Annotated in this window: 56 protein-coding genes and 2 pseudogenes (2 of these 58 cut by a window edge); 4 read left to right on the forward strand and 54 right to left on the reverse strand. The window is 45.9% G+C overall.

All coding sequences use genetic code 11. The features are described 5' to 3' along the window. The 4 genes in view from HDCHBGLK_RS01050 to HDCHBGLK_RS01065 are tightly spaced (at most 17 nt apart) and all read right to left on the reverse strand, a layout consistent with a single transcriptional unit that may run on beyond the window. A protein-coding gene (locus tag HDCHBGLK_RS01050; protein ID WP_004606833.1) for an energy-coupling factor transporter transmembrane component T family protein crosses the window boundary here: on the reverse strand, positions 1-342 show its beginning. Its footprint begins 483 nt before the window's first position; only the first 342 of its 825 coding nucleotides appear in the window; its start codon is at positions 340-342; its stop codon lies beyond the left edge, outside the window. Beyond that, positions 339-1,193 carry an energy-coupling factor transporter ATPase gene (locus tag HDCHBGLK_RS01055; protein WP_004606834.1) on the reverse strand — a complete coding sequence of 285 codons (855 nt, stop codon included), beginning with the start codon at positions 1,191-1,193 and terminating at the stop codon, positions 339-341. The genes HDCHBGLK_RS01050 and HDCHBGLK_RS01055 overlap by 4 nt, the downstream gene beginning before the upstream one ends. Continuing rightward, positions 1,178-2,023 carry an energy-coupling factor transporter ATPase gene (locus HDCHBGLK_RS01060; protein WP_039909687.1) on the reverse strand — a complete coding sequence of 282 codons (846 nt, stop codon included), beginning with the start codon at positions 2,021-2,023 and terminating at the stop codon, positions 1,178-1,180. Before HDCHBGLK_RS01060 ends, HDCHBGLK_RS01055 begins: the two co-directional genes overlap by 16 nt. Before the next feature lie 17 nt (positions 2,024-2,040). Beyond that, positions 2,041-2,559, reverse strand: coding sequence for a peptidylprolyl isomerase (locus HDCHBGLK_RS01065; RefSeq protein WP_039909678.1), 519 nt, complete (start codon positions 2,557-2,559; stop codon positions 2,041-2,043). A 144-nt stretch (positions 2,560-2,703) separates the two neighbouring features. On the opposite strand from HDCHBGLK_RS01065, the gene HDCHBGLK_RS01070 reads away from it, so the two are divergent. After that, the gene (locus HDCHBGLK_RS01070; RefSeq protein ID WP_004606838.1) at positions 2,704-3,207 is read left to right on the forward strand and encodes a hypothetical protein; all 504 of its coding nucleotides are present in this window, start codon (positions 2,704-2,706) and stop codon (positions 3,205-3,207) included. A 45-nt stretch (positions 3,208-3,252) separates the two neighbouring features. Here the strand turns inward: HDCHBGLK_RS01070 and HDCHBGLK_RS01075 are convergent, their stop codons facing one another. The 3 genes from HDCHBGLK_RS01075 to proC form a co-directional block, all read right to left on the reverse strand. Beyond that, a complete protein-coding gene (locus HDCHBGLK_RS01075) occupies positions 3,253-4,902 on the reverse strand; it encodes an aryl-sulfate sulfotransferase (RefSeq protein ID WP_004606839.1) in 1,650 nt (549 codons plus the stop codon). 84 nt (positions 4,903-4,986) lie between these two features. Then, complete coding sequence (locus tag HDCHBGLK_RS01080; RefSeq protein ID WP_004606840.1) at positions 4,987-5,610, reverse strand: hypothetical protein; 624 nt, start codon at positions 5,608-5,610, stop codon at positions 4,987-4,989. A 165-nt stretch (positions 5,611-5,775) separates the two neighbouring features. Next, positions 5,776-6,570 carry a pyrroline-5-carboxylate reductase gene (gene proC / locus HDCHBGLK_RS01085; RefSeq protein ID WP_009248793.1) on the reverse strand — a complete coding sequence of 265 codons (795 nt, stop codon included), beginning with the start codon at positions 6,568-6,570 and terminating at the stop codon, positions 5,776-5,778. A gap of 205 nt (positions 6,571-6,775) precedes the next feature. Between proC and HDCHBGLK_RS01090 the strand changes: the two genes are divergently transcribed. Continuing rightward, positions 6,776-7,417, forward strand: coding sequence for a GntR family transcriptional regulator (locus tag HDCHBGLK_RS01090; RefSeq protein WP_004606842.1), 642 nt, complete (start codon positions 6,776-6,778; stop codon positions 7,415-7,417). A 116-nt stretch (positions 7,418-7,533) separates the two neighbouring features. Here HDCHBGLK_RS01090 and HDCHBGLK_RS01095 read toward each other — a convergent pair whose 3' ends face one another. From HDCHBGLK_RS01095 to HDCHBGLK_RS01235, 30 genes and pseudogenes are all read right to left on the reverse strand, one after another. Then, positions 7,534-8,178, reverse strand: a complete 645-nt coding sequence (locus tag HDCHBGLK_RS01095; RefSeq protein WP_009248794.1) for a Spy0128 family protein — start codon at positions 8,176-8,178, stop codon at positions 7,534-7,536. Further along, on the reverse strand, positions 8,168-8,983 hold the full coding sequence (gene srtB / locus HDCHBGLK_RS01100) for a class B sortase (RefSeq protein WP_004606844.1): 816 nt from the start codon (positions 8,981-8,983) through the stop codon (positions 8,168-8,170). Before srtB ends, HDCHBGLK_RS01095 begins: the two co-directional genes overlap by 11 nt. Positions 8,984-9,023: 40 nt before the next feature. Then, positions 9,024-10,070 carry a Spy0128 family protein gene (locus HDCHBGLK_RS01105; RefSeq protein WP_004606845.1) on the reverse strand — a complete coding sequence of 349 codons (1,047 nt, stop codon included), beginning with the start codon at positions 10,068-10,070 and terminating at the stop codon, positions 9,024-9,026. 71 nt (positions 10,071-10,141) lie between these two features. After that, on the reverse strand, positions 10,142-10,681 hold the full coding sequence (gene lepB / locus HDCHBGLK_RS01110) for a signal peptidase I (RefSeq protein ID WP_004606846.1): 540 nt from the start codon (positions 10,679-10,681) through the stop codon (positions 10,142-10,144). 3 nt (positions 10,682-10,684) lie between these two features. Next, on the reverse strand, positions 10,685-13,054 hold the full coding sequence (locus tag HDCHBGLK_RS01115; protein WP_130574550.1) for a DUF7604 domain-containing protein: 2,370 nt from the start codon (positions 13,052-13,054) through the stop codon (positions 10,685-10,687). 307 nt (positions 13,055-13,361) lie between these two features. Further along, positions 13,362-14,225: a tyrosine-type recombinase/integrase gene (locus tag HDCHBGLK_RS01120; protein WP_004606848.1), complete on the reverse strand. Its 864-nt coding sequence runs from the start codon at positions 14,223-14,225 to the stop codon at positions 13,362-13,364. Positions 14,226-14,569: 344 nt separating this feature from the next. After that, positions 14,570-14,908: pseudogene (locus HDCHBGLK_RS19905) on the reverse strand (transposase); the annotation flags it as partial. A gap of 198 nt (positions 14,909-15,106) precedes the next feature. Beyond that, entirely contained in the window at positions 15,107-15,421 is a 315-nt protein-coding gene (locus HDCHBGLK_RS01130; protein WP_004604849.1) for a DUF6618 family protein, read from the reverse strand. Positions 15,422-15,434: 13 nt separating this feature from the next. Then, on the reverse strand, positions 15,435-16,241 hold the full coding sequence (locus HDCHBGLK_RS01135; RefSeq protein WP_004604850.1) for an ExeA family protein: 807 nt from the start codon (positions 16,239-16,241) through the stop codon (positions 15,435-15,437). After that, the gene (locus HDCHBGLK_RS01140; protein WP_039909679.1) at positions 16,241-17,509 is read right to left on the reverse strand and encodes a DDE-type integrase/transposase/recombinase; all 1,269 of its coding nucleotides are present in this window, start codon (positions 17,507-17,509) and stop codon (positions 16,241-16,243) included. The genes HDCHBGLK_RS01135 and HDCHBGLK_RS01140 overlap by 1 nt, the downstream gene beginning before the upstream one ends. Before the next feature lie 90 nt (positions 17,510-17,599). Further along, positions 17,600-18,193 (reverse strand): DUF6431 domain-containing protein, encoded by a 594-nt coding sequence (locus HDCHBGLK_RS20160; RefSeq protein WP_368444840.1) that lies wholly within the window; start codon positions 18,191-18,193, stop codon positions 17,600-17,602. 263 nt (positions 18,194-18,456) lie between these two features. Beyond that, positions 18,457-19,332 (reverse strand): annotated as a pseudogene (locus HDCHBGLK_RS01155) (IS110 family transposase); the annotation flags it as partial. 1,071 nt (positions 19,333-20,403) lie between these two features. Then, the gene (locus HDCHBGLK_RS18865) at positions 20,404-20,562 is read right to left on the reverse strand and encodes a hypothetical protein (protein WP_004606853.1); all 159 of its coding nucleotides are present in this window, start codon (positions 20,560-20,562) and stop codon (positions 20,404-20,406) included. 115 nt (positions 20,563-20,677) lie between these two features. Then, positions 20,678-21,019, reverse strand: a complete 342-nt coding sequence (locus tag HDCHBGLK_RS01160; RefSeq protein WP_004606854.1) for an ATP-binding domain-containing protein — start codon at positions 21,017-21,019, stop codon at positions 20,678-20,680. A 2-nt stretch (positions 21,020-21,021) separates the two neighbouring features. Continuing rightward, complete coding sequence (locus HDCHBGLK_RS01165; RefSeq protein WP_233440722.1) at positions 21,022-21,855, reverse strand: tetratricopeptide repeat protein; 834 nt, start codon at positions 21,853-21,855, stop codon at positions 21,022-21,024. 39 nt (positions 21,856-21,894) lie between these two features. Then, a complete protein-coding gene (locus HDCHBGLK_RS01170) occupies positions 21,895-22,416 on the reverse strand; it encodes a hypothetical protein (RefSeq protein WP_004606856.1) in 522 nt (173 codons plus the stop codon). Positions 22,417-22,591: 175 nt separating this feature from the next. Continuing rightward, positions 22,592-22,783, reverse strand: coding sequence for a hypothetical protein (locus HDCHBGLK_RS01175; protein WP_004606858.1), 192 nt, complete (start codon positions 22,781-22,783; stop codon positions 22,592-22,594). 336 nt (positions 22,784-23,119) lie between these two features. Further along, complete coding sequence (locus tag HDCHBGLK_RS01180) at positions 23,120-23,785, reverse strand: hypothetical protein (protein WP_004606860.1); 666 nt, start codon at positions 23,783-23,785, stop codon at positions 23,120-23,122. Further along, complete coding sequence (locus HDCHBGLK_RS01185; protein WP_004606861.1) at positions 23,786-24,472, reverse strand: YesL family protein; 687 nt, start codon at positions 24,470-24,472, stop codon at positions 23,786-23,788. It lies immediately after the preceding gene. 80 nt (positions 24,473-24,552) lie between these two features. Beyond that, entirely contained in the window at positions 24,553-25,557 is a 1,005-nt protein-coding gene (locus tag HDCHBGLK_RS01190; protein WP_039909681.1) for an ABC transporter ATP-binding protein, read from the reverse strand. Positions 25,558-25,621: 64 nt separating this feature from the next. Further along, complete coding sequence (locus HDCHBGLK_RS01195) at positions 25,622-26,416, reverse strand: ABC transporter permease (protein WP_039909682.1); 795 nt, start codon at positions 26,414-26,416, stop codon at positions 25,622-25,624. A 3-nt stretch (positions 26,417-26,419) separates the two neighbouring features. Further along, a complete protein-coding gene (locus tag HDCHBGLK_RS01200; RefSeq protein ID WP_039909683.1) occupies positions 26,420-27,211 on the reverse strand; it encodes an ABC transporter permease in 792 nt (263 codons plus the stop codon). A gap of 171 nt (positions 27,212-27,382) precedes the next feature. After that, on the reverse strand, positions 27,383-27,529 hold the full coding sequence (locus HDCHBGLK_RS18710) for a hypothetical protein (protein WP_154323024.1): 147 nt from the start codon (positions 27,527-27,529) through the stop codon (positions 27,383-27,385). Positions 27,530-27,540: 11 nt separating this feature from the next. Next, on the reverse strand, positions 27,541-27,978 hold the full coding sequence (locus tag HDCHBGLK_RS01205) for a DUF6271 family protein (protein ID WP_004606866.1): 438 nt from the start codon (positions 27,976-27,978) through the stop codon (positions 27,541-27,543). A gap of 171 nt (positions 27,979-28,149) precedes the next feature. Then, positions 28,150-28,896 (reverse strand): metallophosphoesterase family protein, encoded by a 747-nt coding sequence (locus HDCHBGLK_RS01210; protein ID WP_004606867.1) that lies wholly within the window; start codon positions 28,894-28,896, stop codon positions 28,150-28,152. Between the two features lie 84 nt (positions 28,897-28,980). Beyond that, complete coding sequence (locus tag HDCHBGLK_RS01215) at positions 28,981-29,808, reverse strand: carbohydrate ABC transporter permease (protein WP_004606868.1); 828 nt, start codon at positions 29,806-29,808, stop codon at positions 28,981-28,983. 13 nt (positions 29,809-29,821) lie between these two features. Then, positions 29,822-30,748, reverse strand: coding sequence for a carbohydrate ABC transporter permease (locus tag HDCHBGLK_RS01220; protein ID WP_004606869.1), 927 nt, complete (start codon positions 30,746-30,748; stop codon positions 29,822-29,824). A 23-nt stretch (positions 30,749-30,771) separates the two neighbouring features. Beyond that, complete coding sequence (locus tag HDCHBGLK_RS01225) at positions 30,772-32,061, reverse strand: ABC transporter substrate-binding protein (RefSeq protein ID WP_039909684.1); 1,290 nt, start codon at positions 32,059-32,061, stop codon at positions 30,772-30,774. 91 nt (positions 32,062-32,152) lie between these two features. Next, the gene (locus HDCHBGLK_RS01230) at positions 32,153-33,463 is read right to left on the reverse strand and encodes a Gfo/Idh/MocA family protein (protein ID WP_004606871.1); all 1,311 of its coding nucleotides are present in this window, start codon (positions 33,461-33,463) and stop codon (positions 32,153-32,155) included. A gap of 13 nt (positions 33,464-33,476) precedes the next feature. After that, positions 33,477-35,366, reverse strand: coding sequence for a DUF5696 domain-containing protein (locus HDCHBGLK_RS01235; protein WP_004606872.1), 1,890 nt, complete (start codon positions 35,364-35,366; stop codon positions 33,477-33,479). A 152-nt stretch (positions 35,367-35,518) separates the two neighbouring features. Here HDCHBGLK_RS01235 and HDCHBGLK_RS01240 point away from each other — a divergent pair, with 152 nt between their 5' ends. Continuing rightward, complete coding sequence (locus tag HDCHBGLK_RS01240; RefSeq protein WP_004606873.1) at positions 35,519-36,436, forward strand: AraC family transcriptional regulator; 918 nt, start codon at positions 35,519-35,521, stop codon at positions 36,434-36,436. Between the two features lie 61 nt (positions 36,437-36,497). On the opposite strand, the gene HDCHBGLK_RS01245 is transcribed toward HDCHBGLK_RS01240, so the two are convergent. The 11 genes from HDCHBGLK_RS01245 to HDCHBGLK_RS01295 form a co-directional block, all read right to left on the reverse strand. Further along, positions 36,498-37,880, reverse strand: a complete 1,383-nt coding sequence (locus HDCHBGLK_RS01245) for an aminopeptidase (RefSeq protein ID WP_009248813.1) — start codon at positions 37,878-37,880, stop codon at positions 36,498-36,500. 253 nt (positions 37,881-38,133) lie between these two features. Then, entirely contained in the window at positions 38,134-39,048 is a 915-nt protein-coding gene (trxB, locus tag HDCHBGLK_RS01250) for a thioredoxin-disulfide reductase (protein WP_004606875.1), read from the reverse strand. Between the two features lie 25 nt (positions 39,049-39,073). Continuing rightward, the gene (locus HDCHBGLK_RS01255) at positions 39,074-41,440 is read right to left on the reverse strand and encodes a ribonucleoside triphosphate reductase (RefSeq protein ID WP_009248815.1); all 2,367 of its coding nucleotides are present in this window, start codon (positions 41,438-41,440) and stop codon (positions 39,074-39,076) included. A gap of 161 nt (positions 41,441-41,601) precedes the next feature. Next, the gene (locus HDCHBGLK_RS01260; RefSeq protein ID WP_004606877.1) at positions 41,602-42,294 is read right to left on the reverse strand and encodes an anaerobic ribonucleoside-triphosphate reductase activating protein; all 693 of its coding nucleotides are present in this window, start codon (positions 42,292-42,294) and stop codon (positions 41,602-41,604) included. A gap of 12 nt (positions 42,295-42,306) precedes the next feature. Next, a complete protein-coding gene (locus HDCHBGLK_RS01265; protein WP_004606878.1) occupies positions 42,307-42,894 on the reverse strand; it encodes a TetR/AcrR family transcriptional regulator in 588 nt (195 codons plus the stop codon). A gap of 41 nt (positions 42,895-42,935) precedes the next feature. Beyond that, positions 42,936-43,205, reverse strand: coding sequence for an acylphosphatase (locus tag HDCHBGLK_RS01270; protein ID WP_009248816.1), 270 nt, complete (start codon positions 43,203-43,205; stop codon positions 42,936-42,938). Between the two features lie 163 nt (positions 43,206-43,368). Beyond that, entirely contained in the window at positions 43,369-45,744 is a 2,376-nt protein-coding gene (gene hypD / locus HDCHBGLK_RS01275; protein WP_004606880.1) for a trans-4-hydroxy-L-proline dehydratase, read from the reverse strand. Between the two features lie 4 nt (positions 45,745-45,748). Beyond that, positions 45,749-46,657, reverse strand: a complete 909-nt coding sequence (locus tag HDCHBGLK_RS01280; RefSeq protein ID WP_004606881.1) for a trans-4-hydroxy-L-proline dehydratase activase — start codon at positions 46,655-46,657, stop codon at positions 45,749-45,751. Positions 46,658-46,790: 133 nt separating this feature from the next. Next, entirely contained in the window at positions 46,791-47,735 is a 945-nt protein-coding gene (locus HDCHBGLK_RS01285) for a DUF1848 domain-containing protein (protein WP_004606882.1), read from the reverse strand. Positions 47,736-47,788: 53 nt separating this feature from the next. Further along, the gene (locus tag HDCHBGLK_RS01290) at positions 47,789-48,325 is read right to left on the reverse strand and encodes an HD domain-containing protein (protein WP_004606883.1); all 537 of its coding nucleotides are present in this window, start codon (positions 48,323-48,325) and stop codon (positions 47,789-47,791) included. Positions 48,326-48,343: 18 nt separating this feature from the next. Further along, complete coding sequence (locus HDCHBGLK_RS01295) at positions 48,344-52,159, reverse strand: efflux RND transporter permease subunit (RefSeq protein ID WP_004606884.1); 3,816 nt, start codon at positions 52,157-52,159, stop codon at positions 48,344-48,346. A gap of 200 nt (positions 52,160-52,359) precedes the next feature. Here HDCHBGLK_RS01295 and ymfI point away from each other — a divergent pair, with 200 nt between their 5' ends. Next, positions 52,360-53,094, forward strand: a complete 735-nt coding sequence (ymfI, locus tag HDCHBGLK_RS01300; protein WP_004606885.1) for an elongation factor P 5-aminopentanone reductase — start codon at positions 52,360-52,362, stop codon at positions 53,092-53,094. Positions 53,095-53,147: 53 nt separating this feature from the next. Here ymfI and HDCHBGLK_RS01305 read toward each other — a convergent pair whose 3' ends face one another. The 6 genes from HDCHBGLK_RS01305 to HDCHBGLK_RS01330 form a co-directional block, all read right to left on the reverse strand. Further along, a complete protein-coding gene (locus HDCHBGLK_RS01305; protein WP_004606886.1) occupies positions 53,148-53,900 on the reverse strand; it encodes an exodeoxyribonuclease III in 753 nt (250 codons plus the stop codon). A gap of 34 nt (positions 53,901-53,934) precedes the next feature. Continuing rightward, positions 53,935-54,669: a tRNA pseudouridine(38-40) synthase TruA gene (truA, locus tag HDCHBGLK_RS01310; RefSeq protein ID WP_004606887.1), complete on the reverse strand. Its 735-nt coding sequence runs from the start codon at positions 54,667-54,669 to the stop codon at positions 53,935-53,937. A 153-nt stretch (positions 54,670-54,822) separates the two neighbouring features. Further along, positions 54,823-55,272 (reverse strand): transcriptional regulator NrdR, encoded by a 450-nt coding sequence (gene nrdR, locus HDCHBGLK_RS01315; protein WP_009248822.1) that lies wholly within the window; start codon positions 55,270-55,272, stop codon positions 54,823-54,825. Between the two features lie 85 nt (positions 55,273-55,357). Then, positions 55,358-55,597 (reverse strand): PRC-barrel domain-containing protein, encoded by a 240-nt coding sequence (locus HDCHBGLK_RS01320; protein ID WP_004606889.1) that lies wholly within the window; start codon positions 55,595-55,597, stop codon positions 55,358-55,360. A gap of 91 nt (positions 55,598-55,688) precedes the next feature. Next, on the reverse strand, positions 55,689-56,897 hold the full coding sequence (locus HDCHBGLK_RS01325) for an ABC transporter permease (RefSeq protein WP_009248823.1): 1,209 nt from the start codon (positions 56,895-56,897) through the stop codon (positions 55,689-55,691). A 1-nt stretch (position 56,898) separates the two neighbouring features. Continuing rightward, positions 56,899-57,671, reverse strand: partial view of an ABC transporter ATP-binding protein gene (locus tag HDCHBGLK_RS01330; RefSeq protein WP_004606891.1) — the 3' portion only. Its footprint extends 1 nt past the window's final position; the window shows 773 of its 774 coding nt (coding positions 2-774); its start codon straddles the right edge of the window (only 2 of its three bases are visible, at positions 57,670-57,671); the stop codon is at positions 56,899-56,901.

The following is a 57,671-nucleotide window of genomic DNA, read 5'->3' on the forward strand; positions in this document are numbered from 1 at the left end:
CGCCATATAGACAGCCGTTCGAAGCCCTCCTTCTGTAATGGTGAAGATCCATGCATGGAACAGCACCTCGCCGTCCCTGGTCAGAAACAGATTAAATAATACCGTTATCATCAGCAGCATGACAATGGGCTTGAGGCCCTTGACAATGTAGGAAAACGGTACTTTTGAAAGCCGTATGACGGCTACCAGGAATACAGTCGCCACGATATAGCCGGGTATGCTTTTAAACAGAAACAAAGAGATCAGATACAGAAGCGTGGATACCAGTTTCACCCTTGGATCCAGCCTGTGCAGCACGCTCTTTGCCGGATAATATTGTCCGATTGTAATGTCTCGAATCATTCTTTTCTCTCCAGTGCCTGCATGATTTCTCTGGCTGCTTCCTCCACCGTGGTTACGTCCACCTTCACAGGAAGCCCATGCTCCTTAAGATCATGCATGATATATGTGACCTGCGGCGCCGCAAGCCCAACCTTTTCCAGTTCCTGATAATGTGCAAATACTTTCTTCGGCTTGTCATTATACATGACAGAGCCTTTATTCATAACGATAATGCGGTCCGCATATCTGGCAATATCTTCCATGCTGTGGGACACAAGGATGACCGTCATATCGCTTTCTTTGTGGAGATAGGCAATCTGATCAAGAATGTCATCCCTGCCCTTCGGATCCAGCCCCGCGGTAGGCTCGTCCAGTACCAGGACCTTAGGCCGCATAGCCAGCACGCCGGCAATTGCCACACGCCGTTTCTGCCCTCCGGACAGTTCAAAAGGAGAAGACTTATAGTACTTTTCCTTAAGTCCTACAAGTTTCAGCGCCTCCAGCGCCCGCTCCTTGCACTCTTTGGGGCCAAGCCCCTGATTCTTAGGTCCAAAGCACACATCCGTCATCACGTCTATCTCAAACAGCTGATGCTCGGGATACTGGAATACCAGTCCCACCTGGTTTCTGAGTTCCCGCATGTTATATCCTTCCTCATATATATTCTCATCATTATAATACAGCGCGCCGCTGGTGGCTTTTATAAGGCCATTCAGATGCTGGATCAGCGTGGACTTTCCCGAACCGGTATGACCGATGATCCCGACAAACTCCCCATGGGGAATCGTCAGGGAAATATCCTTAAGCGCATGCTTTTCATATGCCGTTCCAAGGCTGTATACATAGTTAAGATGTTCTAATCTAATTGACATAATGCTTCCACCAATTCCTCTTTCCTAAGAATACCTGACGGGATATCCAGTCCTTGCTTCTTAAGTTCATCTGCCAGGATTGTCACCTGGGGGACATCCAGACGGTATTTCTTTAGTTCGTCTACCTGGGAAAATACTTCCTTCGGCGTTCCTTCCATTACCACCCGCCCGTGATCCATCACATAGATCTTATCCGCATCTATGACTTCTTCCATATAATGGGTGATCAGAATCACTGTGACTTTCTTCTGCTCCCTCAACTTCTTCACTGTCTTTAGGACTTCCTTGCGCCCTACCGGATCCAGCATGGCAGTCGGCTCATCCAGCACGATGCACTTAGGCTCCATGGCTACCACGCCGGCAATCGCCACCCTCTGCTTCTGTCCCCCTGAGAGTTTATTCGGAGAATGGTGCCGGTACTCTATCATGCCGACAGCCTTCAAACTTTCTTCTACACGCTGCCAGATCTCGTCCGTAGGAACTCCCAGATTCTCCGGGCCAAATCCTACATCTTCCTCTACTACGGTTCCAATGATCTGATTATCGGGGTTCTGGAATACCATGCCGGCTGATTGGCGCACGTTCCATAGCTCAGCCGGGTCCGTCGTATCCAGGCCATTCACCCATACCGTGCCCTCTGTCGGAACCAGGATTGCATTGATATGCTTAGCCAGCGTAGATTTCCCAGAGCCGTTATGGCCGAGAATCGCTATGAACTGGCCTTCCTTTACGTCGATATCCACTTCGTCTATGGCTCGTGACTTGCCGATCACATTGCCTTCCTCGTCCCGCTTCTCATATTCAAAAATCAGTTTTTCTGTCTGAACCATATCATAACCCTTCTCCATTATGCCCTCTCTGGTTCCGGATAGTCCTGGCCTTTGGTATCTACCGTTACCTTTTTCATCTTCTGTGCCTCCAATGGCCTGTCATTGTAGTCTGTAGGCGTTTCCGCGATCTTATTCACTACATCCATGCCCGTGATAATCTTTCCGAATGCTGCATAAGAACCATTCAGATGTGGAGAATTCTTGTGCATGATAAAAAACTGGGAGCCTGCGCTATCCGGATGCATTGCTCTTGCCATAGAAAGGACGCCTTCCGTATGAGCCAGGTCATTGGCAAAACCATTCTGTGCAAATTCCCCTTTAATATTGTATCCCGGGCCGCCCGTACCAGTGCCTTCGGGACATCCTCCCTGAATCATGAATCCACTGATTACGCGGTGGAAGATCAGTCCGTCATAATATCCCTTCTTCACCAGCGAGATAAAGTTATTTACCGTATTCGGCGCAATCTCCGGATATAATTCTGCCTTCATGATGTCTCCATTTTCCATTTCAATCGTAATAATTGGATTTTCCATAATATACTTCCTCTCTTTTTTCAAATATATAAACCGCATTATCTATTGTAACGGATATTTTTCCATTCGTAAAGTATCTTGATTGGAATGATATGCATAGAATCAGGAATACTAATCAAGACAAAGTAAGACAGGGAGGATGATATGATGAAAAAATGTAAGATATTGGGGACTGCCGCGGCCATGATGCTGGTGCTCGCGCTTGCAGGGTGCGAAAATAATACGGACGATGTGGACGCTCTCAAGAAACGGGTAGACCAGATGGAACAGGAATTGGCTGATATGGAGATTAATAATAATCTTGCCGAATCCTCTCAGGATAAGGCCGCTATTCATGAAGTCTCCGCGTCCGATGACTCTATCGCATCTCTTACCCAGGCTGTGGATGATATGGTGTCAAAGGCCAATGAAGCCAAGCCGGACGGTACTGAAGAGGAAAAAATGGAACAGTTCTTCACCCTCAAAAAAGAAATGAAGAGCATAGACAGCCGTCTGGATGCCTACGAGGATTATCTGGAATACCAGTACCGCCAGGAGAAACTTTCCCGGGAAGAATACCAAAGCCAGGATCAGGCGCTGGAAGAGTTGGAAGATAAATTGGACGCTGCCGAGGACCAGCTGGAATGGACCTTCGGCATAGACGACTAGGCAAAAAGATGCCGGATCATCCATGTGCTCCGGCATCGCTTCCATCTATTGCCCTATAATTCCGTCTTCAAAATAGAATCCGTCAAAATCATACTTATAGACGCGGTAAATAAACTTTTCCATATCCATCTTATAACTTGCGATCAGTCTATGATCCTTGTCATACTCGCCAAACATGCCTTGGAATCCGGAATCAATCACCGTATTGTCCCCAATATCCTGGGCGCTGCTTACATAGCCGGAATAAGGAACTTCAAAGGAATCTACAAGTTTAAAGGTTCCTGCGTTCTCGTCCACCAGATACTTATAGTAATAAGAAGAAGTCCCCTCCTTGGCGCTGTTCTGTGCAAGCCCCACCGCGGCCCAGTCAAAATCTGGCTTGGTTTCGCTGATTCCAATATTATTGTTAAACATATACAGATAATACTGTCCCTCCGGCAGACTGTCATCTTCTACATAGGAGACCGAATGCTGTCCTCCATGGATGGTAAACTCTCCATCCTTTGCAAATACCAGGCTTTCATACTGCGTCCCTGCCCAGAAGGACTTCTCCGCAATCATATAGCCCACCGTTGGAGTTCCATAGATATCATCAACCCTTATAATAGAGGAAGTCTCCCTCGAACTTAACAGCACAGATCCGTTGCCCATCCACTGGATCGTATTGATATGCATCCAGTCCAGTTCTCCTTCTTCGCTTCTTTGGCATTCCGCCTTATACTCCCCAAACAGAGCGCCAAGATCCAGCACTTTGGTGACTTCTCCGGAATTTACGTCCAGTTTGATCACAACATCTTCCGTGCTGTCCTGCTTCTTATCCGATGCCAGAATCAGCATATTGCCGTTATCATCAAATACATAGTCATGATGGACTTCATAGTCTCCGAGGTCAAAGACATTTGTCACCTGCCCCGTCCTGCTCAGCTGCGCCATCTTCGTCTCAGAAATACTGTAGTACATGAAATCCTTATCAAAGATCAGCCTGTGGCTTCGGTATCCCAGAAGCGGCACCTCTCCCCGGAGCGTTCCATTATTGTCGTAAAAATACATAAAGTCCAGAGCCGTGCTGTCATTTCCCAAGACCACGTAGAGCCCGTCTTCCAACTGGCTTGCATCGCCTTCTACATCCGTATCCAGCTGCACATCTTCCGTTCCCATAAGGGAGCCCATCTCAAATACGATCTCCTTGGTGTCCGTGGATCCATCTTCCTTCGTCAAGAAAAAGGTAACCTTATTCTCCATATCGGGTATCAGGCCGATCACCTGGAATTCATGTTCTTTCTGGTATGCCTCCTCCTGATACACCGTCCGGTTAAAGTCCTGAATCTTCGAGTCTTCGGCATGAACCGTATAGGCCACGCTCACCGGCTCATCCGTATTGAAATACACATAGAGCGACTGGGTGTTGGTACCGAATGGATTGTATTCTATCAGCATGTTGCTAAGCGTGTACTCCTGAGAGGACTTCTTCTCTTCCAGTTCCTCTGCTGTCTTCTCCTGATTCTTTACATCGTAGGCAGCCTTAATCTTCTTCAGAGATTCTTCCTGTGTCTTGGTAAGCTTCGTTGTCTCCGTATCCGTCTGCTTCGTACTGTCTTCTGTCTCCGAAGTTGCCAAAACCTTCGCCCCTACGCCCGTTGCGATAAATATCGCAGCCGCCAGGGCGCAGGCCAATATCTTATTTCTCTTTCTCAACTTATACCCCGCCTTTTCTAACTTGATTATGGGTTGCTATACTCATATTCTAACAGGAATTTGTGTTCATTTCATGAAAATATTTCAAATTATGGAATATAATATTAGACCGCCCTTTTCTTCGTATCCTGTGTCCCACAGTTCCTTCAGGGACATCCGCACCGCCTGCCCATAGGTGGCCGCTGTTATATACATCTCCTGGGGCCCGTCTTCGTAGCCTACCACGAGAAACCAGTGCCAGATAAAGTCTTTATACTTGTCAACATTCTTATGCCTCAGCATCAAATACGGCACCGGAAGCCCCGCATCGATCTGCCGTCTGATCTTTTCAGCCGCTTCTTCATAGGAATGGCTTCCTTTCAATCCTTCCATGGCAATCTGTATCCCGGCGCCCGTCTTGTCATTTACGTCTTGAATATACCGCTGGAATCCTTCCATATACCATTCCAGCTTCTTCACCCCGCCGACCCTCGGCCGGATATAGGGCTTCATAATCTGGCTGAATTGCTTATACTCTTCCTTATTAAGATGCATCTTGTCAAAAGGATAGAGCGCGTCCATGCCCATATGGAGGGCAAAGTAGATACAACTGTCACAGGCAGTCGCAGCGCCGCATCCTCCGATATTCATAACTACATTTGTAAACCAATCCTGGCTGCCCCCATAGGCTTCTTCTATCGTAAAATAATCAAGTCTCTTACTATGCATAATTCTGTCGCCTCCCAACGCAATCAGGGGCAGTTCCGGTCAAATCCCTTGCCAGCCCGCCGCAAAAAGGTTGAACCAGAACCGCCCCTGATTGAAACTTGATACTATCTTAACTCATATTTCAAGATTTTAGGACATTGTACTGATATTTATACAATATTTATGCTACATATTCTTTGAAATTTCTTCACATACCTTCATGGCCTCAAAGATTGCGCTTCTGAATCCGCGTTCTTCCAGTACGCGTACCGCCTCGATCGTAGTTCCTGCCGGAGAGCAGACCATATCTTTGAGATCCCCAGGATGCCTGCCTGTATCCAAGACCATCTTGGCGCTTCCAAGAACTGCCTGTGACGCAAACTGATATGCCAGTGGTCTTGGCATGCCGCCGGAAACAGCCGCGTCAGCCATCGCTTCAATCATCATGAAGACATAGGCCGGGGAACTTCCGCTGGTGGACACTACCACATCCATCAGGCGCTCAGGAATCATCTCGACACGGCTGAAACACTCCAGCAGCGTACGGATATATGCCATCTCCTCTTCCGTTATGTGCTCGTTGGGGCATGCCGCCGTCATGCCGGCCCCCACCATTGCAGGCGTGTTCGGCATAGTGCGCACGATCTTAACATCCTTGCCAAACTTCTCGGCAAGCCATGCAAGCGTCTTGCCCGGAGCGATCGTAATAATGATCTGGCTCTCCTTAATATCTCCCTTGATCTCATTGATCACATCCTCATAAAACTGTGGCTTAACCGACAGCACGATGACTTCCGCCTTGTCTACGACTTCCTTATTGCTGTCTGTCACCTGAATGCCGAACTGCTCTTTTGCGCGTTCTCTTCCCGGAGCAAATAGATCCGCTCCGATAATCTCCTGTGCCGGAATGATCTGCTTCTTTATAATGCCGCCCATTATTGCTGATGCCATGTTTCCTGTACCAATAAATCCTAATTTCATCTTCCATACCTTCCTTTGCTCATGAATTGTACGAGTTTCTTTTGTATACATATTTTTTATTTGTATACAATTTTATTCTTACAACGACTATACTATGCAAATCAAAGAAAGTCAATAATTATCTTGCATTTCCCCTATAAATACGTTATGATTTGTATACAATATCATATTTCGTATACTCATACAGAAAACAAGGAGGTCCCCTATGGCCAATAAAAGCGCCTCTCTCGCAGACCAGGCCTATGAAAACATAAAAACGAATATTTTAAACCTGACCTATCCTCCCGGCATGGCTTTGACCGAAGCCCTGCTCTGCAGCCGGCTGGGTATGAGCCGAAGTCCTGTCCGCGCAGCCATTCACAGACTGCAGACAGAAGGATTGATCGTATCCGACTATTATAAATCCATGACGGTCAAGGAAATCACAGATAAGGATATCAACGAAATCTACCAGTTGCGGGAATTGCTGGAAGGGGCCGCATTCAAGCTGATCTTTACTACCGGCCGCAACGAGGAATACTCTTACCGCATTGAGGAAAAGGTAGTCCGCATGTGCGCTGCTGCCAATGACCTTTATGAATGGGAAGTGGCAGATACTGCCATGCACATGGAAATCGTCAGTATATTCGACAATGACAGAATCAACCGGATCTACGAAAACAACCTGTCCGAACTGATCCGCATGGGCCAGTACTCTGTGAAGAATGGAATGCATATCCCTAAGACCAATGAAAATCTTAAAAAGATGGTCCGCCATATGAGAAAAGGAGACTATGAGAAAGCCTATGCCATACTAACGGCAGATCACTTTGGTACCGGAAAGGACAGCGCGCTTAAAGGCAGATAACTTTTAAGCGTAGGACTGATACCAAAAGAGAATAAACCTCCAACTGGCAAGTTTATCTTACATCAGTTTGGAGGTTTATACAATCGTTGGGATATTCCCTTATTTCTCAGAAATATTTACTTTTCCCGGTCATTCGCTGTTCTGTTAAGTCTTACTCTCCGGATAAATACCAGCGTCAGAAATGCCAGTATAAGCGCTGCCGCATACCACAGGATTGCAGTGTCATCCCCTGTTTTTACCGGCCGCGGTGTATCCGCTGGTGTCGGAGCAGGCGCAGCCGGAGCAATATACGCATGTTCAAACCGGATACAACTGTACTTCATTCCTGCTTCATCCAGTACGATTATCTCCGCTCTCAGACCATCGTCTGTATTTTTCACATAAACTTCCACTGTATACACAGTTTTGTCATATATGTAATTTTCTTTTTCCTCCGCCGTCTTCAGTTCTACACGATAGCGGTAAATTCCGCCATGTACATATTCCATAGGGCCGATTTCCTGATTCCCTGTGCCCGTCATGGCAAATGTATAACTTCCGTCGGCGCTTCCTTCCGGCATGGGCGCATTTGCTTCCAATGCTGTCAACTGATAGACAACTCTTTCTGTCTGATTTCCATCAAATGTCTGACTGATCGGCAAATACACAGAAACACCGTCTTCTCCCGCCGCATAGACCCGGCTCCCTACACCGAACAGCAGAAGAACTGTCAATAATCCACAAATGATTTTCTCTTTCCACATTCTATTTCTATGGCTCATTCTCCCTCTCTCCTTCATCCTTTATCCCATACGCAGAAGCCGCTTCCCTGATTACCCCAACCAGAATGTGTCTCCCGTTCGTTGCATCCGATGTACAGGTACTAAGCAAAAGGAGATGATCCGATGTATCAACCTGTAACTGACGCAAATACAGCGCTTTCTGAAAAATGGTATTCAGATATTCCTGCCTTCCATCTTCTGTCACAGCGGGTTGATAGATCGTACTGTCATAAGCATCTGCTTCCAGGAAAGCAAAAAAGTCGACCTTATGATTACTTCCGCCATAGTACAGATTTCCACTGGGATGCGCGTCAAAAAATGTTCGATTCTTAAAATCTGCCAGGTCTCCAAACATAGCATGATCCGCCATATGATGCCCATACAGAATCGAATTAAAATCCGTAAAATCCTTTTGATTTCTGTAATCCAGGAAAATGCTTCCGGCCAGGGAATACTTCCCTTCCGCATCTGTATTTACATACTTATCGTTATCTGACGCCTGTGTGACCGGATAATCAATATGTGTCCCATCAACTGTCACCCAACCGATTACCTCTGGATTCAAAGCCTGCAATTCTTCAAAAGATTTGCTCTTATCCTCTGTCGGTTTATATACTTCATACCGATTGGTATCTGCTGCCTGCAGAATCTGTTTGGAATCCCACAACACATAACATCCTAAAGCAAAAAGCAGAAGAAAGGCGGTCAGCACCGCAAAATTTACGGCGCCGTCCAGAAGCCTTATCGTCAGTCTCCCGGCAGATCTGCATATATGCTTCCCTGGTTTTTGCTGTCTACTCACCATTCGCCTCTCTTCCCGCCGTTTTATCCTCTGTAATACACGCTTACCGTGCAACTTTTCTTCTGATTACCAAGTATCCCACAAGCCCTGCAGCTACAGCAAGAATCAGAATTACGAAAGGCAGGTTGTTCATAATGATACCAGTAATCGGTACATCCTTGTATGTGTTTGTGAAAGTAACTGTATTGGTTCCTTCTCCTGCCAGATTGGTTTTTCCGGTTTCTGCTGTAGCAAGAGAATCTGCATCTGCTGCCGTTTTATTAGTTACAGTTTGTGTTCCATTTTCTACAACAGTTACGCTCGGAGCATATCCATCCGCTGCTCCAACCTCTGTTACCACATATCTGGTACCTGCCGGCAGATTGCTAAATACTTTCTGCCCACCGTCTGCCAGTGTAAAAGTATATTCCTGACCAAACGTATATGTATCATTCCCAGATACAAAAGTGCTTCCATCGTATGTAGCCGGTTTTGTAAATGTTACTTTAAATGTAAACGCTTTCGTTTTATCTGCCAGAGCGCCCTTTGTGTGTTTGGCAACCGTTAAAGAAGTGGTTTTCTCAAATTTGTTTACAAATTTAATCGCGTCCTGTTTTTCTTCTGTTCCAGCAGCTCCTGATTTTGCTGCAGTAATCTGATCAATTGCCAACCCACCATTTTCTGTGTTTTTCACATATACACGTACGGTATAAACAGATCCATCGTAAGTCACTGTGCCATTTTCAACAGAGGTTGCCCCTGCAGTTTCCTTTACCGTGTAGGTATATACACCGGCATGCGGGAAGGTCACTCCACTAAAGATCTCTGCTACAGTCTTACTTGAAATACCGGAAGTTACTGTATCTGCATTGGAATAATCAACTGTTTTCGCTGAAATGACCGGAGCATCTGCTTCCAAACCCGCAAATGTAAACGTGAATGTAATGCCCGGAACCGTAATTCCCTCTGCAATCTGAAAATCTTTCTGGATTTCAGCCTTTGCTGTAGGTACTGTAGGTTCCTCTGCGGCTGATACTACCGTTCCCATGCACATGACGGCCGCCATCAATCCGGCTGCTGCCGCTGTTTTGAACTTTTTAAACTTCATCATTTTTGAAATCCTCCTTCATAATCTTAATGACTTATTATATAAATTATCGTCCAGATGGCCTGAAGATAAATTTATATCCCTCTGTTTCGAACCAGAGTCAGGACTTTTCCCAGCGTATCCTGAATCGAAACCGGACCATAGATCCGGCTATCGGTACTGTGTTCCCGTCCGTCTCCCAACAGAAAAACCTGCCCTTCTCCCACAGTCAAAGGGAATGCAACACCTTCCGCATATCTGTCTGTTGTCCCGTATATTTCCGTCTCCTGCTGGATTGCCCCATTGACCATCAGACCGTTTTCGTTGATATCTACCGTATCACCCTCTACGGCTATTACTCGTCTGACCTGTGTTTCTCCTCCCTGTTTCAGGATGACCACATCCGAAGCCACATACTCCTTATCCAGTCTGTAAAAAATCACCAGGTCTCCGTCTTTCACGGCTGGTCTCATGGAATCCCCCGTAAACCGGAAGATTCCAAACACCGTGGTAAATGACAGAAGAAAAATGATAAGAATCATCCCGATTTTCAAAAGCAGCAATCCCAGCTCCACAGCCAGCGATGGCTGCTTTTTCCTCTGCTGATCATTCTTCTTCTCTTGCATCTTTTTCATTGACTACTGTCTCCGGCCGTGTTTCCTGCGAACAACGATTCCAAAGATCAATGCTGCTGCCGCAAAAACACTTAGCATCAGAATCCCCATCGTCCATCCGCTGCCCATTCCCGAGATTCCTGTTATCGGCACCTTTTCAAGATTGTTGATGACTGTTACGGTCTGATCACCCTCCTGTAAAGTCCCATTATCATCAGCCTTATACTCAACCTCATATTCTTGAGCGCTTTCAGGCTTTTCCTCAACCTGATACGTTGTTCCAACCGGAAGTTGATGCAGCGTAAAGGTGTCCTTGTGTCCCAGTTCCACCGTGATCGTTCCATTTGTTACTTCCTGTTTGCCTGTCTGCGTTGTACCATTCACTGTTTGTGAATATGCATAGGTTCCAGTCAGCAGAGCATTCTTTGCATCTTTCAGTGTTATAGTAATCTCGAATTTTTTCGTCTTATCCCCCATGGTGCCAGTCACTTCTTTTGCAACGGTAAGGGATGGCTTCCGGCTGTTGGTAACCGTAAATCCGTTTGTCGTATTTCCACTTACAGCGCTCTCATATCCCTCCAAAGCCTCTTCTTTCACTGTGTAGGTATGACCTTTCGCCACATAAGTGAATGTTCCCTTCCACTGGTTGCCTTCGGTCAATTGCAGCGTTTTATATGGTGTTGCAGCCGCATCCTGATACAGAGATACCGTTACAGCCGGTTTTTCCACACCCTCTGGTACACCCTTCCAGACTTTCGTTACAGGAATCTGCATTGCGGAAACCTGAACTACAGGCTGTTCCACGTAAGCAACGGTATGAGGTGTTCCTTCTCCTGTCTTTCCGAAAGTATAGGTCAGTGTTGCGCTTTCGTTGGAATAGAAACCAGGCTTTCCGGAACTACTTTCATTTCCCGGGGCGTCACTGTCTGCACTGCCTGTATCAGGATACTCGCCTTCTAAGTTTGCATAGTCATCGTATGCTTTCTGTGTAGGAACCACATCAAAGTTCACCGCATACGTGGTATCCTTGTCAAGAACAAAGCCGTCTTTAAATGTTGCTGTAACCATCTTACCATCTTCACTCAGCGTTACCGTAATCGTATCCTGACCTGTAATATCAGTTACCTTTCCATCTTTCGTAGCAGTTACAGTATAATGATTAGTCAACGTTCCCCCCGGAATCTTTACATACTCACTGAGGGTATCTGTGATCGTTACATTTCTGCAGATGAACTCTGTTGTCTCTCCTACGATTTCCTGGAAAGCCTTTTCCAGCGCTTCTGTATTATTTGCCGGATAGAAGCGTTTCTCCGAAGCCTTGGAATTATTCGCCAAATTTGTCAGGAACTCAGAACTCGAAGAAGATGTCATTCCAATGGTATAAAATCCCTCCAGCCCTGTGATTTTCTGTACCTGTGCTATTGCCTTTTCACGGGCTGTTGGACTGGATCCACTTCCGGGTCCTTTTGTATATCCATCGTCTCCATAATAAAAAGTGGCATCACCGTCAGACAGGAAAATAACGAATTTCTTCGCATTCTCTCTGCTGCCTTCCAATGCCGTTGCTCCGGTGCGAAGTCCCGCCTCGCAGTTTGTTCCGCCCTTCGCCTGGATGTTATTTACTGCATTGTTTACTGTGTCTTTTTGTTTTGTCCATTCCTGTATTATCTCTGCATCATCGTAGCGTTGATCTAGAAAGTCGTTGCTACCACTGTACGTTACAACTGCCATCTGGGCATCAATCTGTGTATTTCCAAAAATAGAATCCGTCAGACCGCCCGTTCCTGTTACAACCTGTTTCAAGACATCCATTCTGGACGGTTTTCCAACTTTATCCGTATCCATTTTCCAGTTCATACTTCCCGACTTGTCAACGATCAGCAGAACGTCTATCATTGGTTTGGTCGTCTCAGAGTCATACATTCCCTTGACATTCAACGTCAAAGTGTAATCATTCTCTGCATTTTTCTTAATATACTTCTGATGTTCCGGCGCTGCCTCCGAAGCCGCACCTCGGCTTAGATGAACTGCCACCGGATTTCCCGCGCCTACATTCTCCGCTTCCGGAACATCCTGCTCTGTTATTCCTTCCGTTGCCGCTTCCTTTTCCGGCGTCACTTCAGCATCCGACACAGCGCCTGTATCTGCAGTTTTTCCGTTGCCGGAACCGTTCTCCGGGCTTCCTTCTGTATTTAGAATTTCGTCTGTCCCGTCTGTGCTGCTCTCCGTCCCCGAAGTTTCTCCGGGCACTGTTTCTGCCGACACTTCCTCTGCCTTCACCGTATCTGGAATTTTATTGCTCTGGTTTTCAGCAAAAACCGGAACTGTACAGAATATCAGCAGCAGGCCCATCACGAGTGCCAACAATCTCCTTTTTTTCTTCAATCCTTTCATTGAATCTCCTCCCTGAACCGCATCACTGTTCATTCAGTGTAAAGCAAGTTCTTCTCTATTCTATGCAACATAAGAATAGTTATGTTGTCATTTTGGTACTCATTTATGAATAAAGCAAGAAAGACCCGAAGAAATCTGAAATCTTTTCAAAGAAAAAACCTCATGGATTTCTCCGGGTTTTCGTGATGCCGTTTTGGGGTTGAATTGTTTAAAATTTCTTGACATCTCACTCAGATTGGACTATACTAATGAACAAAGAGCAAGTTTTTCACCGTTTATGTATGATTCTATGACAACATAACTATTCTTATGTGGTGCTCCACTCGCTTACCAAATCTAATGTTTCTATATTTTTGATCCACACCTGTATTTTTTCTGTCGTATATACCCTTGTAATCTCCAGACTGCTGTGTCCTAAGATTTCCGCCAGATTCACCAGATTGTTTGTTCCTTTATAAAACGTTCTGGCAAAAAGATGTCGAAGGTTATGCGGAAATATTTTGTCCGGATCCACTCCGGCCCGTCCTGCCAGACTTTTCATCTCTTTCCATATATTTGATCGATTCTTAGGGTTGCCGTTTCTGGTTCGGAAGATCACGCCGGTCTGGATTCCTTCTCTTTCCACATAACGCTGCAAATTCTTTTTTAACATTTCAGGCATGGGAACCATCCTGTATTTTCCTTTATTCCATACTTTTACCATACCGCTCCTGAGGCTTTCCACTGTAAAATATTCCAGTTCGCTTACTCGAATTCCCGTAGCGCACATCGTTTCCATCATCAGGGCCAGTTGTACCCGCCCTTCTTCCATAGCCGTTTCCACTAACCGCTTATAATCTGTCTTTTCCATTTCTCTGGCCTCTCCTGTCAAAAGTGTTCCCTGCACCCGGATTCTTTTCAGTTTCAATCTTTCCCCGCCCAGAAACTCCAAAAACTGATTGAGGGCGGCCAGCATAGAGTTTACACTGCTGATTGCATAATGTTCAACCAGCCATTCTTTATAGGAAAGCAGCTGCTCTTTGGTAATCCTTCGATTCTCGCCCATAAAATTATAAAACGTCCGGATATCTGTAAGATACTTTCTTATGGTAGCCTTGGCATTTTCCCGCTCTCTCAGATATACAGCAAATTCCTCCATACTCTCTTTTTTCATCTCTATTCCATCTTCCATCTTGTTTTCTCCTTTCTTTTCATGCGTCTGTCCATTCGTATTCCTTATTTCCCGTATTTAGCATCACCGATCTACAGTCCAAATATACGCACAAGAACGCATCTTCTATCAACCACCTTCTTTTTACTCTCATTCTTTAGATAACTATAAGACGCCGAACTCAAAATGAGAAGACTTTACATGCTGAACAATATTTCACGATAAATATGTTGTCATAAAAACCTGCTAACAAAAGTCAAGTATTTTTTGGCAGGTTTTTTAAATTATTTAACTAATCTATTTTTGGGTATGACAAAAAGGCTGGCTCTGTGCTCCAGCCTGTACGAACTCGCGGATTTTATGTTCTATTGATAAACAGCCATTACTCTTGCATAATAAATCCGCAGAAATTTATTCAACCCTGCAATCTTTGCATGTTTCTTGCTTTTACCTTCACTTTCCTTTTTCAAAATATAGTTGTATACAGCATCATCTTTTGGAGCAGGATGACTCTTAAGGACTCTCATCACCTCATATCCGACCTTCCTGAGCGTTGAAGAACCTCGTTTCGTTATCTTGCGTTTTGAACCAATAAACTGTCCCGATTCATACGGCGGCGGGTCGATTCCAGCCCATGCTATGAGTGCCTTTGCGCTGTGCAGTCTTCTTATATCGCCAATCTCTGCAATCAGTTTAACTGCAAGTGTTGGGCGGCGAATTGAGGGAGACACAAACAGCAAATTATTTTTCCAACTTTTCTCCCGTAGACTGCGCAGTGCCTTCTGCAAATGCATAATGCTGTCGAAAATGTTGCACACTGCCGGTATTGATTTTTCCTTTGAAACGCAAAAGGCCATAGATCCTGTCGTAAGATCCACGGCCACAAGATGCATATAGGTGGTTCATTGTTTGTCAGCCAGAGTCGGGAGATAAGCCAAGCCAGAGGCAACCGTAACTGCATCTACCTTCCGCATCAGACTGCTGAGCCGCCCCTCATTCCAAAAAATATCAGAAAAATCAGACAGTTCACATCCTACATCATGGTTCGGGATACAAAGGTAATTCCCATATTTATGCTGCCCGGCCAGGATGTGGAAGTAAGTCCCCCGCCCATTGATCTCTGCTTCATACCACCCAGGCCGCCACCGTAATAAGAGGATCTTTCCTGTCCAGATTTCCCTGCGGGGACCATCCCTGAGGATACAGTTATATTCCATAAGCAGCACCTCCCTACCCAAGATTCTGGCTGCTGACGGAGGCTAGTATCACTTCTGTGTCGATCATCTTCTTCTCCATCTGTGCGCCAAGGGTGAGAGCGTTAGTCATGAGGTTGTCCACCAGCCTGGGACTTCCCTGGGAGTGGCTGTGGACCGCGGAAAGGGCGGCCTGCTCTATGATGGAGGAAGAGCCTCCCGCACAGGTGATCTTATGGAGCACGTACTGCGCCACCTCCGAATCAGAGAGACCGGAGAAGTTGTAGTGCACAGTGATCCTCTGCCGCAGGGCTTCATGAACGGGCTTGCGCAGGGTATTGTTAAGATGGGGTTCCCCGCACAGGATGAGCGTGAAGCAGTTCAGGGAGTCATAGCCGTAGTTCATGAGCATTTTGATGTCCTCCAGGATGCCTGTGGATAGGTACTGGGCCTCATCAACGGCCAGGAGGAGGGGCTGCTTCTTATCCTTGTAAAGGTAGAGGATCTGCTCCTGTATGGCGCGGAACATCCCGGGCTTACCGCCCCTTGGCTCCACCCCCAGGACGGAGCAGAGCTGGCGGTAGAACTCCATGACGCTTACGGTGGAGAGGCAGATGTACTCCATGTGGTAGAGGTTGGGGTTGAGTCCTTTTGCAAAACAGCGCAGGGCGAAGGACTTGCCCATGCCGGGGCGTGCCGTGAACAGGCCGATGCCCCTGGTATCTTTTAAGTAGTCCAGCCGGGAGAGCATCTCAGAAATGTCCTTAGAAAGGAAACGGTCTTTCTCCCGGGCCATTTGTTTATCAAAAGGATTGAAAGATAATCCATAGTAAGAACGGAACATCAACAGCCACCCCCTAACTTTGAGTAGTCAATGCCTGGTGCGTTATTGCGCTTGGTCCTGCAGTTTTCGTTCTTATCCGTAGGCCGGATGGGGTAATGCTCCCCTTCGTAAAGGATGAAGGCGGAGGACATGTCATCCGGAAGGAACCGGATCTCCACTTTTGATGAGATGAACTGCATGGGGACGTCGTAGGCCACCCTGTCGATGGAGACGGTAGAATCCTTGTTCACCTTCCTTGTAATACGGTTCAGGAAGCATTCCTCCAGCCATTCCCTGGACTTAGGCCTGCGGATGGAAGAACGGGTCTGCTGGTAGCGCGCAAGGGGTGTAGTGCCGATGCCGGAATGGACGGAAGTGTTGTAGGAGCGCATGTAATCCTTAAGGAGCCCGTTGAACTGCGCCAGGGAGGTGATGGAATCCATATCCAGGGTATAGAGCCAGGTTTCCTTGAGTGTCCTGAACTGGCGTTCTATCTTGGCTTTGGAGGCACCGTCCCGTACTTTTGTATGTAAAAGGACGGTGCCGATGGAACCGCAGATCAGGGAGAGCTGCGCACCCACGTAGCTGCAACCGTTGTCGACATAGAGCTTAGACGGGATCCCGTGAGCGGCCACGGCATCCTTGAGCACCTTCTGGAAGTTGTAGGCCGTATCATTATAGAAGAGTCCGCCGCCCACCAGGAAACGGGAATGGTCATCAATGACCAGGATGCAGTAGACCCTCCTGCGCTGGCCGTTTTCCGTGATATAAGGAAGGTAACAGGTATCCGCCTGCCACATTTTCCCAAAGGCATCTTCCTCGAAGGCCTTCCTGTCCCTCAGGTTTGGGTTGGATGCCGATTTCAGGTCATGCTTCTTCACAAAACGCTGGACTGCGCAGACGCTGACGGAAGCAGGGATGAAGGCTTCTTCCACAAGATGTTTGTGGATCTGGGTGGAATTCAGTCTTGGGAAAGCCGCCTTGAGCCGGCAGATTTCTTCGATGGCGGTATCTGGCAGCACCCGGGTGGCACCCTTATCGGAGCGCTCCCGGGGCATAAGTGCGTCGATGCCGCCGTTCTGGTAAAGGGATACCCACTTGCTGATGGTTTTGGGGCTATAGCGGAACACAGAACCATCCGGCAGGGTGAGAGGGTTCTCGGTGATACGCTGGTAGTAGGCGTTCCTGGACGCATCTGGGTAAAGGTCATGGATGACCGGTGCAATGAGCGCGAGCCGGAACTGTGCCATGGCGGCTGCATCCGAAAGGTTCTTTTGATTGTTGTCCATAAAAATATCCTCCTTAGGTTGTTTTGCACCATTATGAGGGAGGTGGGGAAAGGAAGCCATACCTATGGCGTGTGGTTGAGGGAAAGCATTTCACGGGCCGAATACCTGCTGGCAGTAAGGCGCCGGATTCCTATGGGACTGGAGGAAGGATTTCGCAAAGCGGCGGACAAAGGCGGAAGCAAAATCAGAATAGGCGGGTTGGATGGACAGAGCCTTCAGGAAAGAAAGGGCGGATATCTCCACGGAAGAGAGGATGCCCAGCCATTCCACCTTCTGCACACGGAAAAGATCCAGCCATCGGCGCAGCTGGGAAAGAGAGATGGAGAAGCGCTCGCAGAGTCTCTCCACGGTAGACAGGTGCAGGAAATACTCCGCCAGGACACGCAGGAGAAAGAACAGGCCATAGCCGGAGTAGGGGATGATGAAGTCCGGAAGGATGGCATGGGTATGGCCGCAGGTACAGATAAGGCGCAGAATGCAGAGGCTGTGGCGGACAGGGGTGCCACCCACGAAGTCCACCAGAGAACGGCCATAGTAGGCATGGATCCGGCAGCTTCCCTTAGCCCCACAACAGGGACAGGTCTGCAGCTCAGGGCAGAATCCCTCCATGAAAGAATCAAACAGGACTTTAGATGAAGTTTTTATACGAATCAGCTTGCAAAACAGGGAGTTTTCTCTTATCATAGTATATGTCGGTAGTGCCGGAGTCACAAGAGTGGGACATGATCCCGTATATGGCAGGCACACTGGTGTATGAGAGAAAGAACGAACTGTAGGGGTGCTGTTCTTTCTCTTTTTTTCGTTCCATAAAAACTATATCGGAACAGCATGGAATGGTCAAGAGGAAAACGTGCTGCTTCCTACAGCACATTCTTATAGACGTTATTTGGGACTTGAGATTTTAATTTGACGTTTTTGTGCGGGAGATTTGAACTTTAGTTTGCGGGACGACATGCAAGGACATCACCTACTCCGCCCATTTCTCTGACCGTTGAATATTCCGGCAGGGTCTTCGCAAGTTCTTGCATTCGTGTTAAAATGAGAAACAGAGAACTATCTACAGTTCTCAATACCGATATCGCTTCCTGTACTAACATTTTGGTCGATGGGGTACCGGAAGACAGTGTGGAAATACCATTGGAAGCTAATTCATAGACTGCTTCAGCCTTGGATCTGCTTCGGTGGTATTTCTTTTCTTTTGCCCAGTCAAGATACTCCTCTGTGAATTTTTCAAGGCTCATGGCTGTGATTAGATCAAAATGCCAAAATTGCTCCACAAAGTCGCTGAGCTTGTCCTTGCCATTAGCTTCATTCCAACTGTTAAACATCTTCTTAATACCAGGCATCACATAATCCAGGATATGCGTCAATTCCTGCAATGCTTTCACGTGAAGTTCCATATAGTGTCGATACCTGCGACCTAAAAGTTTAAGCTCTGCATAAATTTCTTCATCACCTTTATATCTTTGTAATTTGAACCATTTCTCGATTCCGTAATTTGCAATCATTATTGAATCAAGTTTGTCTGTTTTTGCACCTCGAATACTGTTGTCCTTTGCATATTTCTTCATTGCGAATGGATTAATAACAGATACGAAATATCCTTTTTCGTGAAAGAATGTCAATATAGGCAAATGATAAATTCCTGTAGCCTCCATCACGATCCTTATCTCCCCATCTAGCTTATTTAGCAGATCATCGAGAGCATTCAGCTCCTTCTCCCCATGCAGCATCTCAAAAGGACTACACATAATCTCTCCATACGGCTTCAGTATGCAGACTGTACTTTTTCCCTTGGATACATCAATTCCTACGCTTATCATCCAGAACCTCCTCTAACTGTTTTAGTAATTGTCCCAGCTACACTTATTACCATTCAGTTTAGTTGGTTACGCGGGAGCGAATCCCTACCTGCTTAATCGAATGCTTATAATAAGAGGTTGGTTAACGGTTTTTGTGACGGATGTGGCAATCCAAAAAAGCCGACGTTAGACCAATTACTCCCCTTATTATAATAAAATAAGTGCAGATGTCAGAGTTAATTACTCTCTAACAACTACACTTTTATGGTACTAAAAAAGACTTTGCTAAAATAAGACAAGGCACTACATGAGAATGGTAGGCGGCGAGTCCTTCAACAGAGGGACTGAACCCTCTGATTACATAGAAATCCTGCTTGCAGGAAATCTGGGAAAGGAGGGCTTGACTTATGAGTGACTTTGAAATGCTCTCCATCGTACTAATGATACTTAGTATTGTTGTAACGATTCTGATAGCGTATATAAATCTATCAAAAAAGTAACCGCCCTCAGCCAAAGGAATACGGTTACTTTTTTGTAACTTTATCAAATTTGGACCAACCAACTATCAGTAGTGCCTTTTTATATCTATAATATACCACCCTTTAAGCACCTTGTAAACATGTAACTTTGTAAACTTGTAAGCAAACTTGTAAGCATTTCAAACTGTTTTCGGTCAAATTCGGGTCAAATCCTCATAAGAATATATAACAATCTACAGTTTGATAGAATTTCAGAAATCCCGTATCTTCGGGCTTTTCAACACATTATAACACCATATAAATTAGTTCAATAGTACCTCATTCTATAAGAAAACAAAGAACGCAGCAATTCAATGGATTTATCTCCCAAAAGAAATACTGCGTTTTATCAAAATGTGGATTAAGGCGGAACACCGCCACTAGTGAAAGCGGTCTAAAAGACATATCACATGACTATTTTTCTGTATAACTTGGTTTTAAAGTTACTCTCTTATTTGGTACAATACAAATATCAAATATAGGCGGTGTTTTTATAATTGAACAACAGCAAAAGTTATTGATTTTATGTTTCACGCCTAAAAGCGTATTGAGGAATACTCCCCTTGATATGCTGCTAAAAAGGTACTCCCCTTGCCGGAGACGTTACAGGAAGCATGCCTTTATCTACCATATTTTCTTTTTTCCCTTCCTGAATATCTTTTTCTTTTTGTTCACGTTCAAGTTCTGGATTAATCGGTTTGTTAATCTTACTTACTTTTTTTCTCTTTTTCATATCAATCACTCCTCACTATAGATTTTCAAAACTAAAGCTGAAATTACTCTTTCCCTATTACAAGGCTTTCGTTTCGCTCAAGGCCATCTTAGTTCTCGTTTCTTCCGCAAAACAGTCAAATTTCCACTTTTCTGGATTCCCTGCTGTCTGGTCTCAGGCGTTGTGCCAGGCAGGTATTTCTTACGGTAGTCGTTTCATTTTTGATCGCATAATACACGGCTTTCTTCTCTCCCACCAAAACGAAGATCTTTTTCGCTCTGGTCACATCGGTATAGAGAAGATTCCTCTGCAGCATTACAAAATGGCTCATGGTAAATGGCATGACAACGATCGGGTATTCGCTTCCCTGGGCTTTGTGGATCGTTACCGCATAAGCAAGGGACAGTTCGTCCAGTTCGGTAACATCATAAATCACATCCTTGTCATCAAACCGGACTGTCAGTTCCCGTTCTTCCATGTCTACCTTTGTGATGGTTCCGATATCCCCGTAATGATTGGCAATTCATCGTCCTCTTCAAAATCTGGATTCATAAAATATTCTTCTATATATTCCTCTATATATTCATCATATTTCTTTATTGCCTTATCGATTTCCCTTTTTTCTTTCTTTTTACCCATTGCTTCATATAATTTTGAAGCCGCAATGAACATCATATCATTTTCGTCCAAGCATTCTGATTTATTTATAATGAATCTATCCACCAGCGTTTCTGCTGCATCATATTCTTTTGTACTTATATATGCATATACTCCTGAGGTAGCCGCCACTACATTTCCTGGCTCTTTTTGCATCCATTTTTTACAGAATTCCACAGATTCTTTTGTTCTTCCAAGTTCACGGAGCACAGTAGCTTTTCTAAATCTGATATCTGAACCAGTATATTCCGGCCATCCGAACAGTTCAAGCAAATCATTACACATCTTCAAAAGTGTTTCGTATTCCTCTCTCATATCAATTTCATCAAGGCAATCTTCAAGCCACCCTTGAATATCAAATGCGTAATCTGTAGCATCATCTATCATCTCTAATTCAGAGACAAATTGCGGATCAGACTTTCTTTCCTCAAGAATAATTTCTTTCATAAGTTCAAAAGCTTGTAGCCAGCAACTTCCATCCTTTTCAGTTCCTATCATGTTGAGATAGCATTTTCCTGTCAGTTTATTAAATCGTTTCCATTTCTTATTCAACATGCCTTTATCTCCATCTGTGTATTTTATAATGATTTCATCAGCGTTCCGCTTTTCTTTGCATCCATATGCTGCATCCGTCCTATTGTGCAGCTTGTGGATCATCTGCTCTGCCAGCAGGCGCATATCTTTTTTGTTTATGGCTTATCTGTCGCGGAACAGGTACTTCTTTCCAAGCAGCATCGCCAGAAGACCCAGCATGGAAAAGCCTGCAAGCACAATCCAAAGGGTCATGTTGGCGCTGTCGCCGGTCTGCGGCACATCAATGTCATTGTTCGGGTCATCGGCAGGCGGGGTATGTGGAGGTTTGCTTGCCACCTGCGTGCCGGTGTTAGGCGCAGGAGGCATAGGTTCCGTAGAAGTATAGGATACAGTTGGTTTTGTGGCATCAAAGACGCCATAAGTACCTGCCGCACGCTTCGGATTCGTCAACTTCACAGTATAGGTCAGCTGTACTGGTGCAAAGTTGCTTACGGGTACATTCATGGTCCATACAAAATGCTCCGTATCCTGCTTGTTTCCTTCCACATACTCCAGAACATACGGATAGGTTCCATTAACCGCTTCACCAAAACCATACGTCGTCTCATTCAAGGCTGTTACGGCAATGGACTGGCTGTTGATTCGTTTGCCAGATGGCTCACAAAGGAAGGTCCCCACTCTCATACAATGCCCTGTCTACGGGCATGGTTCTCCATCTCTTCCACTAATGTACTTACACTTTACCCCCGTATGGATAATCATATGCTCCATTATCCGCCTGAACCTGCCTGCCCGTTTCCTGCATCCAGGAATCCCAATCGGCTGGGGCGTCATTGCTGCCATATTTCAATACCATCGCTCACAAAACCAAGTACTTGCGCGAATGCTCGACAGCCGTGTCTTCGTCCAGCAGTTTCTTACCGGCCAGCAGGCCTGCATGTGTATTGGTTCCGGAACTGATGTCCTGCTTAATGGCATTCGCAATCTCACTGTAGTGAGACGACAGATCCAGAAGTTCTGTCACATTGGCTTTCTGATTGAAGATCACCACCCCCGGCAAAGACCGTCATCGGCAGCAGGAGCAGCACCATGCAGCACATGAGTAGGTTGCTGAGAAGTCGTTTTTTCCTGTTGCTTCCTCCTTGTTTTCAAGTGTTCTATAACATCTTTATTCTAGCTTATAGCGTTTTGGATTGCAATAGAAAACCAGCCTCTAATGTAGTACTGAGCACCCATGCTCTTTGTACTCCGCATCAGAAGCAAGTTCCTCAATTCGCTTGTAGAGAAGTTCCAACTTATCCGTAAGAGTATCAAAAGTAAGAAGGTACTCCGTCAGGATCTCGCCATAAAATAAGTTAATGGAAGAAAAAAATCAGGCATAGTTGGTTCAGCTACATTGCTGGAGATATTCCAGGAATCTGGCTGCCATGTCCTGATTCTTGCTTGTGACAGGGATGACTGCGCAGGCATCATCGTATAAGATCATCTCTTCTTTCTTCAAGATATTGTCTGATCCCAGAAGCAGGGCATCCTTTGCCATGCTCTTAGAAATATCCAGGTTATCTGCTTCCGGCAATTCTTCTATATTCATGAAACCATCCTGGCCGCTGTAACTTTCGTAGATTTCTTTGGGACATACCAGTACGTCGACTGCCTCCGCTCCGATCAATGTAGCAAGAGCTATCTTGGATGTGCTGTCCTCGGCATCGGCAGACAGGTTCGCCTGAATCTTAATAATGCCGTCTTCCGGCGAAATGCCGGCATATTCGGCGAAAGATTCTTCTAACCATTCAACCTGCTGGCTGTTGCCGCCTACCACGGTGATATTAATAAGTACCTCGGTGTGTGTGCCTTTATACATCGTGATTCCAAGATAGATAGCCCCTGCGATCAGAAGCGCCCCTGCAAGCCGTGATTTGTAATACATCCAGAGGTACTCTATTTTCTGTCCCAGGGTCATAACCTGCCAGGCTTCTTTGATTCGCCTCGCATTCAATTGACTCTCGTCCATATGTTGATCCTCTAACTGGTTTTTCATCTGTTCATTGCTCATTCAACTCCTCCTGCATTGCTTTTCCGGTGTATTTATGTGAGTATTCCGGGGTGGGGAGTCCTCTTCTGGTTCATACTTTTTAAAAATTCTGTCAAATATAATGCAAAAGATTAAAGCAATCACCGAAAAACCGCAGATACCGCTAACCATAATCACCAGTGCAAAAGTCGTTATCGATACTGTGTATAGGTAGAGAATCAGACCGCATACTGCAAGGAGAACGATAGTATAAGGAAGATGCCCTATTGCCATAAAAGCCGCATTCTTGAGCGCCTGCTTCGTCGTGCACACAAAATGCGAGATGATAGGAAACACATACAGGAACATACTGAGAAGAACTGCACAGACCACCCACAGGCAGATCCGGATCACAGCGAAGAGCATGGTATCCTGAGAATTAATAATATAAAAATCCATTCCAATGAATGCGATAATCAAAAGGTACAATACCCACACAATGGTGCTCTGTTTGAAATTCTGCCGGAAAGCCTTCCAAAAGTTCCGCCAGATATAAGGATCTTCTCCCCTAAGTATCTTCAAAGAAACATAGTAAAGCGCACTCAAAGATGCGCCGACCGTAATCACGGGAATGCAGCTCAATACAAATATCAGATTCAGCATTACCAGATCAAAGATCTTGGAGATAAACTGCATAATTGGATTATCTATATTAAATAAACGATTCATAGACAATATCCCTTTCTTATTGATTTTATTATAAATACAACATAAATGATTCTACCGGTGCGCTGAAATTAATGAATTCCTTAACTTATGTACTTATTATCCTCTTTTATAATCTCCCGGATAATTGTTTCAATATCTCTTCCCGAGATAACAACATCCTTAATCTCACACTGTCCGGAAACTTGCCCTATCATAGTCAGGCTATCTGTAACTGACGTATCGTATTCTATCCTGATGCTATATGGTGTCATATCCAACACCTCTGCCCCAGCCATCCGTAACCGTTCCTGGCGATACCAGGGATTCTTGTCCACTTCAAATTGAATCTGCTTTTTTGTGTTAAACTTCTGCTTTACCATCTGCATATCATCATCCACTACAATCTTCCCATGATTAATCAACACAATCCTTCTGCACAGGGATTCAATATCCTGAAAATCATGGCTGGTAACGATGAAGGTTGTCCTCTCTTCTTCGTTCATCCTGCGGATGAATTCTCTGATACGCGCCTTCGACTCTGCATCCAGACCTATCGTTGGCTCGTCCAGATAAACAATCTCCGGATTATGCAAAAATGCAGCCGCAATATTACACCGCATCTTCTGCCCCAGGGATAGTTGACGCTCTGGAATCGATAACAACGGGCCCAGATCCATAATCTCTGTAAACCGTTCCAGATTCTCCCTGTATCTCTGCTCCGGTATCTCATACATCCGCTGGAATAATCTGTAAGACTCAATCACCGGAACATCCCACCACAGAAGAGAACGGTTACCGAACACCACGCCAATCTTCCGGTTATTCTGAATCCTCTCTGTAAATGGATCACGTCCCACAACTGTGATGCTCCCCGCCGTAGGTTTCAGGATGCCACACAACATTTTAATTGTGGTTGATTTGCCGCTGCCGTTGGGGCCCACATATCCTACTGCCTCTCCCTTTTCAACGGTAAAGTTCACGTCATTCACTGCGCGAAGCACTTCGTAATCCGGCCGGAACATGGAGCAAAATGATGCTGCAATATTCCCTGTATTCCTTTTTCTCTTATACTCTTTTACTAGATGTCGTACTTCTATCTGGCTCATAGCATTTCTCCTAACTATACAGTTCCCCTCTCGGTCTGCATTTTCAATCCCCGTCAAATCAATGTTAATTCCCTGTACTTTCATATCCCCGGATTCCGGTTCTCCATATTACAGATCCAATCAATCCGATCGTGAGTGCACAGACCGGCATGGCAAATAATACCCAATTCCCAGATTTACCTGTCAGATATGCAGCAGGATAATATCCCACGAATCCAAAAGGAATGATGAACGTGAAAAAACACCCGATCATGGACGGGAACACGCTCAAAGGATATTTGGCGAATTCCCGGCAGGTCTGCACCAATACGGGAAGATCATTTCCCTGGATCAGCCAGAAATTAAGACTGTTGAAGATCAGATATATTCCAGAATTCACCGCAGTCCCACAGATTAAGAATTCCAATAAAAAGAATAGAGTTCCTATGCCAAGCCCAATGCCCAGATGTACCATAGAATAGATCATGAGTCCGATATATGCCGTCATACTGATTACCGCCTGATAATGGAACCGTTCACCTAATAACTGGATAAAGACAGACGCTGGACGGATCATATATACATCTAACAGACCATCCTTGACATGATAATTAATTCCCCAGATATTATCGAAAAACGACTGCCCAATTGCCTCAATAATTGCACACATGGAGAACAGCAGACAAAGTTCATACAGATTCCATCTGCCGAATCCTCCTGCCACATTCGCAATCGTCACCACGCCAAGGAATGCTGACGCTTCCCTCAGCAGCATTGACAGAATCCATATCACCGTATCTGCCGGATACTGGGTTACCATTAACAGACTGATTCTCTGATATCCATTCCATAGCCGGATATAATATCGTAACCGCCTCATCTTTTACCCTCCCTGTACTACAACGCGCTTAATAACATGGCTATATACCATTCTGGCAGCCAGCCACAATACAATCACCCAGATAACCTGAAGTCCGACAAAACGTATCGCCTCTGAGAATTTATATTTTCCCAGATACAGGTTCACCGGAACCGATACCATCCCCGCAAAAGGCATGTAGTTAAGAATCCGGCGCAGGTTCTCCGAGAATAAAAAGAGAGGCACAACACCACCTGATAAGATCGACAAAAGCGCGCTCTTCGTAAACATCAGCCCATGATAGCCATAAGTATAAAATGCACAGATTCCCACCATGAATTCGATAAAAAACATCATTCCTACCGATATGCAGATACTCAAGAAGAACAGAAGCAGGTTTCCGGCTCCCGCTGGAACTGTTCCTCCCATAACCGTCAAACCGACTAACGAGATCGGAATTCCTTTGAACAGCAGAAAGAACACGAATTCTCCCACTCTTTTTGCAAATAAGGTAAAAAACAAGGATACTGGTCTTAGGAGTTCTATACCGATATTCCCTTTGTAAATCCATTTGGACAATTCCACATTAATGCCGCCTGAGAACTGCGAAGACAGCATCCGGGACAATACCACGTATGTCGTCATCTGCGCCATCGTGAATCCCCGGAGCGTCTCCTGCTGCCGGAATACGTACTGCCATAGGAAGTAATAGATTACGATTGACGCGGCAGTTCCGGCTATATCAAACCAAAAGGCTTTCATATATGCAAATTTAGTTAAAAATGTCATCTTGACAAGATAATAGAATTTTCTCATTTTCGCTTTTATTATTAATATAGCCCTCTCTAATGGCTTCATATGCGTTTTTACTAATACATCGATATATTTGTGAATTTCTATTTAGTATAAAGAGAAACAGATGGCTGGCAAATAAGCAGGACCCCGAATTTAAACATTTTGCTATCTTTTCTTCAAACTCTTTTACTTTTATAATTTATATATTTGTTCCCTTGAAAAATCTTTGACATCTAAATTCCATTCGCCAAAATAATTCCCCCCAACAACCCATATATGCCCTTCTTTCACTTTGTTTTCAGTCAGTTCTGGCGGCAATTCACTTATCTTTTTCCCCAAAAACTTTATTTCTATTTCAATAGGGTAATTTCTTCCGCTTCTTTAAATTCGCCAAAGCATAACCTAGTATCAGAATCTCGTCTATGAAATGCATCACATCCTAAAGAACATGTAAATAATGCCAATTTATTCATAGCAGTCCCATAATTAGTTTCTGTTTCTTCAAAGATCTCTTTGATTTCAGGAGCCATATCTTCAAATAAATTCTCAAAATATGTTTTCTGCTCTTCTACTGTCAAATGGATAATTTCCAATTCTTCATACTGATTTTGTAATTCCATTATTATTTTCTTATTTTTTTCTGTAAAAGGTTCACTATTGGTTTCAACGATAACCAAAGGAATATTACGCTGCAAATTTTGTTTCGCATAATTTACCTCTTGAATATAACTTTTTACACATTTCTCAATTAATCTGTTTGTTGGCAAAAATAATACTGATTTCATCATTTTTCCCTCTCTAATACAATATATTTACATTTAACACACTTCGCAATTAGTCAGGTCACTATTCGATTGCTTAAATGATTGTTTCCTTTATCCAGAAGCATCTAAAACACTACACTTAGCCGTTGCCGCTGTAAAAGCAAGAAAAAACCATACCTAAAAAGATGAAATTCGTCATACAGTATCTACCCCATAAAAATACTGTTTAATATTCTCTTTGTCCGGAAAGTTAAACAGATCGATATCTCTTAATACCGCCTCCACATCATATGGAATCCGTACACTTTCATACTGTATCTCTTTCCCGATATCAAGAATTCCTGCTCTTGCTATATTCTTATCTTTCGCCGGACATCCAAGAGAGCCGCAATTAATATACCACGGACGTTTGATATGATCGTCTCCCGGCATGATGCTCCCTGCGTGATCATGACCATAGAGAATGATGTCTGCATCTATCCCGGCAAACATCGTCTTCACTTGCTCTTTGGATGGGTTCTGATGGTAGTTCACATACCGATTCTGCCCATCCATCGAATAGTGCGCAACATATATTTTTCTTCCTTCCCGCTCGATCGTCTGGCTATACGGAAGCATGCTAAGGAACCTTACAGAATCTTTTTCCAATCTCTCATGCTCCCACAGGTGATACTTTCTCTCTTCATATTCCATATGCTCATCATTGGGAAATGTCGCCGGCATTCTTCCGAATAAAAATGTCTCATGATTTCCTTTTACACAAGCAGAGAGATTCTTAAGTTTACGCATGATCCGTACCGTCTCTTCCGGATAGGCGCCTATTCCGATAATGTCGCCGCAACATATAATCTCATCACAATTTCTTTTTTCAAGTTCCCTTAATATTAATTTTAATGCAGCCGCATTATTATGAATGTCAGTGATAATTCCGATTCTCGCCATCTTTCCACCTCTTCATAAAACGAAATAAGGGGAGAAGGCTTTGTCCGCCCCTCCCCCCTAGGAAAATCAAGATTCTTAAGGTTCCTAGCCTTTGATTCCAGACTGTGCAACACCTTCGATAAACTGTTTCTGGAAGATGAAGAACAGTACGATTATCGGTATAACTGCCATTACCGCTCCAGCCATCTGCATCGGATACTTGGTCGTATACTGTCCCTCTAAGGTTGAAAGTGCAGGACCAAGCGTCATCATCTTCGGAGATGTATTGACGATCAACGGCCACATGAAATCATTCCATGCGAACTTCGCCGTAAAGATTACCAAAGACACGATACCCGGTTTGGTTAGCGGAAGCATAATCTTCCAAAAGATCTGATAACGGCTGCATCCATCCAAAAATGCCGCTTCTTCCAATTCTTTCGGCAGTGACATAAAGAACTGCCTCAGAAGGAAGGTACCGAACGCGCTGAACAGATTTGGCAGGAATAATGCCGGTATGGTATCCAGAAGTCCCAGTTTCTGAATGATCTGATACTGAGGGATCAGGAAGATCTGTCCCGGTACCATAAGCACTGACAGAATCAGCACAAAGATTACATTCTTGAACGGGAACTCAATACGAGCGAACGCATATGCTGCCATAGAACAGAACATTACCTGTACAATCGTTGTTACTACCGTTGATATAATTGTGTTCAGATATACTCTGGCGAATGGCAGAGCCGTTATGATCTGTCCATAAGCATCCACCAGAAACTGCTTCGGAAAGAATGTCGGCGGTATCTGCATCGCCTCTCCTACTGTTTTGAATGAAGTAAGCACCATCCATAAGAATGGGAATACTGTAACTCCAACCCCAAGGAGAAGTGCCAGATGAACGAATAATTTCTTTGTATTTGATCTACTTTTCATTTCGCATCTCCTCCTAATCGTAATTAACCCATTTCTTCTGTCCCCACAGCTGAATTACTGTTACCAGCATGATTACTGCGAAGATCAGAATAGAAATTGCCGCTGCATATCCTTTATATCCATAATCGAATGCCTTGCGATAGAACAGCATAACTACCGTCTGCGTGCTCTTATAAGCCGGATTCGTCTTTCTTATCATCATGTAGATAACATCGAACACTTGGAAACCGCTGATGATAGAGGTGATCATTACGAAGAATATGGTTGGTGTCAGCATTGGTATGGTAATCTTGAAAAATCGCTGTACCGTACCTGCTCCGTCAAGTGCTGCCGCTTCATAGTATGACTGGGAGATTCCCTGCATACCGGCGAGCAGGATAATCATATTGTATCCTACCGTCATCCATAAACCGACAATCATAACCATATAAAGCGCAATCTTCGGATCGGTCAGCCATCCATGTCCTTTTCCTCCCAGTCCCCGGATGACACTGTTCAGAATTCCCATCTTCTCGTTATAGATCCATTTCCACGCCATCGCAACCGCAGCCGCCATTGTTACGGAAGGAAGGAAATACAAGGTCCGGTAAATGGACGTTCCTTTGATCTTAGAATTCAGCAATGCTGCGATGAGAATTGACAGGAATAATCCAACCGGCACCGTGCATAACACGTATTTCAGCGTATTGCCGAATGTTGCCCACACTTCTTTGTCATGAATCATATCCTCATAATTCTGCATACCAACAAAGGTTGCTATATTAAATTTGTTAACATCATTAAAACTAAACCATACATTCTGGATAAACGGCCAGATATAGAATATCAATAGCCCGATGGTAACTGGTGCAATGAAGATATACGCTGCGATCCAGTCTTTCTTCGCACGCTTGCTTGCCCGTTTTTTCTGTACGCCTGTTTTTACTTTACCCTCAGCCATATATATCACCTACTTAAGCGTTGTTATTTTGCATCCTTTTCCAATAGCTTATCTGCTTCTGCTTTCATTTCTTTACATACATCTGCTAATGGTGCTTTTCCGTTGTATGCTTTCTGAAGAGAAGTTGCTTCAAGGTCATATAATTCTGCTGCTGATTTACATACCGGAAGCGGATATGCCTCATCTGCATGGTTGGTATATGCTGCCAGATTGTAGTCCGGATTTGCTTTTGAAAAATACTGCTGAGCATCTGTTCTTGCAGAGATAACAACACCTGTCTCACCCTGGATCTTCATAGCCTCTTTGCTTCCAAGCCAGATTGCGAAATCAATTGCTGCATCCTTGTTCTTGCTTCCTTCATATACTGCATAGCCGAGACCATTGATACAGTTATCTTCTACCCCATTGAATGTCGGAATCTCTACACAGTCAATCTTATCTGCGATTGCATCATTGCCTGCATACTCTGGAACCATGTAAGAGCCAGCGAAGTTCATAGCAAGCTGATTGCCTTCGAACATAACATCTTGAGTCGTCTCTGCTAATGCTGCTGCGCTTGGAGACAATCCTTTATCAATCATATCGATCCAGCACTGGATACCTTCCTGTGTCTTTGGATCATCATATCCGGTCTCTGTCTTGTCATCGTTAATGATGTATCCGCCGTTCGCATATACGGTCTGATAATACCATGTCTGGAAATCAACCGGGCAGGCGAATGGATAGACACCATCATCTAACCCTGCTGCCTTCAGTGCTTCTGCTGTAGCAACCAGGTCATCATATGTCATATCATCCGTAGGATATGCTACGCCTGCAGCATCAAAGATCTCTTTGTTATACCACAGTGCATTGGTATCGAAGTCTTTTGGAACCGCATAGTTCACGCCGTCACGAACATAGTTGTTCACCAGTGTCTCAGAGAAAGCGTCATTAATATCAGACTTGTCAATTGCGTCTGTCAGATCTGCCAGGATGCCGCCATCTACATAAGAATCCAGATGAAGAACGTTCACCCAGAATACGTCCGGAGCCTTTCCGCCTGTTGCTGCTGCTTCCAGTTTTGTAAAGTACTCTCCACCTTTGTATGGAGTTAACTGAATTTCAACAGTTACATCCTTGTTCTCTGCCTCATATGCCTCTACAAGTTTTTCCATTGCCGGTCTCTGGTTCTCATCCCAGATCCCAAAGGCCAGGGTTGTCTTGCCACCGGATGATCCGCCTTTAGATTCACCGCCGCATCCTGTGAGCATCGTTGCGCCCATTGCTATACACAATCCAAGGGCTGCCAGTTTTTTCAGATTCTTCTTCATAATCTTCACTCCTTTTTAATATGATTATTAGTTTCTATATGAAGTTTCTCCCTACTTACGTCAACTGCAAGAGAAACAAACATATCCTTCATTATCTGCCGAAATCCGCAATCTTCACAGGCACTCCTCCGTGGGTTCTGGAGTATTCTGCCGCCAGCGCACAATAATGGCTCTCCAGGGAACGTTCTATAGAGGTCACATAAGAACTTTCTTCCTTCGCTCCACTGATAATGTCCAGGAATTCTTCTACCATGCGGTCATCTCCTCCGCCATGCCCCGAGAAATTATCTGACAGACTCATCACATCAACCTTCTCTTCTGTGATATGGCTGCCGAATCTGTAGACCGCGATCTCACATTTTTCTATCTCCTGTGAATCCATATTCACTCTCAGTTCACCTTTCGTTCCCATGAATCTTGCATACCGGGATACTTCTGGTGTAAATCCGCACATGGTAAAACTCATAGTCGTTCCGTCTGTCATCATCAGGTTCACCACCTGATGATCTACAACATTATTATCGCAATGATATACACAACGGCCATACCTTCCGGTCTTCATCTGCTTGAGCAATGTTTCTTCTGTCGGTCCTTCCGGAACCAGCACATCCAACGGCCAGATTCTATTGCCTGAGCGATAGCCAACCAAAGTACTGTCAAGATATATTTTCTCTGCATCAAACGGGCATTCTTCTTTTACACTGCATCCATCCAGGCAGCGTTTTGCACATCCCTTGGGTGCTTTCTCTTCTTTAAAAAGATACGTATCTCCGTAGGAAGTAAGGGATTCACAGGTCTTTCCTGCCAGCCACGGATACAAGTCCATGTCATGACAGCATTTCTGCAAAATCATCGGACTGGTTTCATCAGAATTCGCCCAGCTGCCGCGCACGAAACTATGCGCCTGGTGGAACCATCCTACATTCTCTGTCGCCACTATTGATACCACATCCCCGATGCAGCCACTGTCCAGTAATTCTTTCACCTTCTGATAGATCGGCGTGTATCTTAACACATGGCATACGACTACCTTGCGGTGATATCTTCTGGCCGCTTCTTCTAACTCCCGGCATTCCTCCAGTTTCGGAGATACAGGCTTTTCAAGCAGCAGGTGATATCCCTTCTTAAGCGCTAAGACCGCCTGTCTTACATGCTGTCTGTCCTGCGTCGCAATGATGATAGCATCTGCAAGACGATCTTCCTCTAGCATCTTCTCAGCACTTGCAAAGCACGCTTCCTTTGGCAGGTGATGTTCTGCCGCCATAAGAGCGACTTTCTTCGGATCCGTATCTGCGACAGCAACGATCTCCATCTTATCCGGATGAAGCAGTGCTGACTTGGCATACATATCTCTGCCCCGGCTTCCCAATCCCGCAATTGCAACCTTCATACGTTTACTCATTTCTTTATCACTCCTATCGCGTTATCTCGTATACCTGATTCCTGAAATCGACTGTTACCACCGTCCCATCTGAGAACACGGTTCTCTGTACTTCATAGTCTCCGCCTACCATCTCGTGACGTACCATCTCACATTTTGCTACTTTTTCATGAAGTTCAGATACTACCTTGCATCTTTCGATGTCCTGATCCAGGGTCAGTTTCACATCCGGCTCGAATGATCCGTCAAAATTCGGATATGCTCCATCCCGGATAACATATGGAGCTCCGCCGTTCAGCAGTGCATACAGCATATAATCTTCCGAATCGCTTACCTTCTCCATCATCCATGGCTCGATCAGGCAGTCATGGTATACCAGATTGAACAGTGGCACCGGAACCCCATACTTCGGACTTCCCGGCTCACGAAGCATGAAATCATACGGCGCATAATGGCTGAATACCATGCTCGGAATACACCAGTCGCTTACCTCCTCCGAACTAGGAAGGATCCCCTGGGACATCAGATAGTTGAAGCAGCTGGCTCTCGCATCGTAACACTCTTTTCTGGTCATTCTATGGCGAGGGTTGTTGCACTCGTCTCCCTCATTACAGGTAAATACATCCAGATATGCACAGTCCAGTTCGATCCGGTTCTTCTTCAACTCTTTAAAATTCCGTTTCACATAATATGGCGCCTGTGTACCGCAAAGATAGGACTGAGGACCTCCTGCCCATCTCTGATGCTGTGGGATCGTACCATCCGGAAGCATACAGGCATAATCATCATCATAACTTGGCGCCGAATGATAATAATCGCGGTACTGGTCGTGAATCCCGAAGAGGTATCCGCATTCGTGCATAGCATCTACTAAGGACCGCATCTTCTCCCAGCCGCCAGCCGCTTCACATGCCGGCACATAGTCGGGATGCTGGTTATCATATCCAGGCTCTGCCCATCCATCCAGATGCATGTATAACTTCTTAACTCCGGCTGCATTAAGTTCCCTGATCTCTTCTTCTCTTTTGGCAAACGAAACCAACTGGTTATTGATATCCGGCGCATCTTTATCAAAGAAATCCGACCCCTCGCTAACATAGGTCTTAATCCCTTTATGTACGAAACTGCATCCGATCAATCGATCTACGGACGGTACCTGCGCCGCTTTCTCTGCCAAGGTACGAAGCCTTCCCTGTTCTTTTACGTATTCCCGGTACGCTTTACAGATATCGTTATAATCGCAGTCGCTCAGAAGCGAGTATCTTACAACTCTCCGGTAATCCATCTTTCCAAGACTTGGCTCGAAACGCATGCCCACATGCGTGTACGGCCCTCCTGCCGGATGCTTTGCCTGGTATGCCGCATTCCACGGTGTCGTACAGATGGCAATGTATCCTTGTCTTGCTTTGACCTGAGCAAACCATGGCATGTACCCGCCTGCCGTCTCGAAGATTCCATCGAATATGATCTTGCCCAATTCTACTTCCCAGGTATTCGGGATCAGGATTCCCTGCTGCATATTAAGCAGCGTATACCAGTTCTCCTTCTTCTCCTCGAATGCCATCTCGCCAGGCCAGTAAACCGCTTTTACCTTGATCCCTTCTTCGCACAGTGGAATCCACTCGAAATAGACATCTTCTGTTGTCCACTCAATCCAGACATACGTCTCAAATGCATACGGGAGTTCTCGTTCCCCAATTCGGAATCCCCGATAAGTGCTGCGTATGCCTGCTCCAATTCCGTTCTCAACTTTCTTATGTCTGACAGAAAGTGCATCCTTGAATTCCAGATGTCCATCTTCGCATTCTAGATGTGGAGAATATGTATCTGTCCATTCCCATACTGTTTTCTCTTTGCATAGGGTAATTCGGAGGCTTTCTTCTTCAAACTGAATCTCGGTATGATTTATTTTTATATTTGTCATATCGTCTTTCCCCTTTTTGTTAATTGTGTCGTTTTTTCTCTCCTTTTATCTAATATTATATTTTGTTTTGCACAACCATGCTTATACAATTGTCTAGGGTTGTTGTCTAATTATCCATATTCTGTTATAATAAGCCTAAGGAGGAAAGGTATATGACGTACGTGAAGACCAAACTAAAACGAGAGATTATCATAGACTCTATTATTACGATTCATTATTTTGAATATATGAAAGACTTTGTGTTCAATGGGGAATCTCATAATTTTTGGGAATTTTTATATGTAGATAACGGAACCGTCTCTGTGTGTTCTGATGACACCTGGCTGATACTGAATACTGGAGATATTGTCTTCCACCAGCCGAATGAATTCCACGCGATCAAGTCCATCGGCAAGAATTCCCCGAATCTGATCGCCATATCGTTCGTCTGTGATTCTCCGGCGATGGATTTCTTCATTCAGAAGAGTTTTACACTGACCGAGAATGAACGGGAACTCATCTCACACATTATCTCAGAAAGCCGCAGGAGTTTCTCAACGCCTTTACATATTCCTTCTGTAGAGCAGGTACAGATTAAGGATGAGACTCCTTTCGCTTCACAGCAATTAGTATTAATGTATCTGGAACTTTTTCTTATCACTTCCATTCGGAATCATCCGGAGAATATAGCAACACAGACCAGCCTTCCTAAAGCCTCTCCGGAGAAAAAGGCGACGAAGCAGGAACGGCTGGAAAAGATTCTACAGTATATGGAATTCCATATCTGCGAACAGATTAAGATTCCGGAAATCTGCGATACATTCTCCATCAGCCGCTCTTCCCTGCAGGCATTGTTCCACGAGACTATGAACTGTGGCGCGATTGATTATTTTAATAATATGAAGATTCAGCGGGCGAAGGAAATAATCCGAGACGGAACGATGAATTTTACAGAGATTACATATTTTCTGTCTTATAATTCGCTGCCATATTTTTCGAAGCAGTTTAAGGCGGCTACAGGGATGTCTCCTTCGGAGTATTCTTCCTCGGTAAAGGGGATAACGGAGGCGCTTCGCGGTAGTAATTCTTAAATGGGGACGGGGGTTTTTTCAATTTCCCCCGTCCCCATTTTAATTTGCCCTGTCCCTGATTCTAAAACTCTGCTTCTAAGAATGCATGATAGCACCTGACCGATTCATAGATATCTGCCTTACTGGTCAGTTCCCACGGTGCATGCATGGAGAGCACTGCCACGCCGCTATCGATGACTTCCATTCCATAGACAGCCATCAAATAAGCGATTGTTCCGCCCCCGCCAACATCAATCTTGCCTAATTCCGCGGTCTGGTAATTCACACCTGCATTCTTCATAATCCGTCTCAAGGCAGCGATATATTCCGGGTTCGCGTCATTCGAGCCGCTCTTGCCGCCTTTCCCGGTATATTTGTTGAATACAGGACCATATGCCAGATATGCAGCGTTCTTTTTCTCATATACTTCTTCATACATTGGGTCATATCCTGCACTGACATCAGAAGAAAGCATCTTGGAATTCGCCAGTGTACGGCGAAGCACCAGATCATTATATTCTGTACTCAGCGCAATATATTCTGCTACTGTATTCTCGAAGAACTTAGAAGTCATTCCACTGGAGCCCACGCTGCCGATCTCTTCTTTGTCGATCAGGATACAGCAGGACGTTCTGGATACCTTCTTCTCCTCCAGCATCGCGAACAGTGAAGCGAATGCACATACACGGTCATCCTGTCCATAGGCCAGCACCATGCTGCGGTCAAGCCCGCATTCTCTCGCCTTGCCTGCAGGAACAATCTCTAACTCCGCCGACAGGAAATCTTCTTCCTCGATTCCATAGTTCTCTTTCAGGATATGAAGCATCTGTTTTCTCACTGCTTCGTCCTTATCTTCCCCAAGCGGACGATTGCCGATGACCAGATCCATCTTCTCTGCATCTACGAACTTCTCTGCCTTCTTCTCCATCTGCCCATATGCCAGGTGCGGCAGCAGATCTGTAATTACAAAGGTTGGCTCAGTATCATCTTCCCCAATTGTGATATCCACCTTCGAGCCATCCATCTTAATCACTACACCATGGATAGCAAGCGGCATGGCAAGCCACTGGTATTTCTTAATCCCGCCATAATAGTGCGTATCCAGATATGCTACCTGGGCAGACTCATAGAGTGGATTCTGCTTGATGTCAATACGTGGAGAATCAATATGCGCACCAAGGATATTCATTCCCTGTTCAATCGGCTCCTCTCCTGCCTGAAACAGAATAATCGCTCTCTCCATATACTCCATATAAACCTTCTCCTGTGGATGTATACGCTGTCCCTTACGGATTAGCTCCTTCATATCACGGTATCCCGCTTCTTTGGCAAGCGCAATCGCTGTTCTCACACATTCACGCTCGGTCTTGCCTTTATCCAGACATCTGCGATACTTATCTGATACTGCCTCAAGTTCGCCCAGCTGTCTTTCATCAAAAGTACTCCACAAATTCTTTCGTTCCATAGTTACCTCCATCATACCCCATCAGGATGATTATCCTGATGCATAATCTTTAGGTATATTATAGCGAAAGTTGTGTTAAAAAGTCTTATACTATCATCCTTTGTACTTACAGGATTGTCTGAATCAACTATCTGCTGGATACTTATCCGCAGCTTAGGACCTTATATTGTCAATTTTATAATGAACTGATATGGTTGATAAGTTACTGGATGCAAGGGGAGAATCAGGGAATACACTGTCCTTTAGTTTCCCCTTATTCATCCATCTCTTCTATATACTTGCAGGCCGCCAGCGCCGCGACTGCTCCGTCCGCCGAGGCAGTGGTAAGCTGGCGCACTTCTTTGGTTCGGCAGTCGCCAGCGGCAAAAATGCCAGGCACAGAGGTCCTGCAATCTTCCGCAGCAAGAATATAGCCATAGTCATCCAATTTCACAGTCTCTTCGAAAGCCTCGTTATTGGGAACCTGGCCAACCGCGATAAAGATACCCCCTACCTTCTGTTCCATTACCTCTCCTGTCTTCTTGTTCTGTATCTCGATTCCTTCCACCACGTCAGTGCCCAGAATCTCGCTCACGATACTGTCCAGCACGAAAGTGACATTTTCCTTCTGCTTCAAGGTCTCCAGGAGCCGTTTCTCTCCACGGAACTCGTCTCTTCGGTGAATCACATACACATGGCTGCAGTATTCGCTCAGGAAGGAAGCATCCTGCAATGCCGTGCTTCCGCCTCCCACAACGGCGACATCGCTTCCTTTAAAGAATGCGCCGTCGCAGACCGCGCAGTAAGATATCCCGGCGCCTATCAATTCCTTTTCCTTCGGTATCCCAAGATGACGGTGCGTGGTTCCTGTCGCCAGGATAACGCTCTTGCAGGGAGTCTCCCCATCCTCCGTCACCACGATCTTATGGTTTCCGTCTTTCTTGACAGCCGTTACTTTTGTATAACTTAGTTCCGCGCCAAAGGCCGAAACCTGTTCCATCATAGTTGCCGCGAATTCATTTCCGCTCATGCCGGCAATCCCCGGATAATTCTCCACATGGGGCGACAAAGTAATTTGCCCACCGAAGGTTGTTCCTTCGATGAGCATTACTTTTTTCCCCGCGCGCAGCCCGTAGATTGCAGCCGTCATACCGGCGATTCCGCCTCCGACAATCACAATATCATACATTGGACTACCTCCTCATAGAGTATCGTTAATTACTCTCGATATATTTTTTAATATTGGATGCATTTGCAAGTTTTTCTACTTTGCCTTCTTGGATCACGATCAAAGTCGGCGCCTGCTTTACCCCGTATTTCTCCACCAGATCTGCATGTTCCTGCGCATCTACGATCTCGTAATCTATGTTAGCCTTCTCCAGCATGGTCTTGGCCATAATGCAGTTCGGACAGGTCTTGGTGGTAAAAAGAAGCTTCTTTGGCTCTTGGGCTTCCTGCTTTAATACTTCATCTATATGTTCTTCTGCTTTTGCTTTTACCTGCAGTTTGGAATGGCTGAGATCATATACCTTCCTATCTTTGAATTCCTGGGCCTTTCCGTCGTTCCAGTTCTGAACCGGACGGTAATAGCCGGTAATTCTGCTGTATACTTCCGTAGTCTCCCCACATTCCGGACAACTATACTGTTCGCCGTTCAGATATCCGTGATTCTTGCAAATGGAATAGGTCGGCGACATAGTATAGTATGGCAGTTTATAATTCTCGGCAATCTTACGGACCAGAGAGGCGGCTGCCTTCCAACTTGGAAGTTTCTCTCCCAGGAATGCATGGAATACCGTGCCTGATGTATACAGCGTCTGAAGCTCATCCTGGATATCCAGGGCTTCAAAGACATCTTCCGTATAGCCCACCGGCAGATGAGAACTGTTGGTGTAATATGGCGTTCCATCGCCTTCGGCAGCCGTGATAATATCCGGGAACTGTGCCTTGTCATGCTTGGCAAATCTATAAGTCGTGGACTCTGCCGGAGTTGCCTCCAAGTTATACAAATCACCGTACTCTTCCTGATAAGCAGACAGGCGTTCCCGCATATGGTTCAGAACCTTCTTAGTGAATTCCTGCGTCTCTTCATGGGTCATATCCTTGCCAATCCAATTTGCATTCAGACCTGCTTCATTCATTCCAATCAGCCCAATGGTGGAGAAGTGATTGTCAAACGTTCCCAAGTAGCGTTTGGTATATGGATACAATCCTTCGTTCATCAGTTTAGAGATAACCACGCGTTTTACATGAAGGGATCGCGCAGATATATCCATCATCTTATCCAGACGAGCAAAAAATTCCTCTTCATTCGCAGACTGGTAAGCAATCCTTGGCATGTTGATGGTAACTACTCCTACAGAGCCGGTACTCTCGCCGCTTCCAAAGAAGCCGCCGGACTTCTTACGCAATTCTCGCAGATCCAGGCGGAGGCGGCAGCACATGCTTCTGACATCGCTTGGCTCCATGTCGCTGTTGATATAGTTCGAAAAATATGGTGTTCCATATTTGGCGGTCATTTCAAAGAGAAGCCGGTTGTTCTCTGTATCGGACCAGTCAAAATCACTGGTAATGGAGTAGGTAGGGATTGGATACTGGAAGCCCCTTCCGTGGGCATCCCCCTCAATCATGATCTCGATGAATGCCTTGTTGACCATATCCATCTCTTTCTTGCAGTCTCCATAGGTAAAATCCATCTCTTTTCCGCCTATGATGGCCGGCAGGTTCGCCAGGTCATTAGGAACGGTCCAGTCCAGCGTAATGTTGGAAAATGGTGCCTGGGTTCCCCAGCGTGACGGCGTATTTACTCCATAGATAAAGGATTCGATGCACTTTTTCACTTCATGATATGACAGGTTATCTGCTTTCACGAAAGGCGCCAGATAGGTATCAAAGGATGAGAATGCCTGGGCGCCTGCCCATTCATTCTGCATGATTCCAAGGAAGTTAACCATCTGATTGCACAGCACGCTTAAGTGTTTGGCCGGAGAGGAGGATATCTTGCCAGGGATCCCGCCAAGCCCTTCCTGTATTAACTGCTTCAGCGACCATCCTGCACAGTATCCTGTCAGCATGGATAAATCGTGGATATGGATATCCGCATTCCGGTGTGCCTGTCCAATCTCTTCGTCGTAGATCTCAGACAACCAATAATTGGCCGTGATAGCGCCAGAGTTGCTTAAGATCAATCCGCCTACGGAATACGTGACGGTTGAATTCTCTTTGACTCTCCAGTCCGTAATCTTTACGTAACTGTCCACAATCTCTTTATAATCCAGCATGGTAGAGTTCAGGTTACGGATCTTCTCCCTTTGTTTTCTATACAGAATATAGCCTTTTGCCACGTCTGCATATCCGGCCTTGATCAAAACGGCCTCCACGCTGTCCTGGATATCCTCTACATTAATCAAAGAATCCTTGATCTTTGGCTCAAAATCAGCCGTGACCTTCAACGCCAGCAAATCTATGATGTCCTGGTTATACTCTTTCTCCTGTGCCTTGAATGCTTTCTCAATTGCAACGCCTATCTTGGACAGGGTAAACTCTGCTACCTGTCCGTCGCGTTTCATTACTCGATACATAATCTGCGTTCCTCCTTCCACGCTTTTTCATCTCAACTATTAATTTTATTTCGTCCGGTTCTTTTATGATACCACTTATTGTGTTTTTGCGTCAATAAAAATAACAATATATTGTGCACAAAATACTTTTTCGCACAATATATTGTTATTGTATAGTTTTACTATAAGCCGCGCAATTCCGCCATTTGCACACTTTTCTTCACGACCTCCAGCGCCTGGTTCATAATGTCTTTATTATATCCGTGGAGCCCATCCTGTATCAAATCGCCGGAATCTACAAATTGCTGGAGATAATACTTATCGGCTCCCTCGATCCATTTTCCGATAGATTCAAAATCAGAACGCCGATGAAACTCCTGTACCACCGTTGTCCTGAATTCATAGGGTACTGATCCGCTCCTCAGGTACTGAATGCTTTTTTCTACATTTCCGGTGTCATAGCCTTCAATGCCTATCGTCTTCCCATAACTTTCCCTGGAATTCTTGATATCCATAGCCACGTAATCCACCAGCCCCGCCGAGACGATCTTCTTTAACTTCTCCGGGAAGCTGCCGTTGGTATCCAGTTTCACCGCGTATCCCATCTCTTTAATATTTCCAAGGAACTCTTCAATCCCATGCTGGATCAGCGGCTCTCCCCCTGTGACGCATACGCCGTCCAGGATTCCCTGGCGTTTCTTCAGATAGGAGTACACCTCCTCCAGCGAGATCTCCTCATTCTTATAGGTGTCAATCACCAAAGATGCATTGTGGCAGAACGGACAGCGAAAATTACAGCCCGCCGTAAATACCGTACATGCAACCTTCCCCGGATAGTCCAGAAGCGTCAGTTTCTGAAGCCCTTGTATTACCATACCTGTCCCTCCCTATGCCTTGAAATGCTCCATCATGATCGGCATACACTCCTTGCTGTACTGCCCCAGAGAATATTCCCCTTTGTTCAGGCACCAGTCCGAAACCAGGGCGCGCTCGCACATGGCATAATATTTCGTAATCTGGCTGACTGCTACATCCGTCCGTATCTGTCCGCGCTTCTGCCCTTCTTCCACAATCTTGGTGATCAGTTTATAATAATTGCGGTTCCTGTCCAGCAGATGGCTCTGTCCCTCTGCCACAAGCTGCGTGGAATAAAGGGAGGCCAGCAGATCAATGCTGATCTTCTCCTCCATCATCGTATGCATCTCACAGTTTAAATATAGCAGTTTGAAGAAACTATTCATTTCCGGATCCATCTTTGCTTCCAATTCCTCATAGTAGTCATCCAGAATCAGGGATAACGTATTAAGAAGCTCGTCTTTGGTATTGAAATAGTAATAAAACGAACCCTTCGATGTCCCGGACAGTTCGATGATATCATCTACTGTCGTTCCATTATACCCTTTCTCATAGAAGAGCTGCCAGGCTGCCGAGACAATCCTGTTCTTTATGCTCTTTTTCTCTGTCTGTTTTTCCATCCTTATCTCTCCACGTCGTCTGTTTCTTCTATCTTACCACACTAGCGTACATAAAAACAACTCTCATCAACCGTAGGTATGTCTTTGGAATCAATCCAGTCGATGGAGATGAAGCCGTTCCTGTTAAGCCCTTCCATCAACTTGTGGATCATGGGCTCCCTGCCTTGAATCTCCATCACTACCGTTCCGTCATATTCGTTCATTACCCAGCCAGTAAGTCCCAGGGACTTAGCCAGATATTTGGCCGTATATCTGAATCCTACACCCTGTACCCTGCCATAGAAGACCAGGCGCTTTCTTACATCTGCCATATTCTCACCGTTTCCCTTGTAAAGTCTTTTATTATTGTAATCCGATTGCATGGAAAAAGCAAACTTTGACACGTAACATTTTTAAAAAATGTTACGTGTCAAAGTGAAAAGTGTTACGTGTCAATTTAAAAAACTGGTGCGCAAAATTAAAAAACTGGTGTGTCTAATTGAACGACTGCTCGGTTCTTTCGATAATCTCATCTTGCAGCGCCTTGCTCAGATTACGGAAATGATCGCTGTATCCGGCCACGCGCACGATCAGGTCTTTGTAGTCTTCCGGGTGTTTCTGGGCCTGGATCAGGGTTTCTTTATCTATGACGTTGAACTGAATGTGGTGTCCGTCCATGTTGAAGTAGGTACGCACCAGATTCGCCATCTGATTCAGCCCTTCCTCGCCTGCGACTACGCTTGGGGTGAACTTCTGGTTCAGCAGCGTTCCGCCTGTCTGGAGATGATCCATCTTGGCACAGGATTTTACGACTGCCGTCGGCCCGTTGGTATCTGCGCCTTTTTCCGGGGAGATTCCCTCGGATACCGGCTTGTGGGCCAGACGTCCGTTGGGGCTTGCCATCATTACATCGCCGAAATATACATGGCAGGTGGTAGGCAGCATATTAATACGGTAGGTCCCGCCCAGCATGTTCGGCCGCCCTGTCACCTGGCTCCTGTAATACTCGAAGACATCCCTCATGATGCTGTCTGCATACTCGTCATCATTTCCATACTTAGGGGTCTTGTTGCTTACAAGGTTCAGGATTCTGTCGTGCCCTTCGAAATTATCATCCAGAGCCTGCATCAGTTCTTTCATTGAGAAGTTCTTCTTTTCATATACATTATACTTCACTGATGCCAGGCAGTCCGTGATGGTTCCGATTCCTACGCCTTGCAGATACTTGGTATTGTATCTCGCGCCGCCTCCATTGTAATCTTTTCCTTTAGAAATGCAGTCGTTGGTGATAATGGAGAGGAACGGTACCGGCATCTCTTCCGCATAAATCTTCTCAATCACGTTGCTTCCTTGGACTTTAATGTCAATGAAGTACTTCATCTGCTTCTTAAACGCATCGTACAGTTCTTCATAAGTTTCAAACTCCGTTGCATAGCCTAGTTTCAGTCCCAACTGCTGGCCTGTCATCTTGTCGCAGCCGTTATTCAAGGTCAGTTCAAATATCTTCGGAATGTTAAAATATCCGGTCAGGATATAGGCTTCATTGCCAAACGCCCCGGTCTCCACGCATCCGCTGGTTCCGCCCCGCCTTGCGTCTTCCAGGGATTTCCCGGCATTTAGAAGTTCCTGCACGATAGCCTCGGTATTGTAGAAAGCAGGCTGTCCCCAGCCCTTGCGGGAAATCTCGCAGGCGCGCTTTAAGAACTTCTGCGGTGTCTTTCTGCTGATCTGCACATTGGAACTTGGCTGGAGCAGTTTCATTTCATCCATGCAGTCCAGTATCAGATAACTTACATTGTTGACGCCATTCTCTCCGTTCGGCGCGATCCCTCCTGTATTCAAATTGGCGAAATCCGTATAGGTACTGCTTTCCTTCAAAGTAATTCCAACCTTCGGGGGCGCCGGCTGGTTATTGAATTTTACCCACAGGCATTCCAGTAACTCCAGAGCCTTCTCATCATCCAGAATTCCCGCTTCTATATCCCGCTCATAAAATGGATTCAGGTGCTGGTCTAAGCGTCCCGGGCTGTATGCATCCCAAGGATTCAACTCGCTCGTCACGCCCAGATGCACGAACCAGTACATCTGGATTGCCTGCCAGTAGGTCTGGGGCTTATGCGCTGGCACGACATCGCAGTTGGCAGCGATTTGAAGCAACTCTTCCCGGCGCTTTGGATCGCTCTCTTTTTCTGCCAGTTCCCTGGCGTATGCAGCGTAGCGTTCCCCAAGAATCATGATGGCATCGCAGGCAATCTTCATGCCTTCCAGCTCGTTCTTCTTATCCAGGGCTTCCGGATCATGAAAGTAATCCAGCCGGTCAATCGCCTCCTGGATGTCCTGTCTGTAGTCCAGAAAACCTTTTTCATATATTTTCACAGAGCCCACCGTATGCCCTGGTCCCCTCTGCTCCATAAATTCAGTAAAAAGCCCAGCCTCATAGGCCTTCTTCCACTCCGGCGTCATCTGCCTGAGTATCTTATTCCGGATGCATCTCTTATCCCAGTATGGGATCATTATCCTCTCCTGGAGTTCAAAATCCTCTTCCTTTACTTTGAAACTGATAAGTTCCCGGTCGTTCATTACCTGCATATCTTCCATGGTATGGCAGCACAATTCCGGAAACGTCGGGGATGCCTGCGGAGAGTCTCCTTTTTCTCCTACGATCAATTCTCCCTCGCCAATGTACAGAGTCTTGGTCGAAAAGTAATCCTTCAGTACCTGGGCGCGAAGTTCCGGTATGGAGAGCGCTCCTTCATATTTCTCATAGGTATCCGTCATGCTCTTCGCCCGCTCCATATCAATGTGCGCCGGCGTCTCCAGGCTTAGTTTCCTCAGTTTTCTGATCCGTTCATTCATTCCTCTTTCTTCCATACTGCTAGCCTCCTATTTTGATATTGTGGAATCCTGATTCCTTAAATAAATCTACAAAATGTTCCATTTCTTCTTTTTCCGGTGCATGAAGTTCTGTTCCATCGTATGTCCTGCCTATCTTCTCATACTTCCCTGAACCGGTGTTATGATAAGGTAGAAGATTAATATTTGCCACCCGGATATTCTTCTCTTGAAGATACTTGATCATCGCTTTCATATCCTCATCCGTACCATTAACCTCCTTGATGGTGGGAATCCGGATATAGATTCTTGCGCCCGCCGCGCTTAATCTTTCCAGATTGGACAGGATCGTCTCATTCCCTGCACCCATATACTTTTTATGTATCTGACTATCCATCGTTTTAATATCATACAGGAAGGTGTCCACATATGGCAGAATCCGGGCAAAGTTCTCATATGGCGCCTGTCCGCAAGTATCAATCGTTACAGTGATTCCATGCCGGTAAAGTTTTTTCGCTAGTTCTTCTACGTAGTCCATATCCGCTGTCATTACCTCGCCACCGGATAATGTGACGCCACCGCCGGACTCTTCATAGAACATCTCATCTTTCTTTAACTCCTTCACCAATTCATCTACGGAGTATTCTCTTCCTACGATCTCTCTTAGATTCTGATTACAAAAATCCACGCACGTGCCGCATCCGTCACAGAGCCGCATATCCGTGAACACTTTCCCCTCTTCTCCGCGAATCGCCCGGTTCGGACAGGCTGGTTCGCAGTTTCTGCATCCTGTACATCTTTCTGCGTCATACAGCATCTGCTTCTTATAACTCTGGGTTTCCGGATTATGGCACCATACGCACCTTAATTGGCAGCCCTTGAAAAAAACGGTTGTTCTGATGCCATCTCCGTCATGGATAGAGTATTTCTGTATACTCGTGATCAGGCTCATTTTTCCACCTCTCTTTTTTGTATCCCGTTTTAGACTATAGTTTGTACTTTAGTCTAAAATATCAAAAGCAAAACCGGTTGTCAAGTATTTAACAGCCGGTTTCTGCCCTTCCATCGTCATTTCTACATATTCACTAAAATTTCATATACATTTCCGGCAAATCGAACAAAGAAATCTGATTGTCCCTGTCAGACTTCACGTCTCGATCCGTAATCATCTCATCGCCTTTCAACTGTCCAATCAGCAGCGGCGAAAGTGGATTATGCTGCTGCATCCTCCGCCGGGCGCCTTCCAGGCCGCTTGTCGCATAGCAATATTTGCAGCCGTTGATGCAGGTGTCATACATCCCAATATCTATGCTCTCAATACAGCCGCATTCCCGCCGCTGTCCCGCATCTTTCTTAAGATCCAGCTTATAGCCGATCAGATTGTGGATCTTTTCTTTGTCAATACAGGCTCCATGCTCAATTCCCAATCTGCTCAAGTCCATCTTTTCCGCACAGGTATAGAGCGGCAGGCCATTTTTTTTGCCAATCCGCGCCAGTCCTTCCGCCAGTCCCACTATATCCTCCGGCTCCATCTCCAGATACGGGCTGTCCTTATAGGAATCGATAAAACTTATGATGCATCTGGTCGTCGCCTTGTGAAGCCACTCGCACATCATTTCAAACCGCTCCAGATGATAAGATATGGAATACTTCTCCGTCAGCAGAAGAGGGTCAAACCTCCAGTCCACCCGCTCTTTTCCCAAGCGCTCGCTAAGCAGCAGGAAGGTGGCCATAGACTCTTCAGTACGGGGAACGTTTTCCTCAATATCCTGTTCATAATCCGTAATCGTCATCTGGAAATAATAGGGATATCCCATTTTGTCAATCGTACTCAGATAGGGAATCAGAGGTTCTGGATTCTTCGTCCAAAAGGCAATACAATCTATCGTATCCGGCGACAGCTGGATACGGCTTATCTTCTTGCGGTTATATGGATTTGGGACCAGCACCTCTCCGGCCTTTAGCCGGTTAATGAACCACTCCGGATATAAAGCCGGGATATCCGTCCTTCTGCTTGCACTGATTATCATCTTCACACTCCTGTTTCACTTCTGTCTATCTTATAACGAAAACTATCTGCCTCTCAGCCAAAATTCTTAGCAATCAGCCTGCAATATTCCAGGAATGCCGGTACCTCTTTAAATGAGTCTGCCAGCACATCCCGTATACCCTTATAATACCATCCAATGGTCTCCTTGTCCTTCATTCGAAAACGGTTCCATAGATTTTCCCCTTCTGCGGGATAGTCCCTGTCAATGTCCCTCATATTAGACAGCTTGTCCGCCAATCCAATCATCTGCACTTCCCTGGAGGCTGTGCGTAGATGCTCAATGGTAGCACGCTTTCGCTCCATCCAGGTCTTGGACTTATCTTCACTCTCCTGGGCGACCATAAAGGCCACCCGCTCAGAGAATTCCTGGGCCAGAATTCTATGGGTAATGCCTTCGCAGTCTTCGATCGTGTCATGCAGCACAGCGGCGCTGATCACTTCCTCATCGTCGGTCATTGTCGCCACGATATCCCCAACTTCTACCGGGTGCACAATGTATGGCCTCTTGGTTCCCTTCCTGAATTGTCCTTCGTGTGCCTTGGTTGCAAATTCAATTGCTTTGTCAATCATAATGTACCTCTCTTATCATTATTGATCCAACGTGGTTTCGATTTCCTCTATACCTTCACGAAGTCTTGCCTTTTCTTTTTTATGAAACAGATCAAAGATACAAGGGACAACTACTAAGGTTAATATGGTTCCATATATCAATCCGCCAATGGTAACAACCGCCATAGGCTGCACCATATCCGAGCCCATTCCGAAGCCGATTGCCATGGTTGACAATCCAAGAATTGTTGTAAGAGCCGTCATGATGATCGGTCTGAGCCTGGTCTTGCCTGCCTCTACCAAGGCCTTTTCTTTTTCCATACCGGCCGCAATCAACTGGTTGGTATAGTCAATGAATACAATACCGTTATTGACTATAATGCCTGACAGCATTACAAACCCAATCATCGCGATTACGCTGACTGCCATTCCCGACATCCATAAGGCAAGAAGGCCTCCTGTGAATGCCAGCGGCACGGTAAACATAACGATGAACGGAGAACGCAGAGACTGGAACTGCGCCACCATGATGAGATACATAAATACGATAGCCAGCGCCAGCATCTTAAAGAGTTCTATCATCGCCTCGTTGATAGTCTCATCTTCTCCAGTCATCTTTATCTCGTATCCTTCCGGGGCGTCGTAGGATTTCAGCGCCTTCTTCACCCGGCTGCTGACCAGGCCGATATTATCCCCATCCTTAATCTCTGCCGTAACCGACATGAATCGGCTCTGATCTTTCCGGCTGATTGCTCTAAGGCCACAGGCGTCTTCGAATGTGGCAATGTCGGCCAGTTTCACATCTTCTGATGTTCCATCCTGCTTCTCGGCAGTGATGGTCAGATTGCGGATGTCCTCCCTGCTAAGGCTCTCGTTGGCATCATCCAGTACATAGACATCATAATCATTGGTATCGGTTGCCAACGTGGTGGCCGTCTGGGCTTCTGCAAGTTTTCCATACAGCTGCTGGTATACTTGAGCCACCGTAAGGCCATGCTGCGTTGCCTTTGTCTTATCCACTACGACCCGCAGTTCCTCGTTATTGTCTTCTGTTCCATCCAGTACATTCTGAGTTCCTTTTGTCTTCTCTACGATTCCCTTGACATCATTTGCTACTTTCTGTAGTTTATCCAGGTCTTTCCCCTTTATCTGGATGTTAATCCCCGAGCTGCCAAGAGCGCTCATATCCATATTGGACATATTTACGGTAAGTTCGCCGTCAATATCCTTTGTTACGCTTTCGATCTTTTTCTTAAGCTGTCCATTGTCCAGGGACGGATGATCCTTTGTGATCGCGTAGAATTCAATTACATTCGATTCCGTCTGCGTCCCCATCATATCAGATGCAGATACCAGGCCGCCGATATCCTTGATATCCTCAATCTTTCCAATCCGGTCCATTACCTGATCCGCCACCTTGGCTGTATCGTCAAGGCTGCTTCCCTCTTCTGTCTTAAGCGTCATAGCGATCTGGTTGCTCTCCATCTGAGGCATGAATTCTGTTCCCCTTGACAGGGCCAATGCAATGCTTGCTATGAACAGCGCCAGAGCCCCCAGCAGTACCAGAAACTTCTTATGCAGCGCCTTTTCAAGCAGTTTGCCATATCCCTGCCTGATCTTGGCGAATATTTTTGACTCCTTATCTTCCGTCTTCTTCAGCAATCCCGCGGACATCATAGGAACCAGGGTCAGAGCCACAGCCAGACTGGCCAGAAGCGAGTATGCGATGGTAAGCCCCATGTCTACAAACAGCTGTCTGGTGATTCCACTGGTAAACACGATTGGCAGGAATACGCAGACCGTCGTCAGCGTAGAGGCCATGATTGCCCCGCCTACCTGTCTTGCTCCTTCTATGGCCGCTTCTTTGGCGGAAGCGCCCTCTTCATTCCTCATGCGGTATATATTCTCAATTACGACGATAGAGTTATCCACCAGCATCCCGACACCCAGCGCAAGCCCTGATAAGGATATGATGTTCAGGGTTACCCCTGAGAAATACATGGCAACCAGCGCTGTCATGATACTGATCGGGATGGAGCACGCAATAACAAATGTAGGACGGAGGCTCTTTAAGAATACCAGCAGGATAATCACCGCCAATATGGCTCCAAAGATCAGGTTCTGCAATACGGAATGGACGATAAGGTCAATGTATACGCCCTGATCCATCAGCGTTACCGTCTTGATTTCTGCGTTATCCTTCTTTAAACGATCCAGTTTCTCGAGCACTCGCTTGCTTACATCTCCGGTAGAGTACCCGGTCTGTTTCTGAACGCTTAGCATGACTCCGGGCTTGCCGTTAATCTTCGCGTACGTCTCATCCGAATTATTCACCAGTTCCACATTCGCAATATCCGACAGTTTGACAGGATCGATGCCTTCCATGTCTATCAGCACAAGATCCTTGATGTCTTCAATGCTCTTGAACTTGTCGCCGACGCGGACCAGGTAATCAATTCCCCCCTCCGTCACATACCCCGCAGGCATGCTGAAGTTCTCCGCGGCCAGAATCGTCTTGACCATATCCGCCGACAGGATGCTGCTTACATCCGCGCTTCCTGCTGCCTGGCTTTGCGCCGACTCCATCTGCGCTTCCTGCATCTGGATTGCCGCTTCTCCTGCTGCCAGCTGGGCTGTTCCTTCCCCGATGCCTACAGCCGCCTCCAGCTGGCCGGATGCCAGCCGGCCTCTGGCCTGCGCCAGCGTCATAGCCCCGTTATTTACCTGATCCTGGATGGACTCCAACTGCCCCTTTCCTGCCGCCACCTGATCAAGTCCTTGCTGAATCGCTGCTTCCTGCTGCGTCAACTGCTGGGCGGTAGTTTCCAAGGTAGAATGACTCGTGTCGTAAGAATCAATGATTGGCTGTAGTTCGTTCTTCTGCGCCTCCAATGCTTCTCTTTGATCTGTAGTAAGATCCGGGCTCTGTAATGCTGCAATGATCTGGTCGTAACTTGCTTTTGCCGTCTCCAGCTGTGTCAGCTGAGCCTGAGCTGCTGCCTTTGCCGCCTGTACCGTGGCGAGGCTCTGCTTAAGCTGGGTATCGGTCACGTTCAGTTCTGCCATTTTTTCCGTGATCTCCAGTTGGGCCTGCTTAATCTCCTCGCTTTTGGCAGATATCCGGGACTCCGCCTGGGCAAGTCCCTGAGATGCCTGGGAGGTACCTGCCGCCAGGGCTGCCTTTCCGCTTTCCACCTGCGCCTTGGCCTCATCCAGGGCCGATTTGGCATCATTTATCTTTTTTTCCAGTTCTGCCTTGATATCATCATTTAATTCCGTAACCTTCTGCTCGTTGACGGTAATCTCCACCGTATTCTCTATGCTTCCAGAAGCAGCCACAGAAGCCACCCCTTCTACGCTTTCTACTTCTGGAATTACCTCTTCCTTGATCACTTTGCTGGTTTCGGCCGCATTATTTCCCCCGGCACTGACCGCAGCAATCAGTACAGGCATCATATCAGGATTTAATTTCATGATAATGGGATTGGAAACTGCATCCGGCCAGAATCCTTGGATCTGATCCAGGCTTTCTCTCATCTCTATGGTGACGGAGTCCATGTTCGTCGTCTGTTCGAACTCCAATATGACCGTAGATGCATTTTCATTAGATATTGACTGAATTGTCTTGATATTGCTGACCGCAGCCATTGTCTGCTCGACTGGCTTGGTTACGACTTCTTCCACCTCTTCCGGGCTTGCGCCGGTATAGGTAGTCATTACTATCGCGTATGGAAGGTTCATGCTGGGAAGCAGATCCAGCGTCATATTGCCGAATGAGACTACTCCCAGGATAATAATCAGAACCACTCCCACCACTACTGTGTAAGGTCTTTTTACACTGAATTTTGATAACATACTCGTCCTCTTTCTCGTCTTTACTTTCTCGCCTATACTTTCTCGCCTATACTTTTATTGCCGCCCGAAATATGCATGGCGGCTCATATGTAAATCATATCACTTGGAACTTTAATTAGCAATGATTCTGGTATATAATGATAAGTAGAAAAAGGGAATTTTTATAATTATTTTAGAATCTCGGACAGGGGGCAATATAGATGAATAAAAAAACGGTTCTGGTTACAGGTGCTTCCAGGGGAATTGGAAAAAGCACTGCCTTGTATTTCGCAGCGAGAGGGTATCATGTTTTTCTGAACTGCTGTACTTCCGTTTCTGATCTGAACAAGGTAAAGCATACCATAGAGACTTCCTATCATGGCTCCTGTGATATCGTGCTTGGCAATGTGGGAAAGCCGGAAGAGACGGATCAGATATTCCGGCACATCTACAGCACATGCAGTTATCTGGATGTACTGATCAACAATGCCGGCGTCTCTTATATCGGACTGCTGACAGATATGAGCAATTCGGAGTGGGAACATATCATTCAGACGAACCTGTCTTCCGTCTTCTACTGCTGCCGACACGCCATCCCTCCTATGGTAGCCAGGAAGTCCGGCAAGATCATCAATGTATCTTCCATGTGGGGAACCTCCGGCGCCTCCTGCGAAGCTGCGTATTCTGCCTCCAAGGCAGGGGTAAACGGTCTTACCAAGGCGCTCGCCAAGGAACTGGCTCCCAGCAATATCCAGGTAAATGCCGTGGCCTGCGGAGTCATTGATACGGCCATGAATCAGAGGCTTACCAGGGAGGAACGAAAAGATCTGGAGGAAGAGATTCCAATGGGAAGATTCGGTACCACCGATGAAGTGGCAAGCATCATCTGGGATATCGCCAATGCTTCTCCTTATATGACGGGGCAGGTAATCGGGGTTGACGGCGGGTATCTGTAAAATTTATATGAGTTTAAGAAAGCCGGCATCGCTTTAGATGTCGGCTTTCTCATTTATTTCATTTCCAATACGATCGGACAGTGGTCAGACCCCATTACATCCGTCAGGATCTTCGCATCCACCAGCCTCTCCTCCAGTGATTCTGATACACAGAAATAGTCGATACGCCAGCCTGCGTTCTTGGCCCTGGCGCTGAAGCGGTAAGACCACCAGGAATAGATCCCTTGTGCATCCGGATAAAAATACCGGAACGTATCAATGAACCCGGCATCTACCAGCGAGGTGAACTTAGCCCGCTCTTCATCTGTAAATCCGGCATTCTTGCGGTTTGTCTTGGGATTCTTAAGGTCAATCTCCTTGTGGGCCACATTCAGGTCCCCGCAGAAGATCACCGGCTTCGCTTCTTCTAACTTCTTCAGATATGCAAGGAAGTCATCCTCCCACTGCATACGATAGGGAAGCCTTGCCAGTTCATTCTGAGAGTTAGGCGTATATACTGTAATAAAATAATAATCTTCAAATTCCAGGGTGATCACGCGGCCTTCCTGGTCATGTTCTTCGATTCCAATTCCGTAAGATACGGATATGGGCTCCTGCTTTGTGAATATGGCGGTTCCTGAATACCCTTTCTTCTTCGCGTAGTTCCAGTACTGGTGATATCCCGGAGTCTCCAGTTCCAGCTGGCCTTCCTGCATCTTCGATTCCTGAATGCAGAAAATATCCGCATCAGCCTCCTGAAAGAACTCCATAAAGCCTTTCTGTACGCAGGCCCGGATTCCATTTACATTCCATGAAACAAACTTCATCTATCTTCCTCCAATATATATAGTATGCTCTCTATTAATAATACACTTTACGCAGGAAAAGGCCCCTTGCAGGAGCAAGGAAACCTGCAAGGCACCTGTCTTCTGCCGCGATTACCACCGGCAGCATGGATGCATCCCTCTTCCCGGTACCGATTTCCAGCAAAGTTCCCGTCAGGATACGCACCATATGGTAGAGAAAGCCTGTCCCATAATAGGTGATCCTTACCTTCTCGCCGGTGCTGACAATCTTGATATTAATAATACGGCGGATCGGATCTTTGCACTCCTTATCATCAGTAAAACTGGTAAAATTCTTAGGTCCGATGAGATACTGTACCGCGTCCCTCATTGCCTCGATATCCAGCTTCTCCGGATAATGGTAGCAGTAGCGGCGCGAGAATACATCCGGCTTCTCCCGGCAGTCAATATAATACTCATATTTTTTCCCTTTTGCGCTCTTGCGGGCATGAAATCCGTTCTTTACAAGTTCTACTTTTACAATCCGGATATCCTCCGGAAGGTAGCGGTTCAGCGAATCCTTCAGTTCCTTTGTATCATAGAGTTTGGAAAGTTTTACGCTTGCAACCTGGCCACGGGCATGTACGCCCGCGTCCGTCCTGCCGGAGCCATCCACATGCACGCGGTATCCCACTAATTTGCCGATGCTCCACTCCAGCACGAACTGGATCGTATTGTCCGTCGTGGCCTGGCGCTGCCACCCCTGATATCTGCTCCCATCATAAGCAATGGTTAATTTGTACGTTCTCATATATCTCACCCAATCTAAAAATCGTATTCTTTATCAGCATCTTCTGTTTCACCAAAATTATGTAAGAAAAAGGAAGAAGCAAACCGACTCTTTTTTGCTTCTCCCTTTTATTCTATCACTTTATGGCCCGCTTAGCAAATACCTTCTTACATTCTACTTCAATATCTTTTTCAACTCATCCATAAAGGTATTCACGTCCTTAAACTCTCTGTATACGGATGCAAATCTTACATATGCAACCTCATCCAGCCCTTTTAACTCTTCCATGACGATCTCGCCTATTGTGCTGCTTGGAATCTCCTTTGCTTCCAGGCTGAATATCTTCGTCTCTATGCCGTCAATGGAACGCTGGATGTCTTCTGCAGATACCGGCCTCTTATAGCAGGCGCGCAGAACCCCATTCTCAATCTTCTTTCTATTATACTGCTCCCGGTTATTATCCTTCTTAATGATAATCAGTGGAATCGTCTCCACCTTCTCGTAGGTCGTAAACCTCTTGCCGCACACATCGCATGATCGGCGCCTGCGTATGGAGTTGCCATCTTCCGCCGGCCTGGAATCAATAACTCTGGTATCTGGATGATTACAATATGGGCACTTCATCTCGACTTGATCCTTTCTTTTCTTAATACATATAGTATATCTGCTCGATATTCAGAAGTCAAATCTCTTTTGATTCTTTTTTCGGTCATCCCTCCTCATGGATTTCCACAAGGATTATATCCGGTCCAATCTTCCGGATGCATTTGTATGGGATAATATATTCCGCCCCATCGCTGAAGAAGCCGCATAGTTTTCCGCCCTTGGGAATGACCAGGGCCTCGATGCATCCTTTGCACTCATCGATGATCAGGTCTACAACATATCCAAGTTTCTTACAGTCGCACGCATTAATCACTTCTTTATTCTCAAGTTCGCACAGGCGCATGCCGGCACCTCCTTTTATCCATATGGGACCAATATAAAAATCCGCATATACTACTTACTACATAGTATATGCGGAACCTCTGCCTCTTGCCTTATGCGGACATTACTTTTTCGCTTTCAAACGCCTTTACAATGACGCCAAGAAGGATTGCGCCTACCGCCAGCGTTTCAGCCAGCGTTACTCCATACTGGAACATGGTGACCTCCTGGCTTAAGATTCCCTGTAGCACCAGCGCATTATTGTAAAATGGGATGAAATAGGTCGTCTGGCTGGGTTCTCCTGACGTAAACATGGTGAACAGCCCTACGATCAAAACCAGCATATACGCCGGCATCACGTACGTGCTTGCCTCCTTGGTAGACTTGGCAAACACGGAAATCAGCGCAATAATGCTGGAATACAGGAAGGAAAGCGCTACCAGCATCGCACCGAGCATGATTCCCTGCTGCGGGCTTAAGCTGATGCTCAACTTATCAAGGCCTCCCATATAACCCATCATGATCGGAGCGCATATCACCATGGCGATCACATAGATCAATGAGGAAATGCCGGATACCGTCATCAGGGAGAATACCTTGCCAAGTACGATGGAACTTCTCTTGATCGGAGATACCAGAAGGCTGGCCATAGTCCCCCTCTCCTTTTCTCCCGCGATCATATCCGTTCCGATTCCCATTGCCCCCGCAAAGAGAAGAATCGTAATAAAATATGGGAGCATCGTTCCGATTGCCTTGCCGCTGGCCTTCTTCTCATCCTGGATGTACATTTCATCATTGTCTGAATTTATCTGGAATACGGTCAGCTGCTCCATATCGCTCACCCTCTGGGACAGCAGGAACTGCCGGTAGGCCTCCAGCGCCGCGTCCATATTGTCTGCTGCTGCCCTGGAATAATCTTCGGACGGATTCTGGTATGTCTTGACCTGAGGAATCTTGCTGCCCTCCCGATAGTCTTCTACCTCCTGCCGGAAGTTATCCGGGAATTCCACGATCAGATCCGCTTCCCCTTCCAGAATCTCTTTCTTAGCCTGCTTCATTTCCTTCGCGCTGTCAATGTCCTTTAACTTGAACTTCGCCCCCGAGGCATCCAGGATATCATTCAGCGTCTCCGGCTTATTCATTATGTAGACCTGCGCTACATGGGATTCGATATCATCCTCCATATTGGATGCCAGCCCATTTACAATAGACAGGATGACCACCATAATCAGCACCGGAAGTAGAAATACGGAGAATACCATCTTCTTGTCTTTGAATATCCTGGCCATCTCCTTGTTAAATATCTGCTTGATTCCGCTCATCTTACTCATCCCCCTTCTTTGACTTGTAGAACTCGAAGAACGCGTCCTCCAAGTCTGCCGCATTGGTCTGTTCCAGAAGCTGCTCTAGCGTTCCTTCCGCAACCTTATACCCGTCAATGATAATGCCAATCCTGTCGCAAAGTTTCTCTGCTTCCGACATGATATGCGTAGAGACGATCACCAGTTTGCCATCATCTCTTAATTTCTTCAAATAATCTGTCACGCTTCTTGCCGTAACGATGTCCAGGCCATTGGTAGGCTCGTCAAATATTACGATATCCGGGTCATGAACCAGGCTGACCGCAATGGCTGCCTTCTGCTTCATGCCTGTAGACAGTTCCTTAATCTTCTTATGGGCGAAATCCTGAATTCCAAAATAGGAAAACAGTTCTTCCTTACGCTTTTCCAGCCTGTCTTTCGGTATATTGTGCAGCCTTCCGAAGAATCCGAACATGTAGTCTACATCAAACTGCTCATCCAGCTTGATATCACTGGTCAAGAATCCGATACTTTCGCGCACAGACTCCGGTTCCTTCTGAACCTCGTGGCTATTCACATAGATCTCTCCCTTGGTAGGCTTTATCAATGTGGCAATACACCTGAGAGTCGTAGTCTTTCCCGCGCCGTTGGGACCCAAAAGCCCATAGATCTCCCCTTCTTCTGCCTTCAGGCTCAGATCATCCACCGCTGTCTTCAGCGGATTCTTTGTTTTGGATTCAGCCATCTGCTTTTTATTCAGCTTATACACCTTGGTTAAATGCTTAATCTCAATCA

This window comes from [Clostridium] scindens ATCC 35704 (assembly GCF_004295125.1).
GTDB lineage: Bacteria > Bacillota > Clostridia > Lachnospirales > Lachnospiraceae > Clostridium_AP > Clostridium_AP scindens.

What these genes read in the sequence shown, in the direction of transcription:
- HDCHBGLK_RS01055 (WP_004606834.1), bottom strand. Translation starts at nt 1,193, where the DNA reads ATGTCAATTAGATTAGAACATCTTAACTATGTATACAGCCTTGGAACG.
- HDCHBGLK_RS01060 (WP_039909687.1), bottom strand. Translation starts at nt 2,023, where the DNA reads ATGGTTCAGACAGAAAAACTGATTTTTGAATATGAGAAGCGGGACGAG.
- HDCHBGLK_RS01065 (WP_039909678.1), bottom strand. Translation starts at nt 2,559, where the DNA reads ATGGAAAATCCAATTATTACGATTGAAATGGAAAATGGAGACATCATG.
- HDCHBGLK_RS01070 (WP_004606838.1), top strand. Translation starts at nt 2,704, where the DNA reads ATGATGAAAAAATGTAAGATATTGGGGACTGCCGCGGCCATGATGCTG.
- HDCHBGLK_RS01080 (WP_004606840.1), bottom strand. Translation starts at nt 5,610, where the DNA reads ATGCATAGTAAGAGACTTGATTATTTTACGATAGAAGAAGCCTATGGG.
- proC (WP_009248793.1), bottom strand. Translation starts at nt 6,570, where the DNA reads ATGAAATTAGGATTTATTGGTACAGGAAACATGGCATCAGCAATAATG.
- HDCHBGLK_RS01090 (WP_004606842.1), top strand. Translation starts at nt 6,776, where the DNA reads ATGGCCAATAAAAGCGCCTCTCTCGCAGACCAGGCCTATGAAAACATA.
- HDCHBGLK_RS01095 (WP_009248794.1), bottom strand. Translation starts at nt 8,178, where the DNA reads ATGAGCCATAGAAATAGAATGTGGAAAGAGAAAATCATTTGTGGATTA.
- srtB (WP_004606844.1), bottom strand. Translation starts at nt 8,983, where the DNA reads ATGGTGAGTAGACAGCAAAAACCAGGGAAGCATATATGCAGATCTGCC.
- HDCHBGLK_RS01105 (WP_004606845.1), bottom strand. Translation starts at nt 10,070, where the DNA reads ATGATGAAGTTTAAAAAGTTCAAAACAGCGGCAGCAGCCGGATTGATG.
- lepB (WP_004606846.1), bottom strand. Translation starts at nt 10,681, where the DNA reads ATGAAAAAGATGCAAGAGAAGAAGAATGATCAGCAGAGGAAAAAGCAG.
- HDCHBGLK_RS01115 (WP_130574550.1), bottom strand. Translation starts at nt 13,054, where the DNA reads ATGAAAGGATTGAAGAAAAAAAGGAGATTGTTGGCACTCGTGATGGGC.
- HDCHBGLK_RS01120 (WP_004606848.1), bottom strand. Translation starts at nt 14,225, where the DNA reads ATGGAAGATGGAATAGAGATGAAAAAAGAGAGTATGGAGGAATTTGCT.
- HDCHBGLK_RS01130 (WP_004604849.1), bottom strand. Translation starts at nt 15,421, where the DNA reads ATGGAATATAACTGTATCCTCAGGGATGGTCCCCGCAGGGAAATCTGG.
- HDCHBGLK_RS01135 (WP_004604850.1), bottom strand. Translation starts at nt 16,241, where the DNA reads ATGTTCCGTTCTTACTATGGATTATCTTTCAATCCTTTTGATAAACAA.
- HDCHBGLK_RS01140 (WP_039909679.1), bottom strand. Translation starts at nt 17,509, where the DNA reads ATGGACAACAATCAAAAGAACCTTTCGGATGCAGCCGCCATGGCACAG.
- HDCHBGLK_RS20160 (WP_368444840.1), bottom strand. Translation starts at nt 18,193, where the DNA reads ATGATAAGAGAAAACTCCCTGTTTTGCAAGCTGATTCGTATAAAAACT.
- HDCHBGLK_RS18865 (WP_004606853.1), bottom strand. Translation starts at nt 20,562, where the DNA reads ATGAAAAAGAGAAAAAAAGTAAGTAAGATTAACAAACCGATTAATCCA.
- HDCHBGLK_RS01160 (WP_004606854.1), bottom strand. Translation starts at nt 21,019, where the DNA reads ATGGAAGAACGGGAACTGACAGTCCGGTTTGATGACAAGGATGTGATT.
- HDCHBGLK_RS01165 (WP_233440722.1), bottom strand. Translation starts at nt 21,855, where the DNA reads ATGATCCACAAGCTGCACAATAGGACGGATGCAGCATATGGATGCAAA.
- HDCHBGLK_RS01170 (WP_004606856.1), bottom strand. Translation starts at nt 22,416, where the DNA reads ATGAGAGTGGGGACCTTCCTTTGTGAGCCATCTGGCAAACGAATCAAC.
- HDCHBGLK_RS01180 (WP_004606860.1), bottom strand. Translation starts at nt 23,785, where the DNA reads ATGAGCAATGAACAGATGAAAAACCAGTTAGAGGATCAACATATGGAC.
- HDCHBGLK_RS01185 (WP_004606861.1), bottom strand. Translation starts at nt 24,472, where the DNA reads ATGAATCGTTTATTTAATATAGATAATCCAATTATGCAGTTTATCTCC.
- HDCHBGLK_RS01190 (WP_039909681.1), bottom strand. Translation starts at nt 25,557, where the DNA reads ATGAGCCAGATAGAAGTACGACATCTAGTAAAAGAGTATAAGAGAAAA.
- HDCHBGLK_RS01195 (WP_039909682.1), bottom strand. Translation starts at nt 26,416, where the DNA reads ATGAGGCGGTTACGATATTATATCCGGCTATGGAATGGATATCAGAGA.
- HDCHBGLK_RS01200 (WP_039909683.1), bottom strand. Translation starts at nt 27,211, where the DNA reads ATGAGAAAATTCTATTATCTTGTCAAGATGACATTTTTAACTAAATTT.
- HDCHBGLK_RS01205 (WP_004606866.1), bottom strand. Translation starts at nt 27,978, where the DNA reads ATGATGAAATCAGTATTATTTTTGCCAACAAACAGATTAATTGAGAAA.
- HDCHBGLK_RS01210 (WP_004606867.1), bottom strand. Translation starts at nt 28,896, where the DNA reads ATGGCGAGAATCGGAATTATCACTGACATTCATAATAATGCGGCTGCA.
- HDCHBGLK_RS01215 (WP_004606868.1), bottom strand. Translation starts at nt 29,808, where the DNA reads ATGAAAAGTAGATCAAATACAAAGAAATTATTCGTTCATCTGGCACTT.
- HDCHBGLK_RS01220 (WP_004606869.1), bottom strand. Translation starts at nt 30,748, where the DNA reads ATGGCTGAGGGTAAAGTAAAAACAGGCGTACAGAAAAAACGGGCAAGC.
- HDCHBGLK_RS01225 (WP_039909684.1), bottom strand. Translation starts at nt 32,061, where the DNA reads ATGAAGAAGAATCTGAAAAAACTGGCAGCCCTTGGATTGTGTATAGCA.
- HDCHBGLK_RS01230 (WP_004606871.1), bottom strand. Translation starts at nt 33,463, where the DNA reads ATGAGTAAACGTATGAAGGTTGCAATTGCGGGATTGGGAAGCCGGGGC.
- HDCHBGLK_RS01235 (WP_004606872.1), bottom strand. Translation starts at nt 35,366, where the DNA reads ATGACAAATATAAAAATAAATCATACCGAGATTCAGTTTGAAGAAGAA.
- HDCHBGLK_RS01240 (WP_004606873.1), top strand. Translation starts at nt 35,519, where the DNA reads ATGACGTACGTGAAGACCAAACTAAAACGAGAGATTATCATAGACTCT.
- HDCHBGLK_RS01245 (WP_009248813.1), bottom strand. Translation starts at nt 37,880, where the DNA reads ATGGAACGAAAGAATTTGTGGAGTACTTTTGATGAAAGACAGCTGGGC.
- trxB (WP_004606875.1), bottom strand. Translation starts at nt 39,048, where the DNA reads ATGTATGATATTGTGATTGTCGGAGGCGGAATCGCCGGTATGACGGCT.
- HDCHBGLK_RS01255 (WP_009248815.1), bottom strand. Translation starts at nt 41,440, where the DNA reads ATGTATCGAGTAATGAAACGCGACGGACAGGTAGCAGAGTTTACCCTG.
- HDCHBGLK_RS01260 (WP_004606877.1), bottom strand. Translation starts at nt 42,294, where the DNA reads ATGGTAATACAAGGGCTTCAGAAACTGACGCTTCTGGACTATCCGGGG.
- HDCHBGLK_RS01265 (WP_004606878.1), bottom strand. Translation starts at nt 42,894, where the DNA reads ATGGAAAAACAGACAGAGAAAAAGAGCATAAAGAACAGGATTGTCTCG.
- HDCHBGLK_RS01270 (WP_009248816.1), bottom strand. Translation starts at nt 43,205, where the DNA reads ATGGCAGATGTAAGAAAGCGCCTGGTCTTCTATGGCAGGGTACAGGGT.
- hypD (WP_004606880.1), bottom strand. Translation starts at nt 45,744, where the DNA reads ATGGAAGAAAGAGGAATGAATGAACGGATCAGAAAACTGAGGAAACTA.
- HDCHBGLK_RS01280 (WP_004606881.1), bottom strand. Translation starts at nt 46,657, where the DNA reads ATGAGCCTGATCACGAGTATACAGAAATACTCTATCCATGACGGAGAT.
- HDCHBGLK_RS01285 (WP_004606882.1), bottom strand. Translation starts at nt 47,735, where the DNA reads ATGATAATCAGTGCAAGCAGAAGGACGGATATCCCGGCTTTATATCCG.
- HDCHBGLK_RS01290 (WP_004606883.1), bottom strand. Translation starts at nt 48,325, where the DNA reads ATGATTGACAAAGCAATTGAATTTGCAACCAAGGCACACGAAGGACAA.
- HDCHBGLK_RS01295 (WP_004606884.1), bottom strand. Translation starts at nt 52,159, where the DNA reads ATGTTATCAAAATTCAGTGTAAAAAGACCTTACACAGTAGTGGTGGGA.
- ymfI (WP_004606885.1), top strand. Translation starts at nt 52,360, where the DNA reads ATGAATAAAAAAACGGTTCTGGTTACAGGTGCTTCCAGGGGAATTGGA.
- HDCHBGLK_RS01305 (WP_004606886.1), bottom strand. Translation starts at nt 53,900, where the DNA reads ATGAAGTTTGTTTCATGGAATGTAAATGGAATCCGGGCCTGCGTACAG.
- truA (WP_004606887.1), bottom strand. Translation starts at nt 54,669, where the DNA reads ATGAGAACGTACAAATTAACCATTGCTTATGATGGGAGCAGATATCAG.
- nrdR (WP_009248822.1), bottom strand. Translation starts at nt 55,272, where the DNA reads ATGAAGTGCCCATATTGTAATCATCCAGATACCAGAGTTATTGATTCC.
- HDCHBGLK_RS01320 (WP_004606889.1), bottom strand. Translation starts at nt 55,597, where the DNA reads ATGCGCCTGTGCGAACTTGAGAATAAAGAAGTGATTAATGCGTGCGAC.
- HDCHBGLK_RS01325 (WP_009248823.1), bottom strand. Translation starts at nt 56,897, where the DNA reads ATGAGCGGAATCAAGCAGATATTTAACAAGGAGATGGCCAGGATATTC.